The 57,671-nt window shown below is 47.4% G+C and carries 48 protein-coding genes (1 of these 48 running past the window's edge); 23 read left to right on the top strand and 25 right to left on the bottom strand.

Annotated features, from left to right (window positions below):
- Positions 1-691, bottom strand: partial view of a beta-galactosidase gene (locus ACFQNF_RS06310; RefSeq protein ID WP_380186997.1) — the 5' end (the start) only. Its footprint begins 2,312 nt before the window's first position; the window shows 691 of its 3,003 coding nt (coding positions 1-691); its start codon is at positions 689-691; the stop codon falls past the left edge of the window.
- A gap of 472 nt (positions 692-1,163) precedes the next feature.
- On the opposite strand from ACFQNF_RS06310, the gene ACFQNF_RS06305 reads away from it, so the two are divergent.
- From ACFQNF_RS06305 to ACFQNF_RS06280, 6 genes are all read left to right on the top strand, one after another.
- A complete protein-coding gene (locus ACFQNF_RS06305) occupies positions 1,164-1,586 on the top strand; it encodes a DUF4124 domain-containing protein (RefSeq protein ID WP_380186995.1) in 423 nt (140 codons plus the stop codon).
- A gap of 318 nt (positions 1,587-1,904) precedes the next feature.
- Complete coding sequence (locus ACFQNF_RS06300) at positions 1,905-2,807, top strand: protoglobin domain-containing protein (RefSeq protein WP_380186994.1); 903 nt, start codon at positions 1,905-1,907, stop codon at positions 2,805-2,807.
- 8 nt (positions 2,808-2,815) lie between these two features.
- Positions 2,816-3,184, top strand: a complete 369-nt coding sequence (locus tag ACFQNF_RS06295; protein ID WP_380186992.1) for an STAS domain-containing protein — start codon at positions 2,816-2,818, stop codon at positions 3,182-3,184.
- On the top strand, positions 3,174-3,590 hold the full coding sequence (locus ACFQNF_RS06290; protein ID WP_380186990.1) for an anti-sigma regulatory factor: 417 nt from the start codon (positions 3,174-3,176) through the stop codon (positions 3,588-3,590). The genes ACFQNF_RS06295 and ACFQNF_RS06290 overlap by 11 nt, the downstream gene beginning before the upstream one ends.
- A gap of 5 nt (positions 3,591-3,595) precedes the next feature.
- Positions 3,596-4,174 (top strand): SpoIIE family protein phosphatase, encoded by a 579-nt coding sequence (locus ACFQNF_RS06285; RefSeq protein WP_380186988.1) that lies wholly within the window; start codon positions 3,596-3,598, stop codon positions 4,172-4,174.
- The gene (locus ACFQNF_RS06280) at positions 4,171-7,350 is read left to right on the top strand and encodes a hybrid sensor histidine kinase/response regulator (RefSeq protein ID WP_380186986.1); all 3,180 of its coding nucleotides are present in this window, start codon (positions 4,171-4,173) and stop codon (positions 7,348-7,350) included. The genes ACFQNF_RS06285 and ACFQNF_RS06280 overlap by 4 nt, the downstream gene beginning before the upstream one ends.
- 22 nt (positions 7,351-7,372) lie before the next feature.
- Here the strand turns inward: ACFQNF_RS06280 and ACFQNF_RS06275 are convergent, their stop codons facing one another.
- The gene (locus tag ACFQNF_RS06275) at positions 7,373-7,681 is read right to left on the bottom strand and encodes an RnfH family protein (protein WP_380186985.1); all 309 of its coding nucleotides are present in this window, start codon (positions 7,679-7,681) and stop codon (positions 7,373-7,375) included.
- Between the two features lie 20 nt (positions 7,682-7,701).
- Entirely contained in the window at positions 7,702-8,130 is a 429-nt protein-coding gene (locus ACFQNF_RS06270; RefSeq protein ID WP_380186983.1) for a type II toxin-antitoxin system RatA family toxin, read from the bottom strand.
- Positions 8,131-8,573: 443 nt separating this feature from the next.
- On the opposite strand from ACFQNF_RS06270, the gene dnaB reads away from it, so the two are divergent.
- Positions 8,574-9,989, top strand: coding sequence for a replicative DNA helicase (gene dnaB / locus ACFQNF_RS06265; RefSeq protein ID WP_380186981.1), 1,416 nt, complete (start codon positions 8,574-8,576; stop codon positions 9,987-9,989).
- Between the two features lie 358 nt (positions 9,990-10,347).
- Here dnaB and hmpA read toward each other — a convergent pair whose 3' ends face one another.
- Positions 10,348-11,547 carry an NO-inducible flavohemoprotein gene (hmpA, locus tag ACFQNF_RS06260; protein WP_380186979.1) on the bottom strand — a complete coding sequence of 400 codons (1,200 nt, stop codon included), beginning with the start codon at positions 11,545-11,547 and terminating at the stop codon, positions 10,348-10,350.
- Between the two features lie 257 nt (positions 11,548-11,804).
- On the opposite strand from hmpA, the gene ACFQNF_RS06255 reads away from it, so the two are divergent.
- Positions 11,805-13,697 (top strand): DUF5666 domain-containing protein, encoded by a 1,893-nt coding sequence (locus ACFQNF_RS06255; RefSeq protein ID WP_380186978.1) that lies wholly within the window; start codon positions 11,805-11,807, stop codon positions 13,695-13,697.
- Between the two features lie 162 nt (positions 13,698-13,859).
- Here the strand turns inward: ACFQNF_RS06255 and ACFQNF_RS06250 are convergent, their stop codons facing one another.
- Positions 13,860-15,161, bottom strand: coding sequence for a tryptophan--tRNA ligase (locus ACFQNF_RS06250; RefSeq protein ID WP_380186976.1), 1,302 nt, complete (start codon positions 15,159-15,161; stop codon positions 13,860-13,862).
- Positions 15,162-15,590: 429 nt separating this feature from the next.
- Here ACFQNF_RS06250 and ACFQNF_RS06245 point away from each other — a divergent pair, with 429 nt between their 5' ends.
- Positions 15,591-16,148 carry a hypothetical protein gene (locus ACFQNF_RS06245; protein ID WP_380186974.1) on the top strand — a complete coding sequence of 186 codons (558 nt, stop codon included), beginning with the start codon at positions 15,591-15,593 and terminating at the stop codon, positions 16,146-16,148.
- 283 nt (positions 16,149-16,431) lie between these two features.
- A complete protein-coding gene (locus ACFQNF_RS06240; RefSeq protein ID WP_380186973.1) occupies positions 16,432-16,803 on the top strand; it encodes a GFA family protein in 372 nt (123 codons plus the stop codon).
- A gap of 326 nt (positions 16,804-17,129) precedes the next feature.
- On the opposite strand, the gene ACFQNF_RS06235 is transcribed toward ACFQNF_RS06240, so the two are convergent.
- From ACFQNF_RS06235 to ACFQNF_RS06185, 11 genes are all read right to left on the bottom strand, one after another.
- Entirely contained in the window at positions 17,130-17,531 is a 402-nt protein-coding gene (locus ACFQNF_RS06235; RefSeq protein WP_380186971.1) for a VOC family protein, read from the bottom strand.
- Positions 17,532-17,651: 120 nt separating this feature from the next.
- Positions 17,652-18,209 (bottom strand): GNAT family N-acetyltransferase, encoded by a 558-nt coding sequence (locus tag ACFQNF_RS06230; RefSeq protein WP_380186969.1) that lies wholly within the window; start codon positions 18,207-18,209, stop codon positions 17,652-17,654.
- 37 nt (positions 18,210-18,246) lie between these two features.
- A complete protein-coding gene (locus tag ACFQNF_RS06225; protein WP_380186968.1) occupies positions 18,247-18,975 on the bottom strand; it encodes a metallophosphoesterase family protein in 729 nt (242 codons plus the stop codon).
- 133 nt (positions 18,976-19,108) lie between these two features.
- A complete protein-coding gene (locus ACFQNF_RS06220) occupies positions 19,109-19,969 on the bottom strand; it encodes a hypothetical protein (protein WP_380186966.1) in 861 nt (286 codons plus the stop codon).
- A 73-nt stretch (positions 19,970-20,042) separates the two neighbouring features.
- Positions 20,043-20,189: an N-acetyltransferase gene (locus ACFQNF_RS06215; protein ID WP_380186964.1), complete on the bottom strand. Its 147-nt coding sequence runs from the start codon at positions 20,187-20,189 to the stop codon at positions 20,043-20,045.
- Between the two features lie 424 nt (positions 20,190-20,613).
- Positions 20,614-21,492: a DUF6268 family outer membrane beta-barrel protein gene (locus ACFQNF_RS06210; protein ID WP_380186963.1), complete on the bottom strand. Its 879-nt coding sequence runs from the start codon at positions 21,490-21,492 to the stop codon at positions 20,614-20,616.
- Between the two features lie 388 nt (positions 21,493-21,880).
- Positions 21,881-23,302 (bottom strand): alpha/beta fold hydrolase, encoded by a 1,422-nt coding sequence (locus ACFQNF_RS06205; protein ID WP_380186961.1) that lies wholly within the window; start codon positions 23,300-23,302, stop codon positions 21,881-21,883.
- Positions 23,303-23,401: 99 nt separating this feature from the next.
- Complete coding sequence (gene yiaA, locus ACFQNF_RS06200) at positions 23,402-23,845, bottom strand: inner membrane protein YiaA (protein ID WP_046352948.1); 444 nt, start codon at positions 23,843-23,845, stop codon at positions 23,402-23,404.
- A 504-nt stretch (positions 23,846-24,349) separates the two neighbouring features.
- A complete protein-coding gene (locus tag ACFQNF_RS06195; protein WP_380186959.1) occupies positions 24,350-24,898 on the bottom strand; it encodes a hypothetical protein in 549 nt (182 codons plus the stop codon).
- Positions 24,895-26,220 (bottom strand): peptidylprolyl isomerase, encoded by a 1,326-nt coding sequence (locus ACFQNF_RS06190; protein WP_380186957.1) that lies wholly within the window; start codon positions 26,218-26,220, stop codon positions 24,895-24,897. The genes ACFQNF_RS06195 and ACFQNF_RS06190 overlap by 4 nt, the downstream gene beginning before the upstream one ends.
- Before the next feature lie 289 nt (positions 26,221-26,509).
- Positions 26,510-27,523 carry a phospholipase C/P1 nuclease family protein gene (locus tag ACFQNF_RS06185; protein ID WP_380186956.1) on the bottom strand — a complete coding sequence of 338 codons (1,014 nt, stop codon included), beginning with the start codon at positions 27,521-27,523 and terminating at the stop codon, positions 26,510-26,512.
- A gap of 473 nt (positions 27,524-27,996) precedes the next feature.
- Between ACFQNF_RS06185 and ACFQNF_RS06180 the strand changes: the two genes are divergently transcribed.
- Positions 27,997-28,140 carry a hypothetical protein gene (locus tag ACFQNF_RS06180; RefSeq protein WP_380186955.1) on the top strand — a complete coding sequence of 48 codons (144 nt, stop codon included), beginning with the start codon at positions 27,997-27,999 and terminating at the stop codon, positions 28,138-28,140.
- An 86-nt stretch (positions 28,141-28,226) separates the two neighbouring features.
- On the opposite strand, the gene ACFQNF_RS06175 is transcribed toward ACFQNF_RS06180, so the two are convergent.
- The 3 genes from ACFQNF_RS06175 to ACFQNF_RS06165 form a co-directional block, all read right to left on the bottom strand.
- A complete protein-coding gene (locus tag ACFQNF_RS06175; RefSeq protein WP_380186954.1) occupies positions 28,227-29,525 on the bottom strand; it encodes a DUF1615 domain-containing protein in 1,299 nt (432 codons plus the stop codon).
- Positions 29,526-29,622: 97 nt separating this feature from the next.
- Positions 29,623-30,339 (bottom strand): glutathione S-transferase family protein, encoded by a 717-nt coding sequence (locus tag ACFQNF_RS06170; protein ID WP_380186952.1) that lies wholly within the window; start codon positions 30,337-30,339, stop codon positions 29,623-29,625.
- Between the two features lie 375 nt (positions 30,340-30,714).
- The gene (locus tag ACFQNF_RS06165; RefSeq protein ID WP_380186950.1) at positions 30,715-32,625 is read right to left on the bottom strand and encodes a UvrD-helicase domain-containing protein; all 1,911 of its coding nucleotides are present in this window, start codon (positions 32,623-32,625) and stop codon (positions 30,715-30,717) included.
- Positions 32,626-32,738: 113 nt separating this feature from the next.
- Between ACFQNF_RS06165 and ACFQNF_RS06160 the strand changes: the two genes are divergently transcribed.
- On the top strand, positions 32,739-33,707 hold the full coding sequence (locus tag ACFQNF_RS06160; protein ID WP_380186948.1) for a hypothetical protein: 969 nt from the start codon (positions 32,739-32,741) through the stop codon (positions 33,705-33,707).
- A 1-nt stretch (position 33,708) separates the two neighbouring features.
- Here ACFQNF_RS06160 and ACFQNF_RS06155 read toward each other — a convergent pair whose 3' ends face one another.
- Positions 33,709-34,359, bottom strand: coding sequence for a peptidoglycan DD-metalloendopeptidase family protein (locus tag ACFQNF_RS06155; RefSeq protein ID WP_380186947.1), 651 nt, complete (start codon positions 34,357-34,359; stop codon positions 33,709-33,711).
- A gap of 128 nt (positions 34,360-34,487) precedes the next feature.
- Positions 34,488-37,121 (bottom strand): cytochrome c peroxidase, encoded by a 2,634-nt coding sequence (locus ACFQNF_RS06150; protein ID WP_380186945.1) that lies wholly within the window; start codon positions 37,119-37,121, stop codon positions 34,488-34,490.
- A gap of 185 nt (positions 37,122-37,306) precedes the next feature.
- Here ACFQNF_RS06150 and ACFQNF_RS06145 point away from each other — a divergent pair, with 185 nt between their 5' ends.
- Together ACFQNF_RS06145 and ACFQNF_RS06140 are read left to right on the top strand one after the other, a co-directional pair.
- Positions 37,307-37,537 carry a DUF2256 domain-containing protein gene (locus ACFQNF_RS06145; RefSeq protein ID WP_380186943.1) on the top strand — a complete coding sequence of 77 codons (231 nt, stop codon included), beginning with the start codon at positions 37,307-37,309 and terminating at the stop codon, positions 37,535-37,537.
- A complete protein-coding gene (locus ACFQNF_RS06140) occupies positions 37,534-39,069 on the top strand; it encodes a cryptochrome/photolyase family protein (protein ID WP_380186942.1) in 1,536 nt (511 codons plus the stop codon). The genes ACFQNF_RS06145 and ACFQNF_RS06140 overlap by 4 nt, the downstream gene beginning before the upstream one ends.
- 118 nt (positions 39,070-39,187) lie before the next feature.
- On the opposite strand, the gene alaS is transcribed toward ACFQNF_RS06140, so the two are convergent.
- A complete protein-coding gene (gene alaS / locus ACFQNF_RS06135; RefSeq protein WP_380186940.1) occupies positions 39,188-41,815 on the bottom strand; it encodes an alanine--tRNA ligase in 2,628 nt (875 codons plus the stop codon).
- Between the two features lie 267 nt (positions 41,816-42,082).
- Positions 42,083-43,267 (bottom strand): Bcr/CflA family multidrug efflux MFS transporter, encoded by a 1,185-nt coding sequence (locus ACFQNF_RS06130; RefSeq protein ID WP_380186938.1) that lies wholly within the window; start codon positions 43,265-43,267, stop codon positions 42,083-42,085.
- A 228-nt stretch (positions 43,268-43,495) separates the two neighbouring features.
- Here ACFQNF_RS06130 and ACFQNF_RS06125 point away from each other — a divergent pair, with 228 nt between their 5' ends.
- From ACFQNF_RS06125 to ACFQNF_RS06090, 8 genes are all read left to right on the top strand, one after another.
- Positions 43,496-44,017, top strand: a complete 522-nt coding sequence (locus ACFQNF_RS06125) for a fimbrial protein (RefSeq protein WP_380186936.1) — start codon at positions 43,496-43,498, stop codon at positions 44,015-44,017.
- A gap of 517 nt (positions 44,018-44,534) precedes the next feature.
- Positions 44,535-46,985: a fimbria/pilus outer membrane usher protein gene (locus tag ACFQNF_RS06120; RefSeq protein ID WP_380186935.1), complete on the top strand. Its 2,451-nt coding sequence runs from the start codon at positions 44,535-44,537 to the stop codon at positions 46,983-46,985.
- Positions 46,986-47,012: 27 nt separating this feature from the next.
- A complete protein-coding gene (locus ACFQNF_RS06115; protein WP_380186933.1) occupies positions 47,013-47,732 on the top strand; it encodes a fimbrial biogenesis chaperone in 720 nt (239 codons plus the stop codon).
- A 36-nt stretch (positions 47,733-47,768) separates the two neighbouring features.
- Positions 47,769-48,797: a fimbrial protein gene (locus tag ACFQNF_RS06110; protein WP_380186932.1), complete on the top strand. Its 1,029-nt coding sequence runs from the start codon at positions 47,769-47,771 to the stop codon at positions 48,795-48,797.
- 54 nt (positions 48,798-48,851) lie between these two features.
- The gene (locus ACFQNF_RS06105; RefSeq protein WP_380186931.1) at positions 48,852-49,349 is read left to right on the top strand and encodes a fimbrial protein; all 498 of its coding nucleotides are present in this window, start codon (positions 48,852-48,854) and stop codon (positions 49,347-49,349) included.
- A gap of 11 nt (positions 49,350-49,360) precedes the next feature.
- Positions 49,361-49,885 (top strand): fimbrial protein, encoded by a 525-nt coding sequence (locus tag ACFQNF_RS06100; protein WP_380186930.1) that lies wholly within the window; start codon positions 49,361-49,363, stop codon positions 49,883-49,885.
- A gap of 117 nt (positions 49,886-50,002) precedes the next feature.
- Positions 50,003-50,629 carry a response regulator gene (locus ACFQNF_RS06095; RefSeq protein WP_380186928.1) on the top strand — a complete coding sequence of 209 codons (627 nt, stop codon included), beginning with the start codon at positions 50,003-50,005 and terminating at the stop codon, positions 50,627-50,629.
- Entirely contained in the window at positions 50,626-54,300 is a 3,675-nt protein-coding gene (locus ACFQNF_RS06090; protein WP_380186926.1) for a transporter substrate-binding domain-containing protein, read from the top strand. The genes ACFQNF_RS06095 and ACFQNF_RS06090 overlap by 4 nt, the downstream gene beginning before the upstream one ends.
- A gap of 554 nt (positions 54,301-54,854) precedes the next feature.
- Here the strand turns inward: ACFQNF_RS06090 and ACFQNF_RS06085 are convergent.
- Positions 54,855-55,493 carry an NAD(P)-dependent oxidoreductase gene (locus ACFQNF_RS06085; protein ID WP_380186924.1) on the bottom strand — a complete coding sequence of 213 codons (639 nt, stop codon included), beginning with the start codon at positions 55,491-55,493 and terminating at the stop codon, positions 54,855-54,857.
- A 37-nt stretch (positions 55,494-55,530) separates the two neighbouring features.
- The gene (locus ACFQNF_RS06080) at positions 55,531-56,145 is read right to left on the bottom strand and encodes a DsbA family protein (protein ID WP_380186923.1); all 615 of its coding nucleotides are present in this window, start codon (positions 56,143-56,145) and stop codon (positions 55,531-55,533) included.
- A 545-nt stretch (positions 56,146-56,690) separates the two neighbouring features.
- On the opposite strand from ACFQNF_RS06080, the gene ACFQNF_RS06075 reads away from it, so the two are divergent.
- A complete protein-coding gene (locus tag ACFQNF_RS06075) occupies positions 56,691-57,569 on the top strand; it encodes a LysR family transcriptional regulator (RefSeq protein ID WP_380186921.1) in 879 nt (292 codons plus the stop codon).
- Positions 57,570-57,671 lie beyond the last annotated feature (102 nt).

The raw sequence follows: 57,671 nt of genomic DNA, 5'->3' as shown, positions 1-57,671 counted from the left end.
ATTTAATCCAGATTTCGGTTACGCCTCTGGCACAAAACTTGGCCCAGTTGATGAGTGCATCGCTACCGCCTTGCTCCCAAAACAGCGCTGTGGCGTTGACGTTTACAAACAGCCAGCGGCTACCTGCAAAAGCACCGCGATGGTTTTCGATCAGAACAACAGGGGCGGCAATCGCTCTGCCTGAGGCATCTTGGGCGGTGATCAGCGGGTAAATACGCGCATCCATCGGCCCGTTAGAGCTGGATTCTTTTGGGCAATCTTTATGCTTGGTGGGCATAAGCACCAAGCCGCAGCTGGCGTCTTGCGGTGCAAACAGATGGGTTTGCTTGCTGAGTAAGGGGTATTGCTCACCCGCCTCAATACTGATGGCTGCGCTGCTATCAACGGCCAGCATTTCATGGATATTTAAATCTCTAAAAAGGGTGGTTGGGGCAGAAAAAGGCATATTGCCCATGCTGAGTAAATTGCCGCCATTTTGTAAGAAATTGAGTAGCGCAGGCCAAGCCTCATACGGGAAATAGGCTCCGTGTGTGGCGATGACACAGCTCCCCGCTGATGCACTATTTAAGGCATTGATAAGGGTATTGCAATCGGCGAGTGTGCCAGATTCCTGCCAGCGGGCCAGATCATCCTGATGTGGGCGTTCGCCGTGGTAAGCCAGATTTGCATCGTAAAAAAAAATGGCACTCATGCGTTCTCCTTTTAACCGCATTTGCATTTGGGGCTGGCGGGCACGTAAAACGCAGCGGGTTTACTGCCGCAATGCTTACCATATGGCAGCAGATGGGTTTGGTAATTTCGCTACCCTGCCTGCTCCATAGTATTGATTACATTCTGTTTGTTTGTTTAATTAATTTGCTTTCTAGTCTATTTTGCTGATTGTAATCAATCAATGGCTTATGTATATAGAATGCTGGCGCTACGCTCCCATTGTTAAAAATGGCAGTGGCTGGCTTTGGAATAGAGTAGGGGTAATAGGTGGATGAGCCTTTGCGCAGAAAGTTTCATTTTTCGGCGGAACTTGTTCATTGTTACTAAAGTGCATGATTGAAAAGGGTTAATCAGCATTGCCAATGACATGGTAAATTGATTTATTTTATGTATTTGGCTTATTTTAATAGAGCTTGTATCCGTACTGCGCTAAAAACAGGGAAGTCCTCATAATGAAAACGTTTATATTTATTGCTCTGCTTATCACGGGCGCTGCCCATGCAGAAATCTATAAATGGAAAGATGCAGCAGGCATGATGCATTATTCTGATCAGCCACCTAAAGGCAATAAAGCAGAAGTGCTTAAAACCAAGGATTTGCCTGTTAGTACGATGTCGTCTCAGCGCCGAGAGGCTTCTGCAGCAAGTGGTGTGGAGGTAAAAGCCAGCGCGCCTGTGGCGAGTGTGCCTGTGGCGGCAAAAAGTGAAAAAGATGAAAAAGCATGTAAAGAAGCCATGGCAAGGCTGAGCTATTTGCAAGGCTCAAAAAAGTTTTCGAGCGTCAATGAAAAAGGCAAGCTGGAGTTTATGGAGGCGGCGCAGCGTAAGGCTGAAACGGCCAGCGTAGAAGCGAATATCAAGCGAGTTTGCCCCTGAAGTGCATGTATTTTTCCGCCAAGCCGCCTGTATGGGCGGTTTTTTATTGCTTGCGCGCGGTGAATTGCATTTTTCTTCCAGGCCCACCATTTAGCGTCCCCCAAGGCGGCGTATCTAGATGCTGTCGAATTGCTGACACCGTCTTGTAATCTTTAATATTTAGCGTAAAGATTTGTTTTATCCATTGCTAAAGTCCTTTCACCTAGCTATCTAGATAAGAAGCTGATGGTTCTTGAAAATAGAGCTGAATCATTATTTTACAAAATGCTGACGAGCGTATTGGGTGAGTGTCAGCCATAGCGGGTAAGGTGAGTTGATATGCACGAGCATGCTAACCAAACATCGTTTAAAGATATTATGCGTTTGCATGATATTGATGATGCCGATCTGGAAGTCGTTCGAAAGTACGGTGCCTTAGTGGTGCCAAAAATGCCTGAATATTTAACGCATTTTTATGAATGGATGCGTGAGTTGCCTGAATATCAAACGCTAATGTCGAATGATGAAGTTAAAAAAAGAGCCCAAAATGCGCAAGTTACTTATTGGAAGCGTTTTTTTGCTGGCGTTTTAGATGATACCTATATCGAGGATAGGCGGCGCTTAGGTGAAACACACGCGCGGATTGGTTTATCTTTGCCCAGCTATTTTGCGGGAATGAATTACTCCTTTGTATTATTTACTAAGAAACTTTACGATGGCGGTTTGTTTAGTGAGGAATACGGCAAGGCAGTAGCGTCTATTACCAAGCTATTGCATTTAGATACTTCTATTGTGGTGGAAACCTATACGCGGCTGATTAATGAACGAATTAATGAGCAAAGCCGTGCTTTAATGGAAATGTCCACCCCGGTTACAATGATTTGGCAAGATATCCTGATGCTGCCTGTAGTAGGGATTATTGATTCAAAACGCGCTCAGGATATTATGGCGGCTATTTTGAATAAAATTGCTGAAACACGCTCCCGCGTATTTATTATGGATATATCCGGCGTGGCGATTGTGGATTCTGGTGTGGCCAATCATTTAATTAAAATCACAAAAGCAACCCGGTTAATGGGCTGTACCAGCCTGATTTCCGGTGTTTCACCTTCGATTGCGCAAACGATTGTTCATTTAGGGATTGATATTGAAGGAATGACAACCCATGCCACCTTGCGTGATGCGCTAGAGCAGGCGTTTAAAAGCGTAGGCATACGAATGAAAAGAGTGGATGAGGTTTAGGAGGAGGGATGGCAGATCGTGAATCAGGGGGGGGAGTAGCCATTTCGATGGTTGAAGATGCTCTGCTTGTGTGTGTGCAGGCCGAGCTGCGCCCTTCAACATTGACTGAGCTGCAAAATAGATTACTAGAGCAGGTTACAAAAGTGGCGGCGAAGGGGGTGATGCTTGATTTATCTGAAGTCGATGCCTTAGACGTTGATGGTTTTGCTGCGCTGATTGATTTAAGCAAAATGCTGAAAATGATGGGGGCTAAAACCGTTTTTATTGGCTTTAGGCCGGGGGTGATTGCCGGGTTGGCTGCGCTTGATAGTAATCTTTCTGCATTGCGAGGTTGCCAGACTATCCGGCAAGCACTGGATTTATTGCATGAAACCTAGCGTGGAAATGGCAACGGTTTGGCGCAGAATAAAAAATGAGGCTGATGCAGCAATGCTGGTTGCTTATGTTTTTTCTTTGGCAAAGCAGTGTGGATTTTCTCCTGTGGCGGTAACAGAAATCACGACGGGAGCATCCGAGCTGGCGACCAATATTGTGAAATATGCAGGCGAAGGAGTGATGATTTTTTCTTGGGTTGTGCATCAGCAGCGTGAGGGATTAGAGGTGGTGGCCGAGGATCATGGCCCGGGAATTAATGATATGGCATTGGCAATGACCGAGCACTTTAGTACCAAGGGCACGCTGGGCTTGGGCCTGCCGGGTACACGCCGATTGGCAGATGAATTTGAGATTAGTTCTGAACCACATAAAGGCACTCGTGTGCTATTTAGAAAATGGAAAAACTAAGCGTTATGCAATTTGAATTTGCACGTTGCTTGCGGCCTTGTTTTGGTGAGGTGCTGTGTGGCGATGGCACGATCGTTAAGCCGATGGAAAATGGGCTGTTTGTCGGAATCTTAGATGTATTAGGCCATGGCCCAGAAGCACATGAGCTGGCGCGGGAATGCGAGCAATGGCTGGAAAAAAATGGCAGCGAGGATATTGAATATGTGGTTAAGACATTGCATGAGCATATCCGTGGCTCGCGGGGCACGGCGATTACATTGGCTTTCTTAGCGCATGATGGCAGTGCGCGATGTGTCACGATAGGCAATACGGTGATGCGTAAATTGAGCGACAGCTGTGTCACTTTTTCAGCGCAGGCAGGCACCTTGGGTATTGCATTACGCAGCTTGCGAATTGAAACATTTAATTTCAAAAGTAATGATGTTTTTTTATTGGCGACGGATGGCATACAAGAGCATATTTCTGGTGAGCAGATTTTGCTGGAGCGCAGAAACAGCAATCTGAATGAAATGGTTGCCAATATGTTAAGCCGTTATGGGAAGCTTTACGACGATGCCACTTGCCTGGCGATAAAGTGCACATGATGATTAAACTTGGCGTAATGGATTTACGGGGCGAAGATGGCGTTTATCTTGCGCGAGATAAGCTGCGGCGTGCCTTGGAATGCTTGCATATTGATCGAATGCGCAGCGATTTTCTGCTGACGGGTTTTTATTCGCTCTGCCAGTGGGTGAGGCGCTCGTCAGGAGCGTGCGAACTGGTGTTTGGTATTGATAATGATCTTTTGTGTTTTGTAGTGCAGGCAGAGGAAGGATGGAAAAAACACAGATTATCTGCATTTTTTGATGAACAGCATGAGCTGGCTGATGGCGTACTAGAATTGGGTTTTAGAATTGGCTTGCAAGATGCCGAAAACATTCAAAAAGTTAAAAATATTGTCAATGAGCAAACGCGTGATGAATTAATGGCCGAACTGACGGCTAATAATTCTGAATTAGCCGCGCATAAAGAAGGTTTAGAGCAAGAAGTAGGCCGTAGGGCGATGGCATTACAGCAAAGCGAAATGCAATCAAAGGCTGTGATTGAAGGTGCACCAATTGCCGTTATTTTATTGGATTATGATTGTTGTGTAACAGATTGGAATCGCGCTGCAGAATTGACCTTTGGCTTTTCGCCTGCCGAAGTAGTGGGCTTAAAATTGCAAAGCTTGATTCATATTGAAGGCGATGGCGATTTGCCCTTGATTTTGGAATCAGGCTTAAGCGAAGCCACATCTCGTATGACTACGGCCCGTTTTTGGGAATTATTGGCTCGTAATCGCTCGGGAAGCTTATTGCCGGTGGAAGTCGGTATGACGGTGCTGAATATAGAGGGGCATTGTAGCGGTACTTTATTTGCGCGGGATATCAGCCAGCGCAAATTAGTAGAGCAAGAGCTGCAATCGGCTAAAACCAAAGCAGAAGAAGCGGCATCGGTTAAATCGAGTTTCTTGGCTAATATGAGCCATGAAATTCGCACCCCTATGAATGCGGTGATTGGTTTGTCGCATTTGGCATTAAAAGCAGAAATGCCGCCTAAGCAGCGGGATTATCTGTCAAAAATACACCATGCAGGCACGTCTTTATTAGGAATTATCAATGATATTCTTGATTTTTCTAAAATTGAGGCGGGTAAGTTAAATATTGAAGTTGCACCATTTGATCTGGAAACAGTACTAAATAATATGTGTACGGTTACCACGCAAAAAGTATTTGAAAAAGGTTTGGAATTTGTTATTCATAACCCAGTTGATATTCCACCTTGCTTATTGGGCGATTCATTGAGGCTTAGCCAGATTATGATTAATCTGGTCAATAATGCAGTGAAGTTTACCGAATCGGGCGAGGTAGAAATCACGATTCGTTGTATGGAAAAAAACCATGAGCAAACACAATTAGAATTCAGAGTACGGGATACCGGTATTGGCATGACGCAAGAGCAGCTGGGTAAGCTGTTTATGGCGTTTACTCAGGCCGATAGCAGTACCACGCGTAAGTTTGGCGGTACAGGGCTGGGGCTTTCAATTAGTAAACGCTTGGTTGAGTTGATGGGCGGGCGCATTTGGGCAGAGAGCGAAAGCGGAGTGGGCAGCCAGTTTGTGTTTACGGCGTGGTTTGGTATTGAGCATAAAGAAATCAGAAGGCGTGCTTTACCCGCCGAAATCAATAATATGCGTGTTTTGGTGGTGGATGATCATGAGCATGCACGCTTAGCGATTATCGAAGTGCTAAAGCGGTTTTGTATGCGAATTGAACACGTGGGCTCAGGGCAGGGCGCGGTGGAGCTTTGCAGCGCGGCCCACCAACGTGGTGATCCTTTTGGCCTGGTTTTGCTCGATTGGCAAATGCCGATTATGGATGGTGCACAAGCGGCTCAGAAAATTCAGGAAGTGCTGCCAGCAGATGCGCCAAAGCTGGTGATTGTGACGGCGTTTGATCGTGAAGATATTTATATCCAAGCGCAAAGTCTGAATATCAGTGCCATTTTAACCAAACCTGTGAATGCGTCTTCACTCACGGATTGTCTGGTTTCGATTTTTGCAGACGATGATGTTTCTGATAGCCATTCTGCACCACAGGATGAGGTAGATGTTGGCTTGCAGGGTATGTCTGTGCTGCTGACGGAAGATAATCCGATTAATCAGCAAATTGCCACAGAGCTACTGGCCACGGTTGGCGTGGAGGTCGTGGTGGCGAATCATGGTAAAGAAGCGTTAGAAAAACTGGAGCAATTGGGGGCGGGGTATTTCGATGTGATTTTAATGGATATGCAGATGCCGGTTATGGATGGTTACGAGGCATCCAAGCACATTCGCACCGATCCGCGCTACAACGCGATTCCCTTGATTGCAATGACGGCGCACGCCATGGTGGAAGAGCGAGCGCGTTGCCTTGATTTGGGAATGAATGATCATATTTCCAAGCCGATAGACCCTGCTCAGTTTTTTGCCTGTTTAAAACATTGGCGCGTGACAACGCCGGCAGGTGAGGCAAAAGGGCCGGTGGGTTCGTCCCCCGTTGATGTGCTGTCTATTGACTTGCTTACTGCTCCGGTGGTTTCTTTGCCTGAAGTAGCTGTAGCACCGCCAGTGTCGCCTGCTGCTCCCGCTAAGGAGGTGGCGCGTCAGGAGCTAGATGTAAAAGTGGGCTTGGGCTATGTGCTGAATAACCCATCACTCTACCTGCGTATGCTTAAACAGTTTTGCGGTAGCGAGGCCGATTGTGTGCAAAGAACCCATGCGGCTTTGCTGGCGAATGAATTAGAGCCTGCTTTGCGCTACTCGCACACCTTAAAAGGTTTGAGCGCAACCTTGGGTGGAACTAAAGTCTCAGAAATTGCAGGGCGAATTGAATTAGCTATTTCGCATGGCGGGGGTTTAAATGAGGTCAAGGACGATTTGTTGCTGCTTGATCAGCATCTCAGCGTACTGATGCGCGAGGTGAGTGAATATATCAATGGTGAAGATCCTTTTGCCAATACGCCCGCACCCGCAGGAAGAATGCCGGCTAAGGAGTTGCAAAACTTATTGACCTGGTTAGAGCGATTGCTGACTGATATGGATGCGGAAGCGCTTACCGTGATGAGTAAATACGGCGACGCGATGAGCGATTTTTTTGATCCGGCAGAATTTGCAGCGTTTCGGATTGCGCTGGAGAAATTCAACTTTGGTGAAGCGTTGCCGATTTTACAAAAAATGAGCGCTAATCTGGCTCAAGTTTAGAAAAGGGGCGGCGAAGAGGGCATTAAGCCGCGCCGCCTTTCTTTGTGACTTTTCCCTCTAAAGCGCGCTGTCTGCGAATTTCCTTAGGATCGGCTAGGAGGGCGCGGTAAATCTCTACCCGATCTTTTTCCCGCAATACGGTCTCAAGCTTGCAGGCTTTAGAAAAGATACCGATTTTATTGCTGGATAAATCAATTTCCGGAAAAAAATCTAAAACGCCAGATTGGGTAATGGCTTGCTCTGCACTTGTGCCTGCACTCACTTTGAGGGCAATCAGTTTCTGCAAAACAGGCGTGGCATAGACCACTTCAATATTGATTAATGTACTCATGATGGCCCTGATCAATCGGCTTATGGATGAATTTTATCGGCTTGTTTAATAAAAGCATCTACAAAAGTGTTGGTGATTTTATTAAATACGGGACCAATAATCATTTCTAAGCCTCGGCTGGAAAACTCATAATCTAGCTCAAATTCTACTTTGCAGGCGTCTTCCATTAGCGGTGTAAAACGCCACACACCATGCAAGGCTTTAAACGGGCCATCCACAAATTGCATATCAATTAAATGCTTCGACTTAATATCTCGGGTACGGAAAAAAGTTTTTACTTTTAAAAACTCAATTTGTACGGTGACATCCAGTACGGTGTCGGTACGCTCGTGTACTTCTACGCCGCCGCACCAAGGTAGGAATTTTGGATAGTTCTCGACGCGATCTACCAGATCAAACATGCGATCCGCGGAGTGGGAGACTAAGACTGTTTTACGAATAGACTGCATAGTTTGTCTTTATGATAATAAGGCGACTTGGGGAATGCTAAGGATGTGCTTTCCGCTCATTTCCCTGCTTTAAAATTGTAGGGCGGGTGCAACCCGCGAGCAATGTTAACAAACACGCGGCTTGCTCCTAATGCCGTTCACTTAAGCGGTTTTGTTTGAGTTCCCCCCTTTGTAAAGGGGGGCTAGGGGGGATTTGCAGTTGATGTTGGGCTTAAAATAAGCAAAAACCCCAAGGCAAATCCCCCTCAATCCCCCTTTTTCTAAGGGGGAAGCAAAACCAATACCTTAAGTGAACGGCATTACGGCTTGCACCCGCCTTATAATTGTTTTACGAATAGACTGCTTAGTTTGTCTATATGGCGGCGTGAGGTATTACTATCCGCCGCACCGTTGTTTGTAGCGTAAAATGCCGAGCTTCCAGCAAGCACACTAGATGTAAAAAAATGACCGAGCATCGTAACCCCGACTACTCCATGACGCAACTTGAAAACATCCGCATGCCACCGCATTCGGTTGAGGCTGAGCAATCTGTGCTTGGTGGCCTGATGCTGGATAACAGCTCATTCGACAAGATTGCTGACACCTTATTTGAAGCCGATTTCTACCGTGATGATCACCGCCGCATCTTTGCCGTGATTGCCAAGCTGGTAGAGCTGGGCCGTCCCGCCGACGTGATTACCGTGGCCGAAGCGCTCGATACCCACGAAGAGCTTACTTATGTGGGCGGTTTGGCCTATTTGGGCTCTTTGGTGCAAAACACCCCATCTGCCGCCAATATTCGCCGTTATGGTGAGATTGTCCGCGAAAAATCAGTCATGCGCCAGTTGGCGTCGGTTGCCACCGATATTGCCGATGCGGCGTATAGCCCCAGCGGGCGAGAAGCATCCGAGCTACTCGATCAGGCCGAATCGGCCGTGTTCCAAATTGCCGAGCAATCGTCTCGCGGCCAAAAAGGCTTTATCGGCATGCCGCCGATTTTAAAAGAGATTGTTGAGCGTATCGATTATCTATTCCAACAAGACAATCCGTCCGAAGTCACCGGTGTTGCAACGGGTTTTTTAGACCTCGATCGAATGACCTCGGGTATGCAGGCAGGCGATTTAATTATCGTGGCGGGCCGTCCTTCTATGGGTAAAACGGCGTTTTCGGTGAATATTGCCGAGCACGTCGGCATCGAGCTTAAGCTGCCGGTGGCGATTTTCTCTATGGAAATGGGCGCAACTCAGCTGGGTATGCGTATGGTCGGCTCGATTGGCCGCATCGATTTGCACAAACTTAAAACGGGTCGTTTTGAAGATGAGGATTGGGTGCGCCTGACCCACGCCGTTGGAAAAATGAACGAAGCGCCGATTTTTATTGAAGAAACCGGCTCGCTAACAGCTTTGGATATTCGTACTAAGGCTAGACGACTTGCGCGGCAATGTGGCGGCCAGCTTGGCTTAATTGTGATCGATTACTTGCAGTTGATGGCGGGGCGGGCTGGCGCAAAAGACCAGAACCGCGCGACCGAGCTGGGTGAGATTTCCCGAGGCTTGAAATCATTGGCAAAAGAGCTGAAAGTGCCGATTATCGCGCTCTCGCAGCTTTCTCGGTCTGTAGAGCAGCGCACAGATAAACGCCCAATGATGTCGGATTTGCGTGAATCGGGCGCGATTGAGCAGGATGCAGATTTGATTTTATTTATGTACCGCGATGAATACTATAACCCAGATACTCAATTCAAGGGTCTTGCGGAATGCATTATTGGTAAACACCGTAACGGCCCCGTTGGTAAGATCCCGCTGGTGTTTGTGGGCCAGCATTCTCGCTTTGAAAACGCCTTGGTTCGCCCAGATGGCTGGTCGAGTGATCTTGAGTAAGCGCTGAGTTGCGTGGGCAAAAAGCGTTACCTTGTCCACGCAGATCGTTAAAGCCAAAAACATAAAAAAGCTGATTTTATAGGGTGTGCAAGGTGTTTTTCTTGCGCACCGCCTCTTGGTGCGCAACGACTACGTCGTTGTACACTCTATAAAACCGAGCCATCCTAAAGTTAGGTAGTGCCTCTTTTGTAAGGCGGGTTGCACCCAATCCTATCAACTTAAGCAAAACCCACGGGAGATAACGTTTTTGTAGGTTGGGTTACGCAATATATCGCTGAGCGAGGTAAACCTCGCACGCAGACTGCTAACCCAACCTACAAGTTCCCCGTAAGTTGATAAGACCGGGGTTGCACCAGCCCTAAGCCGCCACACCCCCTGTCCCAAACGCCTCCGCATGAATCCGCTCTGCACTAATTCCCATAGTTTGTAACGATTTGATCTGGGCTTGCATAAAGGCCAGTGGCCCGCAGAGGTAGTAATCGGCGTCGGGTAGAATGACGCTATCGGCGATTTTAGCCAAATCCACATAGCCCAGATGGTCGTGGCTATGGTCTGGGCAGGCGTCGCCATAAAATACGGTTTTTTCGACGCTGGATTTTTGAGTTGCCAGCTGATTCACCACATTTTTAAAAGCATGCACCTCGCTATTGCGGCAGCCGTGTACAAAGTGCACGGCTCGATCGCTACCGGTTTTAACTAAGTGCTTGAGCATCGCCATCATGGGGGTAATGCCCACGCCGCCGCTAATTAAAACCACGGGGGTTGTTCGATCCTGATGCAGGACAAAATCTCCGGCTGGCGGGGCGAGATCGATGACATCGCCAACATTGACTGTGTTGTGCAGCAGATTAGACACTTGGCCGATGATATTGCCGGCTTGTTCACGTTTTACCGAAATACGCAGATAATCATTGCCGGGCGCGTCGGATAAGCTGTATTGGCGCGGCTGCATCAGATTCCATTCCGGCACAAACATCCTTACCGAAATATATTGCCCTGGCGCGTAATCGGGCACGCTGCCACCGTCGGCGGGGCGTAAATAGAAAGAGGTGATTTCGCTGCTTTCTTGTTCTTTTTTTGCCACCACAAAGCCACGCCAGCCTGTCCAGCCGCCTTGTTTAAAAGCGGCTGCGGCATAGAGCTGTGCTTCTTCGGCAATCAAGACATCGGCAAGCTGGCCGTAGGCTGCGGCCCACGCTGCAATCAATTCATCGGTGGCGGCCGCGCCCAATACTTCACGGATAGATGCCAGCAAATGGTGGCCCACAATCGGGTAGTGCTCTGGGCGTATGCCAAGGCTGATGTGTTTGTTGGCGATATGGGTGAGCACAGGGGCCAGCACGCTAGGGTTATCAATATGCTCGGCATAAGCGGCCACGGCCATTGCTAGCGCTTGCTGCTGCGCGCCGGACTGCTGATTGCCTTCGTTGAAAATTTGTTTAAGTTCTGGATTGTGCTGAAACATCCGTGCATAAAAATGTGTGGTCAGTGCAACACCATGTTGTTTGAGGATGGGGGCGGTAGCGCGGACTAAATCTCGTTGGGCAGCATTAAGCATGCGTATCTCTGTGTTTTTTAAATGTGCATTTAATTTACCTATTAAAGGGCGGGGTGTATAGGTAAAATTGCATGTTTAGAAAATAAAGTGGCTTGGTCTTGATCTGCCTGCTTGCATCTTTCTCATTAAGGTGGGTTGTTTGTTTGAATTGTGCTCTTGCGCCGCTTATCACTGAAAAGGTAGTAAGTCTTGTTGTCAGGCCGTATTTGCCCACCACAATCCATGATGCTCAATGTGGTGTGGATAAGGGATAAATCATGGAACAGCGCTTAAAAGTTTGGGTCGCGGCTCTTGTGGCAAGTGTGGGGCTTTGTGCTTGTGGCGGAGGGAGTAGCGGCTCATCATCTGCCACCCCCGTGGCAACGACCCCGACCTCGGTGCCCACCGCGGTACCCACTCCCACCCCGGCCCCAAGCGGTGGCGCTTATGCCCAAGGCACGGTTACTGGTTTTGGCAGCGTGATTATTGATGGCGTTACGCTTGATGACAGCAGCGCCAGCTTTAAGGTAGAGCAAGACCCGTCGCTCAGCAGCACCGGCACCAGTAATGATATTAAGCTTGGTATGAAAGTGGAGTCTGATCAGGGTAGTGATGACAAAATTAAAACGCTGACTGCCTTGCCCGAGGTTTACGGCAGGATTTCTGAATTACAAGTGGGCGTGGGTTTCAAGCTGGCAGGGCAAACCGTCAAAGTATCAACTGACGCAGCCGCGCCCACGGTATTTGAAGGCGCAAGTGTGCTGGCTGATTTATTGGTCGGCGATATTGTAGAAGTACACGGTAGCCGTGATGCCGCTGGCGTGATTGTTGCCACACGCATAGAGCGCAAAGATCCAGCTAGCGCGGTGATGGTGCGGGTGGTTGGCGTGGTCAGTGCGCTTGATAACACGGCTAAAACACTGGTAGTCAGTGGCTTAACGGTTAACTTTAGCAGCGCTAAACTTCGTCCAGAAGGCGTAGTGCTAGAAAATGGCCAGTTGATTGCAGTATGGAGCGATCAGGCGATTAGTGCGGCGGGATTGATGAGCGCCAAGGCCGTTAAAGTCAAAAAACCGCAGGTTGGTGACGGGCTGAAAATGCAAATTGGCGGGTTGGTTGTCAGCCTTAATGGCACAGCACTGAGCTTTAAACTGGGCGAGGTTATGGTAGACGCTAGTAAGGCCAAATTTGAAGGGGGTGTGGCGGCTGATTTGGCTAATGGCAAGGCCGTGCGTGTGGGCGGCGTGTGGCAGACCGATAAACTGGTGGCCGCCAGCGTGAAATTTGTAAAAGACAGCGCGGATGCCAAAGTTGAGTTAAAAGGCCCAATAACCGACTATATTTCGCTCGCCAGTTTTAAAGTGCGTGGCGCTTTGGTGGATGCCAGCGCGGCAAAAATTGAAGGCGGCACGGTAGATAATCTGGCTAATGGCGTCTTGGTTAAGCTAGAGGGCAGTATTGCCAGTGGCGTGGTGCAGGCTAAGGCATTAAAAATTGAGACCAGCAGCGCAAGCACCAAGCCAGATCAGGCGGTGAGAACATTCCCCGGTGAAATCAAAGACTATGTGCTTGCTACGGGGAAATTCACTTTGGCTGGCGTCAGCCAAGCTATGCAATTGACTGACAAAACGGTCTATCTCAATACCGGCTCAGATAAAGCGGCGAGCAAGGCTGATTTTGCCAATGGTAAAAAAGTGACCATCAGGGGCGAGGTCGTTGCTGATATTTTACAAGTGCGCGAAGTGAAATTTACGGCGACTAAGGCAGAGCCTGTCAGGCTGAGCGGGGTAGTGAGTGGGGTAAGCAGCAGCCAGTTTAAATTAAATGGCGTGCTTATTCTTTGGAGCAGCACTACACCGATCGAGGGTGGCACGTCAGCGAGTCTGGTGAATGGCGTAAAAGTAGAAGTCAGCGTGCTGAAAAATGCGGATCTGCTGCAAGCACAAAAAATAGAAATCAAAGGCAGGGCAAGCACCTTAGAGGTAAAAGGTGCGCTGAGCGATTTTGTGTCTATCAGCGATTTTAAAGTGGCAGGGCAAAAAACCGATGCCAGCAAGGCAGAATTTAAAGACGGGAAAAGCAGTGATCTTGCCAATGGCCGAGTGCTAGAGGTGAAGGGAGCCTTGAGCAATGGCGTGTTGATTGCAACAAGGGTGTCGTTTGAGGATTAAAACGATGCTGCTGGGGAGTTGCTAGCAAGGCGTTTTTTAGCGTAAAAAAAGCCACTCATCGCATGAGTGGCTTTTGCTTTTGTAGGGTGGGTGCAACCCGCGAGCAATACTGAAAAATATGCGGGTTGCACCCGCTCTACAAAAGATACAGGGTGCTGAGCTTTATTCAGCCAACAACACCGCCAAAGCCGCACTCACATCTGTCGCAGCAACGCCTTCGCTTAAGCTAATGGCGGTATCGCCATTAATCGCGGCCACGCCTTCGTTTTTAAGTTTGGCGATCCATTGCCCGGCTTCTTTGCCTTGGGCAAAGCCTGTGCTTTGCAGTAGTAGGCGGCCATCGGCGGCGCTGAAGTTAAAGTAAAACAAGCCGTCTTCTAAGCGGAATTGTTTAAACAGTGGTAGCGCGGCTTTTTTCTCGGCTTTGGCGATAGGTGCAGCAACCGCTTGCATGGCCCGCAGGCCCAGCGATTCGCGTACTTTCTTTAATAAAGGCGCGGCGGTGGCGCGGGCTTTGGCAGCACCGGCTTGCAGCAGCGCTTCAATTTCTTCTGGATGTGCCATTAGGGCTTCATAGCGCTCACGCATCGGGGCAATATCGCGCTCGATTAAATCCAGTAAGCGTTTTTTTGCATCTCCCCAGCCGAGGCCCGCACGCAGCTCGTCTTTAAATTGCTGGGTTTGCTCTTTTGAGGCAAAGGCTTCAAAAATGGTGACAAGGTGTGAGTTGTCAGGGTCTTTGGCGTCCCCTGGTAAGAGGCTATTGGTCACAATTTTAGCGATCGCGTCTTTCATCGCCTTGTGGCCGCCCTCGAACAGCGGAATCGTATTGTCGTAGCTTTTGCTCATCTTGCGGCCATCAAGGCCGGGCAAGGTGGCAACGTGCTCTTCGATATGTGCTTCTGGCAATACAAATAAATCGCTGCCTTGGCCAAATAAATGGTTAAAGCGGGCGGCTACATCGCGCGTCATTTCAATATGCTGAATTTGATCGCGGCCCACCGGTACTTTGTGCGGGTTAAACAGCAGAATATCGGCGGCCATTAAAATAGGGTAGCAAAACAAGCCCATGGTAATGCCTGCATCGGCATCTTCACCGGCGGCCTCATTCACATCGGTGCTGGCTTTGTAAGCATGGGCGCGGTTCATCTGGCCCTTGGCGGTGACGCAGGTCAGCAGCCAGTTCAGCTCGGTGACTTCAGGTACATCGCTTTGGCGATAAAAAGTAACGCGCTCAGGGTCTAGGCCAGCAGCTAACCAAGTGGCGGCAATTTCTAAGCGCGAGCGCTCGATTCGGGCCGGATCATCGCACTTAATCAGCGCATGATAATCGGCCATAAAAAAGAAACAATCACTATCAGGGCTTTGGCTAGCAACAATCGCTGGACGAATGGCCCCTACATAGTTGCCCAAGTGGGGTGTACCCGAGGTGGTAATGCCGGTAAGAACACGCAAACTCATCACTTTTTCCTATATTGCACGCTGCAAGAATGGCAGCAAGTCTAGCAGGCGAGGCGTGCTTGCGTAAGCACAAAATGATTGAATAAAATCGTGCATTAGCCATGTTTTTTAAGTGCCGGCTTAATAAAATAGATTGGCGTAGATAAATGACTGTAATAAATTCTTCATCTGCTTGTTTTAAATAGGGGCAGGCTGCAGGTATTTGTATTGGCTTGCTAGTGAAAACCCGTCAGGGGTAAATATTTAATTTGGCGTAGCTTGATTATTGATCGCGATCGGCATTTTTACCTATGGTCTTAGTGTTGTTTTTTTATAAATAGTTTCAAAAAATAGACAACTGGTTTCGGTATTAATAGGCCTCTAATCAAGTGTGTTAATTCAAGAGCCTATGTTAGTCTTAATGAGGTAAATCTCTCCCATAAGGAAATTATAATGCGTAATAAAATATTTGAAACGCTGCTGATTGCTTCTGGTTTGATGATTGGGCAAGTTGCCTTTGCTGAAGAGATTTCAGAAAATGAGGTATTAGTTGGTTCATCGGAGAAATCCACTGTTCAGGCTAATGTTGAAGAAATTGATATTGCTCAGCGTAGTATTCTTTTGGCTTTGCCAGATGGTCAGAAACTTGCATTTGATCATGTTGATCAAAAAATAACCCATTTCGATCGTTTGAAATTGAATGATAAAGTCAGTGTAAGTGGCTCAAAGTCTTCTGCAATTGTGCTGCAAAAAGGCGGTGCAGGTGTACGTAAAATTGTTGATGCCCAAGGCCGGGATGTGACCATTGATGGTGAGGGTGTGTTAAAAACACAAACACTTTACAATGATATTCTTAACGTTGATCTTAATGCGGGCAATGTAAAGATTAAAAATGTAAGCGGCAAGATTGAGACTATTCCTGTTGAAAACAAAGCGCTGCTGATGAAGGCAGAGGCGGGTGATCAATTGTTGATTGTGAATCGAGTTAAGTTGATTATCTGGGCTAATTAATGAGTAAATAAAAACAGCCTGCAATTTGCAGGCTGTTTTTTTATGCGCGTTATAAAGCGCCGATTTATTTATTAATGGGCTGTAGATGGATTTTTAGAGTGCTGGACTTGATTTTTGAATGTGTAGGGTGGGTGAAACCCGCGAGTGATGCTGAGTAAATGCGCGGGTTTCACCCGTATTATATTTATAATGAGATTGAGCAAAAGGCATAATCAGGTATATTGAAGTAAAAATCAGCAATAGGTTAGTACCTGCTTTTTTACTTTTTATACAGGAAGTCTGAATGGAAACCAAGCAAGGAAGCTGCCATTGTGGCGCCGTTGTTTTTGAGGTGGATTTAGCACAGGGCTTAGAGAATTTGCGTCGCTGCAATTGTTCGCTCTGTAGTCGTAAAGGTTCAATTATTGCCAGCGTACCGGTTGAAGGGCTACGCGTGATAAAGGGTGAGGAAATGCTTACTCTTTATCAGTGGAATACTAAAACGGCAAAGCATTACTTTTGTAAAGTGTGTGGCATTTATACCCATCATCAGCGCCGCAGCAATCCATCGCAATTTGGCTTTAATGTGGCGTGTATTACCGGGGTCAATCCCTTTGATCTGGGCGAGATTGGCGTGGGCGATGGCGCTTCGCAAGGTTTACTTAATGTAAATTAAATGCCCGTTCATTTATAGGTAAAGCCATAAAATAGCACTATAAGCCATAGTTTAGAATCATCGCAATATAGGGCTAATTATGGCTGATCTTTATGCCTTGGTTTATGTTAGTGCTGCGACGATGCTGCTGATTGATTCTTTGTTTATTGGATGAAAAAATACAGTAGCGAAGTTTATCTGGTTGGAATATGGGCTTTGTGCAAGCTACACAATCACAAATGCGGGCGCGCTCTTCTGCTCATTGGGAAAAAATCGTGAATGAAACCACAAATCAATTGTCTGATGCAGAAAGGAATTATTCTGCTCAGAGATTTTTGGGCTAGGCGCTAATTAAAAGAAGACTCAAGCGGCGTATTAATAACGGCCTCAATTCGATAGCCATCAGGATCGATCACAAAAGCCGCATAATAATGCTCGCCATAATCTGGCCGCAATCCGGCAGGGCCATTATCCGTGCCGCCATAGGCTATGGCTGCAGAATAAAAAGCATCAACTGCGGCTCGGTTTGTGGCTGAAAACGCTAAATGAAACCCTTGGCCAATTGCAACGTGCTTGCATAGTTTGATTGCAAATTTGTCGCCACCGCCTTTAATACCATAGCCCACCGCAGCATCGTCGCCTTCAAAATCTTCCCAAACCCGAATATAGCCAAGCGGGGTTAATACGGCATCATAAAAAATAGCTGAGCGTTGGATGTCTGTTACACCGAATGATAAATGATGAAGCATGCTTTCCCTTTAAGATGATTTTAGTTTTTGTGTTTTTATTTAAGGCAATTTTTCTGATTTGATTGGGGGGGATAATAAATAGGTTCTTAGCCGCTTTATCCCTTAACAAGCAGCTTATGTTTAATTCAGTTGTAATTCATAGCAAACTTCATGGAGTGGATGGCCAGTGAGGGCGGTGGTGCTGCGTGTTTCGCCGGTATTTTTAAAACCGCAGCGCTCGTAAAGCTGGCGTGCCGCATGGTTTTCGCTGATGCACCACAGCAGGATGCGCTGGTAAGCAAAATGCGTTGCCTTAGTGATGGCATCTTGCATCAGTTGAAATCCAAGCCCGCTGCGCCATGCGCTTGGGGCTACGTTGAGCGCCCAAAGCTCGGTGGTGTTTTCGCTGCTTTCAAAGCGAGGCTTGCCCAGCATATAAAAACCTAAAGATTGATTCTGCTGATCGGCTATGGCCAGATAAAAATCCCGAGATGGCGCGGATAGCCTGGCTTGTAGCGATTCAAGCTGGGCGGAGGGGTTGAGCGTTTTTAGAAAATCCTTTGGCATAAAAGGGGGATAAGCCGCTTGCCATGCGGCGACGCGGATTTGGCTGATGGCTTGCGCATCGGCGGCTTGAGCTGGCCGAATAACTGTGATGGCATGTTTAGCCGTGTTGAGTGTCTGAGCTTCATTTGTCATGTATTTGATCTTGGGCTGCTTGCCTGAGAGAAAGCAATTAAATATATCCAGTTAATAAAGCCTTAGCCCATTCCGGCCGCTGTCTTGCCTGCGCCAGCTTGGCCATTGCTTTGAATTTATAAGGGATAGCGATAAGCGCACCAGACCAGCTGCCTTTGCCTTGCTCCACAATGGCGTAACGGGCGTCGGGGCTACCGTTTTCTACTTTATGCGGATAGGGGTGAATATCATCGTAAGCGGGCAAGCCCACGCTGCCGGGGTTGATGATGAGCTGCCCTAAGCTGCTGCGCATCATCCTTGGAAGATGCGTGTGGCCACAGGCGACTAATCCGGCCCGCGCATCCCCGAGGCGTTTGTGTATTTCTGCCTGGCTTGCCGCGCGTAGCTGGGTGGGTTCTACCGTTTCCATAAAGTATTCAAGATCGCTGCGAGGTGTGCCGTGGCAGAGCAATACATCGGAATTAAGCGATGCACAGCTTTGCAATGTTGCCAGCCAAGCCCATTCTTTAGCGCCAAGCTGGCTATGTGCAAAGGCATCGGATGCGCCCATTTTATGAGCGGCTAATAGTTGGCGCTCATGATTGCCCGCCAGATGCACCCAGTCTTGCGCCATTAAAAACTGTGCCGTTTCAAGCGGCATTAAGGGGCCAGAAAGGCTATCGCCCAAATTAATCACCGCATCCACGCCTCGGCGGGCCATATCTTTAACCACGGCTTCTAAGGCGGGCAAATTGCCGTGAATATCTGAAACAAGAGCGAGGCGCATGGGGTGTCCTGTGTTGGAGTGGGATTTATAATTTGCCTGATGATTTGTGTTTGTCGGGTGGGCACACCGTTTTATCGTGCCTACGCGGCGAGCCCCAGACGCGTGGGCATAAAAACTTGCCCATCCTACATATTTATTGATTTAATTCTTTCAACTCCGCCTCACACCAGTGCTGCTCGCCAATGGGGATTTGTTCTAGACAAGCAATGGCCGCCGCACGGTGTTTTTCAAAGGCATCCACTTGGTCTTTTTGAGAGATCGCCAGCACGGCATGGGCAAAAAACAACTCGAAAGCGGGCGCGTTATTTTGTATACAGCCATCCAGGCAGCGCTGGGCTGCTTGTATTGCTTCATCGCGCAGCCCCGCTTGCAAGGCGCTACGGCATAGGCGGTACTCGGCGCGCTCGATTTCCAGCCAAGTGCCTGCCAGCTTCCAGAACCTAAGTGCGCTTTGGGCTGCGCGCAGCATGGCGGTGGTTTCGGTAGTGCTGCGATTGCTTTGTTCTTCTAATGTGCCTGCCAGATTGCTCCCCCCAACGGCAAGCGCACGATGAACAGGCGCTTGCTCGGGCTGGGGCGCTAGTTTTTCATAGGTAGCGAGCGCTTCTGAATAACTATGAATGGCTAAGGCCAGTTTTTGCTGAGCAGCAAAGAGGCTGCTTGTACTCGCCAGCACGGTAGTTTGCTCGATAGCCGTAAGTGAACCCAGTGCATCCGCATCGCCACGGCCATAGCGTAAGGTGGCGATGCTGGTGTTGATGGCGCTTTGTGCGGCCAGCTCACTTTCTATATAGGGAAGTGACTGAAGCAAGCTAATCCCCGTTTCCCAATCTGCCAGATGCTCGCCATACACATGGCTAACCAAGCGGGCAAAGGTTGGGATTTGGCGGGTATCTTGTACAAGGTGGCGCGAGTGAGTGAGCCGCTCTGCAACGGCTAAGGGCTGATCACCATGGTCTGTCCATGCTGTTTTAATAAAATCATCGAAGCTCATTGTTTGTCTTGCGCTAAATGTAAGTACCCAGAGATTAAATGACGCTTATGACATAAGCAAGGGGCGGGCGACCTTACGACTCATTGTGCCGCCATTCCATTACAATCGCATCCGCCGTAAAGCCTTCGGTGGGTTTTCTGTGTAACTCAACAAAGCCTTCTCGCTGCCAAAATGCCAGCGCTGCGGTGTTGTTGGCAGCAATCACCGTTACTTTTAGCATGGCATCTAGAAATTCAATTTTTCCAAGACTGGCTGATACTCATGTGTTTTCTCTATGCGCAGGATTTGTCTTTTAATTGAGCGTTATTTCTTAATTCTTGAATAGGGATTGATTCAGTATGCCGCAAATAGGGGTGTTTTGAATATAAGCGACTTATTCCGACTTGGGGCGGGTAGTGATTAAAAGTGGGGTGTATTTTGTATCGGGGTGTTGGGGCCAGCGCTATTGCGAGGGAGGTGCTGATTCAGTTGCCATTTTCGTCGTTGTTCGGGGCTTTGGGCAAAGCTTGGATTCCCGCACTAGCCCCCAGGCATCATGCTGGGGGCTGTATTGAGCAATGATAAAACGGGATGAATCAGCACTTCGTTTAATGCATATTCGTATTTACGTTTTAATGCTTTACCCTGCTATCCGTAAATGCCGCTTAAAACCGGCCATTCAATGCAAAGCCAAAGAAAGGCATTTTCTTGGCTTTTTCACTGCTTAGCTCATTGCCATTGCTATCCAGGATGGTGAATTTGCCGCCTGCAGCTACCCCTGTATAGGCATCAACGCGCCAGCTAGGGTGAAATTTATACGCAGCGTGCAAAAAGACAGGTGCGTATTGCTCTTCTAATACGCCATCAGGTGCGAGGGGGTTACTTTTCGCTAGGCGGTATTGAAATTGGCGCATTGCACCACCCACACCAACATCAAATTGCGGGGTAAATGCCCAGCTTAGCTCCAGCCCGGCAGGCCCCACCGGCCCTACGGTGAATGGGTTGGCCAGTGTAAGATTAGGTGTGATTTTCCAGTCAATAATTAAGAAAGGAAACCCTGTGGTTTTTTCCAGCTGACGATAAACGCCTGCGCCCACCCCAAATAATAAAGTAGGTGAAACGGTCTTCGCCACATAGGCGTTCATGCCGTAAATCCAGCTTTCTTTGGCCTCGGCATTTTTTTCTTTGCTATTGCTGGCATCCGCGGCAACTGCAAAAGTCCAGCCACTGTCGGTGCGGTAGCGATAGGGAACGGAAAAGGTCACCCTTTCTAACTGTTTCCAAGGCTCGGCGACTTTCCATGGGCTTTGTTCAAATTCCCAGCTTTCACGCGCTAATTGAATATTTAAGCCGACATTATGCTGCTGATTAAGATCATGATTTATACCAAAGCTGGCTTGCAGGCTTTCCAGACGGCCTTTGCCTCCACGATCAAAATCAAATTTAGGTGTGCCTAGCGGGGCAATCGTCATATCAATATTGGTGCCCGCATGGGCAAAACCAATCGATGCAAGCAATAGAGTGAGCAGTGATGATTTAAGCATTGGGGCTCCTGAAGATCTGGCTTAGGTAGTAGTGGTTTACGCTAGCTATCTTAAAGAGCTTGGGTTGCATTTTTTATGTTTGCGACAGAAAGCAGTCAGAGAGGATTAAGCGTTGAATTTAAGGTGCCAGTGGATTCTGTCAGCATATACAAGGATGACACGTTCCTACTTATGTATGCTGGCTGGGCTTGCCAGCGGTTTATATTTTGCCGGATTAAATATTTTACATGACTGACAGGTTTGTAAGTGATCGGGAGAGTGCCGTGATGGCTTTAATAAATAGCTGACTTTTTTCCTTTGGGTCGCCTTGTCATCACTACAGGGGATGCGGTGTACTTCTTCATTTAATCTTTGAGGCACTTGGGCAAATAGAGATTCTGTTGCCAGATTATTCCAGCAGCTCTCGATAATCTTTTGCGCTGATATTGATTCTTTGGTGCAGTAAGCGCTGAACATCGCCTTTACTTTGATCACTCACAGAAAAATAAAACTTGCTGCGACCGCGTGTCTGGATAGGAAGGCTTGAGCTGTTGATAGATACGCCAGCAAAATCAACCTGGCTGGAATCGATAGAAAGTGCAGGCTGGCCTTTTATATAGCTATTGGTAGCGGTAATGCTGGAGCGATTACTGATCATGGCGGCTTCCGGGTTGCTGATCTGTACATTATCCATCCAGACACTGGAGTCGTTTATTTCTAAATATCGGGCGCTTAGATTGATCAGCTGCACCCGTTTGCAGCCGTTTAATACAATGCTGTCGTATTCCCCGCTTAAATGCAGATTGCTTGTTTTATTGCAAAGGTGGGTGCGGCGGCTATTGATGGTCTCGGTCGTGATTTTAGCGGGAATAGGGGTCGCGAGTGCTTCTAGTAATCGTTCGGCAAATTCTTCAGGGCGCTCTGCCATCGGCACATGGCCTGTATCAAATAGTGTTAAACGTGTTGCGGGCATGCGTCCCGCCAAAAGATAGGCCGTGCGTAAGGGGGCAACAGGGTCATTTTTGCCCCAGAAAATATCGGTAGGGGTGTGGGTTTGGCTGATGGCTTGGGTAAAGTCTTCATCCAGCAAAGACAGCGCGGCATTAAAGGTATGTAAATCTTTAAAAAGCTGCTCTCTTACTGATGGGATATTTAATAGGCGGTTTGGATCGGGCAAAACGGTGTCTGCGGTTTCGATCAGGCTGGAGCGCAGCTGGTTTACTTTGCGGGTAGCAAAATTAATCAGCATATTGGGCAAATTACTTTCAGCCAGCTCAAGATTAAGCTTGCTCAGATAATCAAGATAAACCGTTCTTTGCAAAATGCCCGCCGCATCGACAAGCACCAAACGGCTGACTTTTTCAGGGTAATCATGGGCATATCGCAAGCTAATGGCCCCGCCTAAAGAGTGGCCGATTAAAATCACCGGTTTATTTTTGGCGTATTGCTGAATCAGGGCATTAATCAGCTGGCCATAATGGACCGGCGATAATCGCTCTACATTATTGCCCGATAAACCAAAGCCCGGCAAATCAAAGGCCAATACATGGTAATCACGGGCGAGCTGGGGGATTTGCGTAAGCCAATCGCGGCTGGCGCGGCTGCCTAAGCCGTGTACCAGCACAACGGTGGGCTGCTGTGTTTGCCCCGCTTGTAGCACAAATACTTTGCCATTAAAAAACGGCGCATCTTGCAGATGGTAGCGCCACTCTGGCGGATAGCCCGCTGGGGCTGAAATTGCTGCTGGTTTACCAGAGAGAAACGCGGGTTCAGCATGTAAGGGGCTGCTGATTAAAAAAATAAACACAAGGCAGGCTGCATATTTCAGCATAGATTTGGCGTGATTTCTAAGAAATGGGGTTGCAGGGCGTGTTCTGCTGCGGCTGGCAGGCTTCATCGCGGGCCAAAGTGTGCGATGAAGCCGTTATTTTTACTTGAAAGAGTTTAAATCGCTTTGTTCAGGCTCTGTGAATTCAGGCTTTAACAAGGCTAAGTCACGGACATTTTTTTGTACGGCAACGGCTGCAAACAGGCTGAGCAAATACGACATGGCGTAAAACCCTTTTTCACTCGAGGTGAGTGTTGCATTCCATAAGCCTGCCGCAAGCAATAGGAGCGCCGCACCAATCGAAACCCAGCAAAGGCCAAAATAAAGCCCTGTCACCGGAATATCTTCTAATCTGTCGCGCACGGATTTTTGTAATGAAATAGCGGCAAACAAGCCGTAGAGCAGTAAGGTGAAGTAATAGCCTTTTTCATTGAGCGCCATTGTGGCATTCCAAAGGCCGATTGAATAAGTCAGCGTTCCAATAAAAAGGGCAAGCCAAGATGCACCGATAAAGGCACCGGATGGGCCGCTGTGTTTTATTTTCAATTTGTTGTCCTTTATATGCTCATTTAATACTGAGCTAATCATGATAGGCAATGCCAAGCCAAAGCTTAATCCGAGGCTGTGTGATCGCTCGATCATTTGAGCAGATAAAACAGGTAGGCCGGATAGAAATTTTTCTGTCAAAAAAAGTCAGTCAAAGATTAAATTAATCATGGTTTTATAGCAAGCAAAATGGAAGCCAAAAGCAAGACGGCTGGCCGCTTCGCTAGCGTAACCATAAAAGGATAGAAGCTGGCTGATTGTTATGCTTGAGTTTTCTTGTGGCGCGGCAGGTTTTTTAGGCAAGGAAGATGCTATTTAATGCTGGGTATGGGACTGAATAAGGTAGGACATTTTTAATCGGGCTTTAAATATCTAAATAATCAATAGTCGGAAAATATTGATTAAATGCGCTGCCCAGCCAAGGCGAATAAGGCCGCGCCGATAACGCCGATGATAGGGCGGCGGGTGCTCCATGCTGGTGGAAAGCAGATCTTTGTATCTTGTCTATTTTTCAGGATTGATCTCCGGGTGGCTTGCCAGTAATTGCTGGCGCAGGGCGGCGAGCTCGGCGACTTTTCTTTCTTGCTTGGCGATGAGCTCCGGGGCAATGCCTGCCGCTTTGCCTCGGCGGATATCGTCTTGTAATTGCTGAAGCTGGGCAGGGACGGCCTTGCTAAAAGCGGCCAGCTCACGCAGATTTTGCCGCGTTTCGTACTGCTGATAGGCGGAATGATCGGCTAGCTCGAGTGGTGTGGCGGCTTCGCTACGGCTCTCGCTGCGCAGAATGGGCGGGGTGCGCGGCTCGCCATTGATGCGCGCCTCGGCCATGCTTTCTGCCGCAGGGAGGTCTGCGGCGGTGGCAAGCAAAGGGGCGTTTTCATCGCTGGGGTAAAAGCGATTAAGCCAGTGCTTACCCGGTGCCGCTTGATTTGGCGCGGGCTTGGCTGCGATGGGCGGCGGCGGTGGGCTATCTTCCTGATCCGCGTGCCAGGCGAGCCAGCCCAGTGCCGCAATCAAGCTGCCGACGATGCCGCTGATGATCAGGTATCTCATTTTAGCCCTTGGCTTAAGGCTCCGATGGATGGGCTGACTTCAATATTAGCGCTTTGCCAGTGTTTTTTAAGCAGGGCATTAAATTGCTGAGTGGCTTTTTGGTGGGCAATTTCCGCCGTAGCCGCGTAGCGCACGGATTCGGAATCGGCGGGTTGATAATCTTCTACCCGCTGCTCTACTTTAATGATTTCCCAAGTGGCTTTTTCATCCGGCCCGACGGGGGAGCGAAAGGCTTGTGATAGCTCGGTTTGGCTTAAAGCCAGCTGGGCCAGCCAGCTTAATGATCCTTGATGAATAATCCAGCCTAAATCTCCGCCTTCTTTTGCATTGCTGGCAATGGAATAGCGCTTCGCTAGCGCGGCAAAATCTTCGCCACTTTTAATTTGGCTAATGATTTTTTTAGCCAGCGCTTCATCATTCACCCGAATATGCCGTGCCTTTACTTTGGCAATGCGTTTGAACTCATTTTTATGGCTTTGATAATAACTGCGTATTTCGGCCGGGCTGACTGTTTTGGCTAACTGGGTTAAATAATCACTGCCATCATGATGATCGCCTATGCCGTAGATTTTCATCAGCGCTTCGGCATCTTCCTGATCTTTTAAGCTGCGGCGGTAATCATTGATAGCGTCTTGCCCAAATTTTTGCGTGGCCCAGTGCAAGGTAAATAAATTGGCAAAAGCAATTTGAATTTGTTGATTTAAATAGTCCTGATTTTTTGTATGTAGCTCGATTCGCCCCTGCACATTTTGTCTACGGTAAATATCGTAAAGCGAAAGGCTGCCACTGCCTGCCAGCTGATAGCGCAGCAGGGTGATTTGTTTGGCCTGATTGATTTGCTCAGGTTTTAAAGTGTATTCCAGGCTCATGGTTTGGGCGGAGCCAAAAACGGCTTGATATTGCTCGGCGCTGAGCGTGTTTTCTTCTTGAAATAAGGCTTTCAGCGTTCCACCGGGCAGTGCTTTTACCGCTTGCTCAAGCTCTTTGCCATAAAGCGCACGTAAGGATGAGGCGAGTCGGTCTTCAATCGCCACATCACGGGCAAAGGCGATACGGCTGGCAGGGTGCAGCTCGCTGGTGGTGTATTGACGGCGCGCTTCGGCCGCCAATACGCGCTGCTTTAGCATCTGGCTGAGTAATTCCGGGCGGGACAATGGCGTATTTTCATGATTAAGCTGCTGCATATTGTCCAAGCTAAAACGATAAATGCCCTCACCATTGATTTTGGCTGCCAGTGCCGTATTTTGCAGACGATATGAAACTTGCGCATGGCTTGCTATGCAAAGCAGGCTAAGGCTTAGCCAGACAATCAACTTAAACATGGATATTTATTCACTTATGAGTGGATGACTTGAGTAAGAGGCACTCGTTTAAAATGCGGTGCTGTTGCGCTATGTGCAGCCTGCCTGTGCGGGGCAGGCTGCATTTGCTTTTACTGGTTGATGTTATGCAGTGCCCCAGACTGGGTGTCTCGATAGAAATCCCTATGCTAAGACTGAAACCACTCACCTCCAAAAACGGCTCAGTTCTATTGGGTTTTCCTCCGTGAAACTCCGTGTTCTCTGTGGCCTCCGTGGTTCAAGATTCGGGTTTTTTCTTGCGTAACATTCTTTATTGAGCGAGGCGCTCGGCAGCGCGATTTAATACATGCACCACCATGGCAATGGCGTGGGGGATCATTTGCTTGGCAACGCGGGCGCGATCGATGTGATCGGTAGACGATAAAACAATGCCGCCATTTTTATATGAATAAGTGCCGCCTTCGGTGAGCAGCGGGCGGATGTCGGTATCGCTTGCTTTAAGCGGAGTAAAGTCTTTTAAGGCGGTAGCTACCAACGCCGGGTTATTCAGTTGCTCTGAATCGTAATAATCTTTGACCCATGTTTCCCAGCCGGAGTGATTATTGGCTGAGGTGGTCCAGGTGTGGTGAGGCTGGAGTAAATCGGTGGTGTGCATCACAAAGCCCAGTGTTTGCGCGCTTGGCTTGGCAAGGAACTGCTGCCACCAGTACTGGCCCAGATTATCAAGGGGCTGGAAGGGCATGGTTTCAAAATCAGCGTACATATTGGCTGAAGAGGTGCCGCCTAAGCGGTAATGTGCTTCAGTCAGGCCATAGCTATTGTATTTAGAGCTATCACCAAACCAGCCTTTTAAGCCACCCGCGCCATCATCCAGATAATCGCCAATCAGCCATGTTTTAGCTAATTTATCAATATCGCCAGCAACCGTCAGCTTGGAGTAGTTGTACCCGCCAAATTTATTGCCATGCACATCGCTGCCAGCCGTATGGTTTTGAAAGTGCCAGTAAGAGGTGTACTGCGCAATTTTTAGCGTGCTGTAAACCGGTGAAATCTGGCAGCTGCCTGTTGTGGCGCCACAAAGATAGGTATCGGCAAAATCATCTACATCGTAAGCGCCCTGGCCTACGGTTTCTGCAAACTGCTCCCAGGTAAAGCCGGCTTTGCTGATGCCTGTGGCTAGTTTCTGATACTGATTGCTATTGGGGTTGTTTTTAATAAAGGTCATCGCATCCAGCACGATGCGCTTGTGGGTGGTCTGATCCCAAGCCTGAGCGGGGGCGGATGATAGACAAAGTATGGAGATCAGGGCCATCGTTAGTTCCATCTTTTACTCCTTGTGGGGTGGGTTGGGTAGCCCGCCCACTGAGGGCGACGCAAAGCGTTTAGCCGGCAACAGGTCTAGACCGGTGCGCAGATTAGCAAGCAAAGATTGCAGGGGTTTGTACGTTTTATGACAAAGGAATGAATAATCCTTTTTATAATCAAGTAATCACGAGCTTTTAGCTCCGGCTTAAGGCTAAGTCATCAAGGTGAGGCTCTCCTTGCCGTAGTGCGCGGTGGCGTTGAAAGGTTTGTATTTAAGCTTACGCCGGTTTGTTGATCTTTATTAATATTTGATCTGCCAATTTGGCATAAGCTTTCCCTGAGCTTTATTCTTTCTTAAGATTTTTGGCTCTGTTTTTTATAGCAGTGCAATCCATATAGGTAAAGGTGATTTACCTATATTTGGCTTGTTGGAATAGCTTGGGTCTGTTTTTAAAAAACAAGCCACAAGATTTTGGGATAAGGAGGTGCCTTATGTTTTCAGAGCGATTTGAGCTGGTGGTTTCCTTGGCGGTGGTTGCGATGTGGCTGGTCATCACTTGGCATTTATTTTCGCCCTTGGTGATGCCCGTTACGGATTCAGTGCTTGCCGGAGTGCAAGTGATAAAAAACCTGTAAGTCATCGAGAAATATCGGGATGCAAGGCGAAAAAAAGCCAGTGCATGTGCACTGGCTTTTTGCTGCGTAATTAAAAACGCTAGGGCTTAACTTCTCGATAAGCAAGTTTGATAGCGGCCATCTACGCGCTTGGCAAACCATTCTGTGGTGAGCTTGCGGGTGATTTTTGGGCTATGCAAATCAATTTGCGGCATGGCTTCACGGCTTGGGTTGCCCGCTAAGCTAAATACGCGCTGATAAAGCGGGGTTTGGGCAAATCCTGTGACTTTTTCTAATAAAAGATCGCGGCGAATTTCTTCATGACTCAGGTTTATGCGTTTGCCTAATTTTTGCAGTGCTTTTTCTGTGCCACTGCTCTGGCTCATTGGATAGCCTTTTTCATAGCGCAATAAATCACCATCCAGATCCATATCATCCCCGGCTAGTTTATTAACTGCCGCTTGAAAAGCCGCATTACGGCTGGCATAGCGTCCGGCATTAAAATCTGCAAAGCGATAAATCATTTTGCTGTAAGGCGCAGGGTATTGCAGCAGAATGGCCGTGCCAAAATACACGCCGCCTTTGCGGGTAAATATTTCATTTCTCACGCTGCCACGGCGGGCGTAAGGATAGGGCCAGGCGCGCACATGGCCTTCGGCAAACTCCACGCTGACCTGCATTGGGCCGCCGGTGCGGATGGGATTACTCATATTAAAGGGCAGGCTGAGGCGCTTGGCATCATTGGCAAGGTCTTCAAACACGGCATTCATTTGCGCTTCGGTTTGCAGCTTGTCAATCCGCTCTTTATAGCTGCGCCCGTTGGGCGAGCTTTTGAGCAGTGCCGTTTGTACGGCAATCAGCGGAATATGGTATTTACCGGCTTTTTCTTCGATTTGTTTCCAAACAATTTTGCCGAGGCCCGGCACAGTTGGATCGCCCTGCCAGCTGGATTCTTGCTCAATAACGGCCATCACCGCGCAAAAATACTCTGGGGTGTAGGGGATTTTAAGCGCGGTAAAGGCATCGACTAAATCATTTTTCCAGCCATTACGCTCTTTGATTTTGGCAGGGAGCAGCTTATCTACCATGGCTTGAGCTTCGAGCTGGCTGATTGATTTAAGCGCAGGTGTTGGGGGCGTGACCACCACAGGTGGCGCAATGATGGGGGCAGAAATCGGTGTCGATGCAGGGGCGGGGCTGATTGCCGCAGGCACACTGGCCGTTGCTGGTGTGATAATGGGCGCGGGTGGAATAGGTGCGCTGGCACAAGCAGCAAGTAAGCTGCAAAGCAGGATGGGGGTCAGTTTACGGTGCAGCACGATGGGGACCAAGTCATACAAAAGGGCGAGCTTAGGACAAAAGCGCGGTGTGCGCTCATTTTTTTGCCTGGCGAGTGGGCTAATCATGCTGCATCTTGAGCCACAGTTTACAGGGCACATTTCGTTTTTCCCCTTATGCCGCGCTGTGCTGGGGATGGTGGCTCAAGATTTTTGGCGCATCGTTTTAGGCAAGCGCTTCTTTATGCTCGGGATAGAGCTTTTTGCTCAGGCGCTCGCAATAAGCCACCAGATTGGGTTTGCTAAGTGCGTATTGGTGCGCTGCAGAATCAAAGACTGGGCAAAGCACGCTGCGCATAAAGGCGTAGACCGTGGCATCGGCAGCGCAGAGCTGATCGCCCATCAAGTAATTTTTGTCTGCTAGAAAATCAGATAAAGCATCCAGGTCTTTCTTGGCAAGCTGAGTGATATCAGCCTCTTTATGCAGTGCAATGCCCTGCATGTGTAGCTTGGTATTCATCTTGCGCCGCACTTTCCAGATCACAAGCCCGCGAATAAAGGCGGGAATTCGTTTAAAGATCTTTTTTGGGCCTTTATCAAAATTAGCATCAACGGCCCAGCGATCTCGCAGTGAAATATAATAAAAGTGCTCTTCCAGCATCTTTTCAAATGCCCACGAAACGCCGCGCTCGGCGGGGCTGAGGGCCGCATCAAAATCAATTTTGAGCGTTTGTTCCAGATAAAAGCGGATCAGCGTGGAATCGTCAATTTGAGCGTGCTCGGTGAGCAAATAAGGCAGCTTGCCCTTGGGCGCTTTGGCGTAGCCACCGGTTTGGCATTGGTAGTCGCAGCCTGCCATTTTGAGAAGTATTTCGGCCTTGGTGACAAAGGGGCTCATATCCGGCAAGCCAAAAGCAGGGCCAAAGGTATAAAGAGTCATCATCGCGTCAGTACCACGTAGGAAGATGGCGGTTATTTTGCCTGTATTCTAATGATGTTTGTTATTTTTACAGCTTTTTCTGAAAGGTCCGAGGCGATGGTGTCAATCTTGAGCTGTGATTCAAGGCCAGCTGGATTGCGTGCCAAACCTTAAAACACGGCATGCATGCAAGTGAGGTGTTTGGTATGTTTCAAACGCATGCGTTGCGAGCGTCAAACCATTGTAGGGCGGGTGCAACCCGCGTATTTGTTCGATATTGCTCGCGGGTTTCACCCGCCCTACAAAAGATGCAATGCATGTTATTGGCTTAACTTGCTGTTTCGAGGGCTCCTTTTCCGTATGTGGGATGAAGAAACCTTCTGGTCAGGCGAGCATCCCTTATTTAATCCCAATCTCCCCCAGCCAGGGGCTGTGTTGAATGCTCTGCTCATTACCTAAAATGCTGAGGTACTCGCGCGCGCGGGTGATGGCTACATAAAAATGCCTGCGCTCATTGGCCGAATCTGCACCATCCCTGAGTGTCCAATCGCTCAGCTGCGGCAAAATTACATGCGCCCATTCCCGCCCTTTGGCTTGTTGTACGCTGATGAGTACCACGCGTTGCTTATTAAATTGCTGATAACGCTGGCGGCGCTTCAGCCAATCTTTGCAAAGTGCATCGGGGCCGATCTTGCCTAGCTCGGCGATCAGTGTTTTGAGTAGTTGCAAGCGGGCTTTGGCGGCGCGGGCAGTAGGCGCACTAAGGGCAACTAGGGGTTTTAAGTTGAGCTGATCAAGCAGTTCTTCCAAACGCTGGGGTAAAGGTATTTTTTCTTCTTTGATTCTGACAAAAGCTAGGTGCGCCATAGGGGCGGGAATCAGCCCTTTTAAAATGGCATAGGCATCGGGCAACCAGTCTAGGCGGTAGAGCGGTTTGTTTTCATGATCGGTGCTGATGAGTTCTTTATGGAAATTGGCGATCTGCTCCTCGCTGATTTCCCATGCAGGGGATTGGATCAGCGCCAGAAACGCGTCAACATCGCTGCTGTCGTGAACAACTGGTTTGCTGCTGGCAAGATAGCTAATGGCTTGGCAAAGCAGCGCCGCTTGGCGCAAGAAATACGGACGGCTGCCTTCCATGCGGTAGCTGATGCCCGCTTTAAATAGCGCGTCTTCGATGGGTTTGGATGCATCTGCTTCGCGCACTAAGATGGCGCATTCGCTAAGGCTGCGGCCGGTGGCCTGCCAGTCTTCCAAAATGGCGCTGGTGTCGGCTTCCATCGTCACTTTGCGAAGCTTAGGGCGTGTGTAATGGCTGGCTTTGGAGCGTACTTCAATGAGACTGCCTAAAGGCTTAATCAGGCGGGTGGCAATCTGGTCGAGCGGGCGGCCAAACCGAAATGAGCGTGATAAGCCAAATGGCGCGGATTGCGCCTCCCACGCTTTGAATGCAGAAAAAGTAGTCAGGCCGCGCCATTCGTAAATATCCTGCGCATCATCGCCCACTGCCAGCATGCGCACGCCTGCCGCTTGTATATGCCGCAAAATCTGTTCGTGCACGGGTTTGGTATCGTGAAACTCATCGACCAGTACCCAGCGTATGCCGAGTTGCTTTAAATCTTTGGCAATGATTTCAGGCTCACGCAGTAAATCAAAGGCTGCATCACCGGGGGCGAGAAATTCTAATCGCTCGCGGGCGTTTTCAAAACGCTTAAATAATCGGTAGCGTTGGCGGCTAAGGCCTAAGCGCATCAGCGCATGGTCTACATCGTATTCGTCTTCTTCCTCATCCAGCTCTCCCCACAGCGCAAAGGGTGGGGTATTAAATGACAGACTTACTTTTGCATCGTCGATAAACTGATGCAGCATAGCCAAAGACTGGCTGTCACGAGCGATGCGTATTTCGTCTTCAGACAAACTGTCGTTGAGGATGTCGATGGACTCATTCATGGCTAAGTCAATTAAGTTGGCCAATACGTCTGGCCGCTGCCGCCGCGGCCTTAGCCTCGATCTGCCGGAATATTGTGCAAATACCCGCAGGGCATAGCCGTCAAAGGTGTAGGCTTGCGGCGGAGGTAATTCAGGGTAGTGGCTGCGGCAGCGCTTAATAAAGGTGTCTCGCCCGCTATTAGAAAAAGTAAGTACCAGCGGGTTATGCCCTTGGCTGCGTAGCTGTTTATAGGCGGCAACTAAGGTAGTGGTTTTTCCTGTGCCTGCACGGGCACAAATCAGGCCGGATGAGTGCCGGTCAGGGTGTTCCAGCCAATTAAAAATGGCCTGATGTTCGCTATCCCATTCCAACTCGTGCATTGATTTTCTTCTGTAAGTGTTGCGCAAGCTACGCAGATGTGTATTTTAAACGGTTTGGCGCTGTTTTGAGCGCGTGTTATTAACAATGGCCTGCATCATAAATCAGGATGAATATGCGTAATTGGATTAAATGCAGCCTTGCTTCGATGGCGCTTTGTGCGCCTTTGGCTCAGGCTGATAATTTGTCGGTGTTAGCAGGTGCGATGAGTAGCGATCAAAGTGATCAAACTTCATACGCATGGACTTTGTCTTATATGCATGACATTAATGAAAATCTAGCGTTCAGCTTTTCATGGCTGAATGAAGGCCATGTGGATGATCACCATCGCGATGGGCATACTTTTCAAGTATGGGGTAAAACGAAAGCCTTACACCCGAATTTAACCTTGGCCGCAGGCGTGGGGCCTTATCGTTATTTTGATACCACAAGGCGAGCAGCTGGCAGCCGGGGTTATTTAAATGAGCATGGCTGGGGCGGTATTTTTAGCTTGCAAGCTACATGGCAGGGCGAAAGTAACTGGCAATATAAATTGCGATTCAACCGTATTGAAACACCGCATAACATTGATACTAATTCAATTATGTTTGGTATGGGTTATGAGCTCTCCCCGATGGCCTTTAATGATGCCAGCTGGCCCGGTGCCAGAGGCAAGCAAGAAGTAGTGCTGTATCTGGGGCAGACTATTGTGAATAGCTTTGGCTCGGAAGTGGCCGATGCCGGGGCGCTGGAATATCGTTACGCTTTTGCGCCGGGTCTAAAAGCGTCGGCCTCTTTTATTCAGGAAGGCGAAACCGATCGTTTGCGTCGCAGTGGTATTGCTCTGCAAGCATGGTATGAGCCTAGTTTTTTTGACGATAAATTCAGCGTAGGTTTGGGGATGGGGCCGTATTTTTCGGTGGGAAAGCGCTATCGGAATCACCAGCCAGATATTGATAAAAAAGCCGTGTCAGGCCTGATTACGCTGGCAAGTAGCTATCGCTTTGGTGATAACTGGCGCGCGCGCGTGGCTTGGAACAGAACAGTCACTTCGTACGACAAAGATACCGATGTGATTTTATTGGGCCTGGGCTACTCGTTTTAATTTAGGGCAAGTAAGGGCTGGGGTTAATGGCTGCGCCTTTAAAGCGCAGCTCAAAATGTAGCATCACTTTATCGCTGCCCGTGTTGCCCATTCCAGCCACATTTTGCCCCTGTTTTACGCTATCGCCTTCTTTAACTAAGATATGCTGATTGTGTGCGTAAGCGGTGAGATAGTCTTTGTCGTGCTTGATAATCAGTAGCTTGCCGTAGCCCCGCACCGTATTGGCGTAAATCACTTTACCGCTGGCCGCCGCATAAATCGGCGCTCCTGCCGCGCCGCCAATATTTATCCCCTTATTACTTTTGCCATTAAAGCCCTGCAAAACAGGGCCTTTATTGGGCCATACTAGCTCGATGGCGGGCGCTTTGGGTTTGCTAACCGGAGCAGGGGGGCTTGCTACTGGCACTTTGGGGCGAGTAGCAGGCGCCGGGTTTGCGCGGCTGGGCCCTACATTAAGAATCTGCCCAATCTGAATCGTATTATCGCTAAGCTGATTTAAGCGTTGGATCTCCCCCACGCTACGCCCCGTGCTGCGGGCAATGCTATAAAGCGTATCGCCGGCTTTAACCTGATATTGCCCCTCACCCAGCGGCACAGTACCGCAGGCGCTGAGTAGCAAAGCGAAGAAAAGGGGGCGTGTGTAGATAAGCATGCGGCGGATTTTAACACCCTGTGTAAATACTGCTCTGGGTATTAATTGGGGTAAGAAATGGATCGGGTAAATGAAAAAATGGCGCACAGATTTTGCACGCCATTTTTAATCAAGTATTCATCAATCGCTTAGCGCTGAAACAATTCCTTTGCGGTGGCCGGGCGTGTTCTTGGCTCGGCAGAAATCGCTTTCATAAATTCAAACAGGGCGTTGATTTCATTCTTGCTTAGCCCAAGTGATTTAATTTCCGGCGAGGTTTTTGGGAAATGAGGATCAAATTTATCTAATCCTGTGGGCAATGTTTGCACCATGCCTGCGTTATACATGGCTAATACACCTACCCCATTGCCCATAGAGAACAAGCCATTGTGCATATAATTGCCGCTATAAATAATATCGCGCAGCATGGGGGTGCGGAATTTTCCGATATCAGCTGGATTTTTAGTGACGTTAAAGCGGCCTAAATCTTCTAATTCACGGCCGTAATAATGCAGGCCATTGCTGTGATACTGGTTGTCCGACATTAAAGGCGTGTTGTGGCAATTAATGCAGCGCGCTTTAGTGCGAAATAATTGCAAACCCCATAGCGCATCATTGCTGAGTGCTTTGCGATCGCCTTTTAAGAAGCGGTCGAAATCGCTGTCCTGGCTGGTGATGGTGCGCTCAAAAGTAGCGATGGCCTTGGCAATGCGGTCGGCATCAATGCTGCTGTCACCAAAGGCTGCGGTAAAGAGCGCGGCGTATTCGGGCGCTGCGGCAATTTTATAGGCAGTTTGGCTTAGGCTTTGGTGCATTTCCAACGGGTTGCTGATCGGGCCTTTGGCTTGTTCTTCCAGCGATTTGGAGCGGCCATCCCAGAATAATTCTTTCACGTAAGCGGTGTTGATAATGGTCATTGCATTACGGCTGCCCAATTGGCCGATATGGCCTTCGGATAACTCTTTTGGATCACTCCAGCCGTTTTTAGGATCGTGGCAGCTGGCGCAAGAGATTAAGTTATTACGCGAAAGCCGCGGATCAGCAAACAGTTTTTCACCCAGTGCTACTTTTTCTGGCGAATAAGGGTTGCTCGTGGGGAATACAGGGGCGGGCAGTAAGCCTAAATCGGCAAAGCCTTCCTTGGTGCTGGCATCCAGTGTAGGTGTAGGCCAGTTGGGCTGGCTGCTGCTGCCCGCCTGGTAGCGTGAATACTGATCACGCCAGGTGGCAAGCTCGGCATCACTTGGGCGAGTGTTCGGGCTGGTTGGTACGCGCTCAAAGAAGGGGCGTGTGGTTTGAGAAAACAGCACAACCCGCGCCGCAGCAGGGTTTTGGGCGCTAGGTGAGTTGGCAGAAATGCTACTGAGCTTTTCTGCTGTGCCAACCCAGTAGCTGGCTTTGCTATCTAGGTAAGGCATGGCTTGGCGCAGCTCGGTGTTTTCTGTATCCAGTGCCAGCGTGAGGATTTTGCTCATTTCGGCGCTGGTGGGTAAGCGCCAGTTGCTTACTCCGCAAGCCCCTGCATTGCTGGTAGCCAGCAGTGCTTTAACTTGCTCTGGGCTAAGGCTTTGATTGGCGATCGCGTTTTTATCTGATGGGGTGAGGAGGCGGATTTCTGCTTTTTGTTTGTTTGCCAGTAAGGCCCTGTCGTTGATATCCACGCAGGCGTAAGGCTGACCAATCTTGGGCAACTTGCCTTCATTTGTTAGCGGAATATAGTTCGGGTCTTCCTGATCTTCTTTGCTTGGCGCATCTGGAATGGTTGTGCCACGAACCAGACGCAGCGCGCCGTAGCGCTCTTTGGCCAGCATCGTTGAATCGAGTGTTTTATGTGTATCGTTAAACCATACTGCTAAAAAGCCATGCACTTTTCTGAGTGTGTCGCTCCAGTAAAATGTCGGCTCAGCATCAGGGAAGGCGCGGCGATCAATCGCAGCGAGCTGCTTGCTTGCATCGTATTGGGAAGGATCGAGCAGGGTTTTTAGCTCGGCTTCCGTCGGGGTGCGCCAGTCATCAAAGCCGCATAATTTGGCTTCGTTTACTTTTTCGCTGTAGTCCCCTGACGTGCAGACTTCTAAGCTTGGATCGCACTGGCCCTCATTGCTTGCACTACGCACCATCGCGGGCAGGTAGCGGTGTTTGGCTGCGCGTAAGCCGTCGGTGGTTTTAACTTCCCAGCTTAAGCCGGTTTGGCTATCGGCCACGCAACCTGCGCGAGTGGTCTCATCGCTGAGCGTTGCGCCGCTGTCTGCATCTTTACGGGTATAGCGCGGGGTTGGCTTTGCGCCGCTGATAGCCTGCATGCTGAGATTGTAAAACTGGCGGGTATATTCCGCGCTGACCAGCGTGTGCGCCACGCCATTGGCATTGAGTAATTCTTCAATACTTGCCGATTGAATGGTTTGCTCTTTAACAAAGCGTGCCGCATCGCTGGCGGCAATCTGAATGCCATTGTTGGCATCGTCGTCTTCATCCAGCGTCAGCAAAAGCTGCATGATTTTGTGCGCATCGGCTTCGTTTTTAGCGAGGGTCAGAGGCGTAATCATTGCGCCTGCGCTTACTTGGCCAAGCACGAGCGAGCCAATTCGGAAAGTCACCATCTCGCCGTCTACATACTGGTACTCGCCATTAGCCGTAGTGCGGCCATGCTGGCTGCGGGTATCGTAATCAACACCCGTGGTTTTGAGTAAGCTGCCGGTCTTAATGTCTGGCTGAGAATCGCTGGTGCAGGCGGTAAAAAGGGAGAGCGAGCATAGGAGGGAGGCAAGGTGTTGCAGTTTCATTGTGAAATACGAATTATTATCAAGGGCGGATTGTACGCTGAGGATATTCTATTTGGCTATTTTTTTGTAAGGTGGCATCGTTCGTTCTGTAGGCACAGGGGTAAGGTGGCGGCGGCGTAGGTGCTGGACTCATTTTTGGGCGGGCGCAGCAGCGAATACATTATATAAAGTTGCTTCTAAGGGGGATGAATGTGTTTAGTCTTACTAAGCCATTTGCTTATACTAAAAAAACTTTGCGGCAGCGGCTTACACTTTCTGAGGTTTTTGATCTGATGGCTCACCACAAACTTAATTTGCCCCAAAAAACCTGTCCCATTTGCCAGCGCCCGTTTGTGTGGCGTAAGAAATGGGAGAAAAACTGGGAATCCGTAAAATATTGCAGCGTACGGTGTGCGCAGCGCAAGAGTAAAGCATGACAACACTACGACTGATCCTGGGCGACCAGCTAAATATCCGCCACAGCTGGTTTAGTGGGGCCGAGCGTCAACGAGATGACGTGTTGTATGTGTTGATGGAGCTACGCAGCGAAACAGATTACGCCTGGCATCATGCGCAAAAAGTGCTGGGTATTTTTGCGGCAATGCGCGGCTTTGCTCAGGCTTTGCAAAAAGCCGGCTACCGAGTGCGGTATCTCAAAATTGGCGATCCAAACAACCGCCAGGGTTTTATAAGCAATTTGATTGACTTGATTGAAACAGAGCAGATCAAGCAGCTGGAGCGCCAACAAGCGGATGAGTATCGGCTTGAAAGCCAATTTTTAGCGGCAGAATTACAGTTTGGCATTCCGGTTAAAGTGCTTGATAGCGAGCATTTCCTTGCCGATCGTGCGGCAATCAGCGCTCAATTTTTACAAAAAATTCCACGGATGGAATTCTTCTATCGCGCGCTGCGTAAGCAGTATCAGATTTTACTCGATGCAGATGGACAGCCACTCGGGGGACAATGGAATTTCGATCAGGACAATCGAAAGCGCTGGAATGGTCAACCCCTTGCACCTGCATGGCCAGATTACGCAGCCGATTTGAGTGAGCTATGGTGGGAGATTGTATCGGCAGGCATCAAAACCTTGGGTCAGCCTAAGGCTGAATGCTTTCCTTGGCCCATCACTCGCACTCAGGCCAAAGATGCACTGGCTACCTTTGTTTTGAACGCGCTACCTCATTTTGGTGCGTATCAAGATGCAATGAGTAGCGCATCGCCAACCTTATTCCATGCCGGGCTTTCTTTTGCACTGAATCTTAAATTACTGCATCCGCTTGAGGTGATTAACGCTGCATTGCTTGAGTTTGACGCTGGACGTGTTTCGCTTTCAACGGTTGAAGGCTTTGTTCGGCAGATTTTGGGCTGGCGCGAGTTTGTTCGCGGCGTGTATTGGGCCCGTATGCCTGCCTATGGTCAATTGAACGAGCTGGCACATCAGCGGCGTTTGCCGAGTTGGTATTGGAACGGGCAAACCAAAATGAGCTGCCTTAAGCACGCTATTGATCAATCACTTGCGCTTGGTTATGCCCATCATATTCAGCGGCTTATGCTCACTGGCAACTTTGCTTTATTAGCCGGGATTGCCCCCGATGATGTGGATGCATGGTATTTGGGTATCTATGTCGATGCTTTTGAATGGGTAGAAATGCCCAATACGCGTGGCATGAGCCAATATGCAGATGGTGGCTTGCTGGGCAGCAAGCCCTATGCGGGTTCGGCGAGCTATATCAATAAAATGAGCGATTATTGCAAAGGCTGCCACTATCAGCCCAAGCAGCGCCACGGCGAAGGTGCATGCCCTTTTAATAGTCTGTATTGGCATTTTCATCACCGACATACTGCGCGCTTACAAAAAAATCCCCGACTGGGTATGACCTATCAAACTTGGCGAAAAATGCCTGAAGATGAAAAGTCTGCCACCTTAAAACAGGCTGAACTGTATTTGCAGCAACTCGATCAATTGTAAAAAGCATTAAATGAGTGCGGGTGAGCGTGCTGGAAACAAGGATTGCTCAATACCAACAAAACGGGCGACCCCCTAAGGAGTCGCCCGTTTTGTTTACAAGCCTGCGCTGTAAGTAAGCTTATAGCTTAGCTTCCAGCCATGCCGGAACACTTTCAAGTGCGGTAGCTAGGTTTTCTGGTTCGGTGCCACCCGCTTGGGCTAGGTCTGGCTTGCCGCCGCCTTTACCGCCGACTTGCTGGGCGACGAAGTTGACTAGCTCGCCGGCTTTTACTTTGCCGGTTAGGTCTTTGCTGACGCGGGCGACTAGGCTGACTTTGCCATCGCTTACGTTGGCGAGCAGGGCGATGCCGCTTTGTAGGCGATCCATGAGTTTGTCGCTCATTTCGCGCAATACGGTGCCTTCTGCGCCTTCCACCACGGCGGCGAGGCATTTGATACCGTTGATGCTGCGTAAGGCCCCACCAATTAGGCTATCTAGCTGGGCAAAGGCCATTTGGCCTTTTAGATTTTGTACTTCTTTCTGGGCCAGTTTTAGCTCGGCTTGCAGTCTTTCAAGTTTACTGACTAATTCGCCTGGCTTAGATTGCGTCATCGCGGCGAGGGCTTTGATTTCGCTGTCTTGCGCTTGAATCAGCGCTAAAGCGGCTTCGCCAGTGATGGCTTCAATGCGGCGTATCCCTGCCGCAATGCCGCTTTCGGCCACGATTTTAAATAGGCCGATGTCGCCTGTGCGGCCAACGTGCGTGCCGCCGCATAGCTCGGTAGAGAATTCGCCCATTTTTAACACGCGTACATCGTCGCCATATTTTTCGCCAAATAGCGCCATGGCACCGGCAGCGATGGCATCGTCAAAGCTCATTTGGGCAGCAGAAACGGCGTCGTTGCGCATGATTTCTTCGTTGACTAAGGCTTCAATTTGGGCGATTTCAGCATGCGTGACTGGTTTTGGCTGGCTAAAGTCAAAACGGGTGCGCTCAAAGGTGACTAGCGAGCCTTTTTGCTCCACATGCGTGCCAAGTACGGTGCGCAGTGCGGCGTGCAGCAGGTGGGTGGCGCTATGGTTGCGTTGGCTGGCTTGGCGTTTGGCTAAATCAATGCTGGCGGTGACGGCGTCGCCTACTTTTAGATTGCCGTTGCTTACCGTGCCTTGATGACCAAACACATCTGATTTCACTTTTTGCGTGTCAGTCACGTCAAACAGGATATCGTCAGCGGCACGAATGCGGCCTACGTCACCGGCTTGGCCGCCTGATTCGGCGTAAAACGGCGTGTGATCCAGTACCACCACGCCTGTTTCACCTGCGTTTAATACTTCAACCGGCTCGCTGCCACGGTAGAGCGCTAATACTTTGGCGGCATGGCTGCTTTCGGTGTAACCGTGGAAACAGCTGGCGGCTCCGTCGTAGACTAGGCCGGTTACGGCTTTAAACTGACCGGCTGCTTTGGATTGTGCGCGTTGGGTGTTCAGCGCCACTTCAAAGCCTTCCATGTCGACGCTGACATTACGCTCGCGGCATACGTCAGCGGTTAAGTCGATTGGGAAGCCATAGGTGTCAGAGAGTTTGAAGGCGGTTGCGCCATCGAGGATGGTTTTGCCACCCGCCAGTGCGGTGTCGAGCAGGGCCATGCCGTTTTCTAGCGTTTTGGCGAACAGCTCTTCTTCGTATTTCAGCGTTTCTTCGATCAGCGTTTGTTTTTGCGCTAATTCCGGGTAGGCGTGGCCCATTTCGGCAACGAGCGCTGCAACCAGGGTAAAGAAAAATGATTTCTTCTGGCCCAGTTTATAGCCATGACGTACAGCGCGGCGGATGATGCGGCGCAATACATAGCCACGGCCTTCATTGCTTGGCAATACACCGTCAGCAATCAGGAAGGAACAAGCGCGGATATGGTCAGCAATGACCTTAAGCGACGGCGTGGTCTGATTGTAAGGCACGCCAGTTGCCTCTGCTGCGGCTTGCAGTAGGGTTACGAAGGAGTCTGTTTCGTAGTTGGTATGTACTTTTTGCAGTACGGCGGACAGGCGTTCTAGCCCCATGCCGGTATCAACCGATGGCTTAGGCAGCGGGTGCATTACGCCGTCTGCATCGCGGTTGAATTGCATAAATACGTTGTTCCAGATTTCTACAAAGCGATCGCCGTCTTCTTCCGGGCTACCCGGAGGGCCGCCCCAGATATGATCGCCGTGATCGTAGAAAATCTCGGTACAAGGACCACAAGGGCCAGTGTCGCCCATGGCCCAGAAATTATCTGAGGCAAAAGCGCCGCCTTTGTTATCGCCAATGCGGATGATCTTGTCCGCGGACACACCCATATCTTTATTCCAGATTTCAAACGCTTCGTCATCCGAGGCGTAAACCGTGACTAGCAGTTTTTCCTTGGGAATGGCGAGCCACTCAGGGCCGGTCAGAAATTCCCAAGCGTAATGAATCGCATCATGCTTGAAATAATCGCCAAAGCTAAAGTTGCCGAGCATTTCAAAGAAAGTGTGGTGGCGTGCGGTGTAGCCTACGTTTTCTAAGTCGTTGTGCTTGCCGCCAGCGCGTAAGCATTTTTGGCTGGTGGTGGCACGCGTGTAATTGCGCTTATCAAAGCCCAGAAACACATCTTTAAATTGCACCATGCCGGCCACGGTAAACATGATCGTTGGATCGTTCCCTGGCACTAGTGGGCTGGAGTTAACGACTTGGTGGCCTTTAGAGGCAAAGAAGTCGAGGAATTTCTGGCGGATTTCGTTTGATTTCATAGTGTGTAGGGTCGGTATTCGGTGAATACGAAAGCACCAATTCTAAATGAAAGCCCACCATCAGGGTAGCGCCCTGTTAATAAGGGGGTGAGCTTGCAGCTGGGCGAGTGAATCTGACTGCTTGCTGGCGTATTTTTGATGCCAAAAGCATGTTGGTAAGGAGCAAGGCTTGGTTTGTTTCTTGGGCTGATCCGCCATACAAAGTGCTCTTTATTACTCGAACAATGTTGTATGGCGTTGCCTACGAGGGGGTACTGTGAATGCTATTTAAGCCTTTGCAACGGTCGCTGGCCCAGTACGATTTAGCAGCCATGCGCCTGTACCACATGCGGCGAGCAGGGTGAGCAAGGGGAGTGCGCTGTTGTCGTGCCACAAGCCCATTAATAAACCGGCCAGTGTGGCGCAGCCAAATTGCAAGGTGCCGAGCAGGGCAGAGGCCAGCCCGGCTTGTTTGCTTTGGTATTGCAAAGCCATTGCCGAGGTGTTGGGGGTGATAAAGCCCATGCTGGTGATAAAAACAAATAAGCCCAGCAGCAATAGTGGGAAATTGAGCAGGCCAAATATTTGTAGTAAAAACAGGCTTAACCCGGAAATAGCCGGCAAATAGAGCGCGCGCCTGAGCAGATTAGCGGAGCTGTGGTTTTTAAGAGCGCGCACATTAAATTGGCTGCTGATAATAAAGCCCGCTGCATTGCTACCAAAGATCCAGCCAAAGTGCTCGGCGGGTACACCGAATAACTCGATAATAATATAAGGCGATGCGGCGATATAGCCAAAGAAGCCGCCCATAATCAGCGAGCCCGTCAGCGTATGGCGCATAAATGCTTTATCGCGGATCAGGGTGGCATAGCCGGTTAAAACTTTGCCTAATTCAAGTGCTGGGCTGTGTTGGGTGTTGTGCGTTTCTTTAAAAAAGAAATGCACATTAATGAAGCAAATGAGCGCAAACAGCATTTGAAAAGCAAAAATCGCTCGCCAGCCCAGCGTGGTCACCACCCAGCCGCCCACAATCGGTGCCAAAATCGGCGCCAGCCCCATGATCAACATGAGGGTAGAAAAAGCTTTGGCCATTTCCTGCACATTGCAGCGATCCCTGACTACGGCCCGAGAAATCACCATCCCCGCGCAACCGCCAAGCGCTTGTAAAAAGCGCAGAGCAATCAGTTGATTGATATCTGTGACAAAGACGCAGCCGATGGAGGCCAGAATATAAATCGCCAGGCCAAAGTAGAGCGGAGGCTTACGGCCAAAACGATCGCTAAACGGGCCATAAATAGCCTGCCCAATGGCTAAGCCAATAAAAAAGCTGGCAAGTGTGAGCTGCACCGAGCCGGGAGTCGCGCCCAAACTATGTGAAATAGCAGGAAAGCTGGGTAAATACATATCAATGGAAAGCGGGCCAAGTGCGGTAAGTGCACCCAGTAAGAGCAGCCAAGGCGGGAAATAGCGCATGCGTTGTGCTTCTTTAAATGAAGGGAAGGGTACCGTTTTTTGTGCGGACTACTACAGGATTTTTCCTACAGCAGTAAAAGAATTATCTCATTTTAATTGAGCCTGTGCTGACGTGTGATTTAAATTTTATGAGCATAAAATTGCATCTGTCGGTGGCGTTAATGCCATATGGCTATCTGTCTATATGTGGCTCATTAATCCTTAATTATTTTATTTGGAATAAATATTATGAAATTGAAATCTATTGTGCCCGTGATGGCGTGTTCGATGTTGTTTGCAGGCTCTGTATTCGCTGCGGATGAGGGTGGTGGTAGTGTTAAATTTGAAGGTTCGATTATTGATGCGCCATGCTCAATTTCAGCTTCCACACAAAATCAAATTATTCCTATGGGCGCTATTTCAAATAAATCAATTATTTCAAAGGATGGTAAGCTTAAATCTAACTTCACAATCAAGTTAGAAGATTGCACTGTTGCAACTAAAAAGAATGTAACTATTACTTTTAGTGGGCCAGCTAAAGATGGCTTGTTGGCGCTTGAGGGAAGCGCTAAAGGGGCAGGTATTCAGATCGACGATTCTTATGGTGTTCCAATGGTGTTGGGTACAGCGAGTGCCGCAGTTCCAATGCTAGCGGGTGAGAATGATTTAAAATTTAATGCCTACTTGAAGCCTACTGGGGAGGCGGGGAAGGAGGCTGTTATACCTGGTGACTTCATTGCGACAGTGACGTTTACATTAAATTATCTATAATATTATTTTTTAAATTAACATTAATTGGCTTTAATTAAATGTTGCTTAAGTTTTTGTGTGGGTAACAGCTAGAAAAATTATCGCTTATTTTGTTAATACTCTGTGTAAAAGGGTGCATAACGAGGTTCTTGTTTTGCACCCAATACAATCCCGTATTTTTCTTAATTAAAATTGATGCTTAGAGTGCTTGGCTAATGCCAAGGCCGCGCTGTTCTTGATTGTTTTTATCAGGGGTGAGGCTGGCTATGCTCTGGCTTTCTCTTTCGCATAAAGTTCAGATCTATTTAATTTAACAATTAAGTGGTTCGTTTGAAAAATATATTTTTTTGTTGTGTGGTTTTTTTGTATTGGGCTATTGATAAAAATAGCGTTTACAGTGAGTATTAATTTCACCATGCATTGTTTGTTGTGGTTTTAAATTAACCATCATTTTGCTCGCTAATATATAGGGCCATACTGACTGGTAATATTAAATTATTGCTATATTACTGTGTTTTTTTATAAAAGAGGGGATGAGGTGTTTAATAGAAAACTACTGGGTGCTATTTTATTTATTCCCACTATATGTTGCGCTGTAGAATTTAATGTTGGCGTATTAGATGCTGTTGATCGCGAAAATATTGATTTGTCTGTGTTCTCTAAAGTGGGTTATGTTTTGCCAGGGCGATATATATTAGGAATTAAATCAAATAATTTTTTAATTCCTGAATTGCCAGTGATGTTTCACTACCGTGGATTAGCAGAAGAAAGCGCAGAGGCCTGTATTACGCCTGATGTGCTTGCTAAGTTAGGCTTAAAAGATGAATCGATTAAGTTAATTTCATACTGGCATAATGGCGAGTGTGCTGATTTTAGTGAGTTGAAAGGTGTAGGTCTTCGTAATGCTATTAATGAGGGCTATATTGCGCTTGGCATTCCTTTGGCTTATATGGAATATGCGGATGTAGATTGGGTTCCCCCGGCTTTTTGGGATGATGGATTGCCAAGTTTGATGCTGGATTATAGTGCCACTGCTTATGAGTCAAGATTTAAAAATAAGCCTATTGAGCGGAAGCTAAGTATGTATGGAACGCTAGGTGCCAATTTGGGGGCATGGCGTTTTAGAGGCGATTTTCAGGGCGGGAATCAAGGAGGGGTAGAAACAGATGAGCGTTTCAATTGGTCGCGTATTTATGCTTACCGAGCATTACCAAGTATCAATTCTACTTTGATTATCGGTGATAATTATCTAGGCTCAGATTTATTTGATTCTTTTCGCTATAGCGGAATCGCGTTAAGTAGCGATGATCGTATGTTGCCCCCTGCATTACAAGGCTATGCACCAGAGATAAGGGGTGTTGCTAAAACAAATGCTAAGGTTACTATTTCCCAAAATGCAAATATTTTGTATGAAACTATTGTTCCTGCAGGACCATTTAATATTCAAGAATTAGGTCGTGGGGTGCGTGGCCAATTAGAGGTGAGAGTGCTTGAGCAAGACGGCAGTATTCAAACGTTTAGTGTAGATACAGCAACAATTCCTTATTTAACGCGCCCAGGAAGTCTACGGTATAAGGCCGCACTGGGTAAATCGTCGAATTCTGGATATAAATCGGATAAGTCTGGGGGCATATTATTTGGATCTGGTGATTTTTCATGGGGGGTGAGTAATAGTTGGTCTTTGTTCGGTGGATCTATTTTTTCAGAAAAATATAATGCATTTGCCTTGGGTCTTGGCCGAGATTTATATCAATTTGGCGCTTTATCATTGCATGTAACGCGTTCTGCGGCCAATCTTGCCAACGATAACGATCGTCAAGGCTATTCATATCGGCTAAATTATTCAAAACGTTTTGACGATATTGATGGTGATATTGCCTTTTTAGGTTATCGTTTTTCTCAGCATGAATATATGAGTATGAATGAGTTTATAGAAGCGAACAAAGCCCAAGGCAACATTGGAAATAGCAAATCCATGTATACAGTTACGGGTAGTAAAAGTTTTTCTAGTTTTAAAACCTCTGTATATGCATCTTATACTCATCAGGATTATTGGAATATTTTGCCTGAAGAGCGTATTCAATTGTCAATTAACAAAATATTTGATTCTGGTTTCATAAAAGGCATGTCTGCAAGTTTGTCTTTTTCTAAAAATGTAAATAAAAATAGCAATGGCAATATGCTATCAATGAACTTGTCGATACCCATGGGGCAAGGCGCATCAGCGAATTATTCTGCAAGTAGAAATAATGATGTGAATAGTCATGATGTTACATATAGTAATTATCAAAACGACGGAAGTAATTGGCAAATCAGTGCTGGGGTAAGAGATAAAGAAAGTGGTAGTGCTGAATCTGTACGTGGCTATTATGCCCATGAAGGGGCTATGGCGAGCACTACCCTGAGCGTGGGGCATGAAAGTGGCGAGTATTGGTCTGCAGCTGCAACCGTTAGGAGTGCGATAACGATTACCGCAGAAGGCGCAGCTTTGCATCAACAAAGTGTTAATGGTGGCACCAGATTGATGCTCGATACCGCTGGTGTGGGCGGTGTGGCTGTTAATGGTGGTCGCTCTCAAAGCAATTACTGGGGGAAGGCCGTTGTTGGTGATGTAAATAGCTATGCTCGGACCAGCGCTGCAGTGGATGTGAATCAATTGGCTGATGACGTTGAAGTATCAAGCCCCGTTGTGGATGCAACATTAACAGAAGGGGCGGTTGGCTATAGAAAGCTCTCTGTACAGCAGGGAATGAAGCTAATGACTACTCTTACATTGCCAGATGGCAGGTATCTTCCTTTTGGGGCTCAAATTGTAGATGCTAAGGGGCGTATGGCGGGCTTGGTGAGTGACTCAGGTATGGCGTATTTGTCTGGGATAAATTCAGATAGCGAATTTACCGCCACTTGGAGTGATAGTAAATGCCGTGTTTATATTGCAGAAAAATATACCCGTCAAAGTCTGGCCACATTAACGTGTGTGCCCTATTAATAAATGAAAATTAAAGGTAATTATAAAATGAAATCATTCTTTTTTATTTTATTTGCGGCAATATTTAGCGCGCAAGCTTCGGTTGTTAATGCGGCCGTTGGTTTGGATAGAACGCGATTAGTTTATAACGAGCAGGATAAATCGACTAGCCTTAGGATTTTTAATGGGAGCAAGACATTGCCCTATTTGGCACAAGCTTGGTTGGAAAATAAAGACTACAAAAAAGAGGGTATTCCTTTTGCTGTTTTACCCCCATTGCAGCGCTTAGAGGCTGACTCAGAAAGTTTGGTTCGGATTGAAAAAACGGCTTCCGTTGCTGATTTGCCGCAGGACAGAGAAAGTGTTTTTTATTTTAATTTGCGTGAAATACCGCCTAAAAGCGATAAAGAAAACGTAATGCAAATTGCGATGCAGACACAAATTAAAATGTTTTATCGTCCTAAAAGTATTGGTTTGCTTGGTGAGGGCGAATGGCAAAGTCAATTGATTGTAAATAAAGTGACTACAGGTTTTCAGGTGGTAAACCCAACGCCCTATCATATTACAGTAACAAAATTTGCACTTGCAGAAAAAGAGGATTCTATTGCAGAGTTTGCAGGTTTTATGATTGAACCAAAATCAAGCTTAGACTTGCCCATGAAAGATAATAAATTTAATAATTTTGTGCTGACGTATGTTAATGATTATGGTGGACATATAGAGTTGGTGTTTGCATGTGGTGAAGATCAATGTGTGGTAAAAAAATAATTAATTGAAAGTGGATGTACTTAAAGGCGCACAGCGATGAATGATTTTTTTAGGATTGTTTTTTTATGCATTGCAGTGACATATTCTGCATTTTCTTTGGCTGCTATTAATTGTCAATCGGGGTTAACTTCGGCCCCGATTTTAGCCAGTGATATTTTTAAGAGCAATGAAGCAGGAACCGAGGTTCTACCTGGTTGGGGGTTGCCAGGCCAACGCCAGACCGTTATTTGTAGTAATACAAGAGGACAAAAACCTGAGGTTATGCATTTAAGGTCCACTATGGGTGGGTTACCCCTAGGTGTTAATGCTGGCTATTATAAATTGACTGATGATATTGATGTACGTGTTACATATGGTTTAATTCCTGGGTTTACGCCTGCTGGTAATACGGCTCCTTTTTCGCTTGTAAATACTACTACTAGTATAGGCACCATAGAGACTGGAACGTATGTCAACAAATCGATGGATGTGAGTCTGCCAACATATGGCGGCAGGCTTTATTTTAAATTGAGGCGTAAAGTGACGGGAGGCTCCATTAAGATTCCCGCTGGCATTATTGTTTCATCTGTTTTTCTTGCATATGCGGATACAGACGGTGCTGTGTTTTCATCGGTGCCTTATTTGAAATTGCAGACTCAGGCCGCCACGCTAACTTTTCCGTCTAAATGCACAATAAATGCGGGGGCAGATTTAAATATCGATTTTGGCAGTGTTAATTCTGATTTGCTTTCTACTTCTGCTAGTGCATCCGATCGTAATTACAAGGCAATTAATCCAAGTTTTGTTTGTACCGGCTCTGTGGTGGATGCAAGTAGTTTAGCGGTGCGTCTTACGGCTAGTCCATCTACTTTGTCTAACACGCTTATTGCTTCGACAATGGCCGCAGATTTAGGGATTGCTATGATGGCGGCAGGTAAGGTCATTAAGCCGGGCGATTTGTTTCAGGTGTCTTCTACGAGCGGTCGTGGGGCAATTTCTGTAGGTTTTGTGCCAGTCAAGCGAAGTGGTAAAAACGTAAGTGGAAGTTTTACAGCCACAGCCACATTAGTTATTGAGTTTCCATAAGAATGAAATCCATTCTATATTGTGAATTTATCCCTTGTTATTTTAGAGTACATAATGAATAAAATTTTTAATTTTTCATTCTTTATATTGTTCAGTTTACTATTGGGATCAAATGCTTTTGCTGCGGGTGATGTAAATCTTGTGGTTAGATTAAAAGGGAGTGTTTTTATTCCTCCTCGCTGTGTTTTTAATATGGATAAAGATTATAGCGTTGATTTGGGGAAGGTGGATATTCAAAAGGTAGATGGCGAACCATCTATTCAGGTAGATATCCCTCAAAAATGCACCGCTGGTTTGGGGGCTGCTGAGTATATAGTTAGGATTACTGGTACTTTTGTGGGCACTTCTAATGTTTTAATAACTAGTAATAATAATTTGGGCTTAAAGTTATTAGTGAATGACCAGGTTGTAAGAAGTGGGAGTAATTTTTTAGTCAACTCTACAAATGACAAATTGAAACTAAGTATTGCTCCCACTAAATTAGATGCAGCAAAATCATTAGCCCCCGGAAGGTTTTCAGCAAATATTACGATGATTTCCATCATTAGATAAGGTGTTATATTTTGAAACTGCTAATGTATCAAATTTTCTTGTTGGGCTTGTTCATGTTTACACCAAAGCATGCAATGGCAATTAAGGTGAATATTTCCGGAGAATTGCTTGCAAGTCCCTGCATTTTAGCTATAGAAAGTGGTGATCAAACTGTGCGGTTTAATGCCATATCAACTAAGGATTTGTACTCTTCTGGTGTAGCGGGTACAAAAGATTTTAGTTTGATTTTAAAAAATTGTGATCTTAGTATTAGTAAATCAGTTAACATTATTTTTATGGGGAATAAGAGCACTGAGCAGAATGGTTTATTGGCCCTTGATCATGGGTCTATTGCATCAGGTGTGGCAATAGGATTGAAATATAAAAATAATATTTTGCCTTTAGGCTCGTCAACAGGGATGATTGATTTAACTTCAGGTGAGAATGCTATTCAATTTAGTGCATTTGTTCAGGGAGATCCTAGTTCTATTGAAAATAAAACGATTAAAGCTGGGGGCTTTAGTGCGGTAGCAAATTTCACATTAAATTACCCCTAGTGTGGGATTTATATGGCGTTTGAATATGAATATTTTCACCTGTAAGCATTGTTAATTTAAGGTTAAAGTTGGCATAGTTGTTTGGGATGTGATGGACGCTTCACTCATGGATTTTTTATGACAAAAGTTTTAATTGTGGATGATCATCCTGTTGTTCGACTGGCGGTAAAGATGCTGCTTGAACAAAGTGGTTTTGATGTGGTGGGTGAGGCGGATAATGGGGTGGATGCTTGGCAATTGGCCCAGAGTTTAGTGCCTGATGTGCTGGTCTTGGATCTTGCTATTCCCAATCTGGATGGTTTTGAGGTTATTGCTCGAATTCAGAAATCAAAGCTCCCTATTCGGGTTATGGTTTTTTCATCGGGTGAGGCTGAGCAAATGGTGCAGCGCTGTATGCGGGCGGGTGCTTCCGGCTATTTGGGGAAAGATAAAGAAATCACAGATCTAGTTGATGCAATAAAAATGATTATGAAAGGGGTGAGCTATTTTCCAAGTCAGTCATTTTTAGTCCATGCTAGTGACAATGTATTAAAGTCAGAGCATCAAATGCTGAGTAGTTTGTCTAATCGTGAAATGATGATTATGCAGCAGTTGCTTTTGGGGAAAACCAATAAAGAAATGGCCGCTGATATGCTGCTAAGCCCTAAAACGGTAAGTACATATAAGCTTAGAATTTTTACTAAACTGGGAGTGGGTAGTCTTACTGATTTAATAAACATGGTAAGTAGGAATTCATCAGTATGAGTCATGTAAAGTGCCTTATATTTTTTTTATTAGTATTGCTTATGCAACAAGCCAGCTCAAAGGTCCCTTTTGTGGATAAGTTGGTGTTGTCTGAGTATGTCTTTTCTACTATGCATGATGTGCCGCTTGATGAACAAGATTCGCGCTGGTTAAGAGCAAAAAAAACATTAAAACTGGGCGTTGCATTGCCTGATGTGCCTCCTTTTGGTATTACAACTTATGGGCGTGAATTTTCTGGTGTGACTGCAGACTATATCGGTGTGATTGCAGAATCGCTAGGGGTCAGGGTTGAGGTTTATCATTATGCTAATCAAGCGCTCATGCTTGATGCTTTGAAAGCGGGCGAGATTGATTTATTGGATGGCTCGGATTTTTTCTACTCATCCGATGGTGCTTATATTTTTAGTGATCACTATATTGAGAACAACCTTGTTGTTGTAACAAGAAAAAAAGAAGAAAGTCACTTTCCTGAAAATTTAAGTGGCGTAAGTATTGCCGTAGTGCCTGATTACATTCCTTTTTCTGTGTTGAAAAATAAATATTCAAACGCTAATTTTAAATCGTTTTCTTCAGTTAACAATGCGCTTGGCGCGGTGGCCTTTGGCTCGGCTGATCTGATGATTATTGATTTAATATCTGCTAATTATTTAATTAATAATGGTTTTTATAGTTATCTTGAATTACACAGTTTGAGTGATCTTGATTTGGGTAATTATGGTTGTTGTTATGTATTTGGAAAAAATAATATTCAATTGCAGCGGATTATTAATGCTGCACTGAAAGCAATCACAGTGGAGGAAAAGGCAGGGATTGCTCGTAGATGGAATGGCAATGGGATTAATCTTGGCAATAAAAACAAAATTACACTGACTGAATCAGAGCAGCAATGGATAAATAAAAACCCTGTCGTAACGATTGATGTAGGTGACTATATTGCTCCTATATCATATTTTGATATAAATGGTAATTTACAAGGGGTGCTCGGTGATATTTTAAATAAAATAAAACTTAATACAGGTTTGGTTTTTAAAATATCTCGTAGCTCATCTTTGGGCGATACTTTTTCTAAAGCGGAAGATGGTAATATTGATGTTTTTGCACCCCTGTCACGCTCAGTTTCTTTAGAGAAAAAGTTTATATTTAGTCGGCCAATGTTTTCTAGTCAATATGTTTTTGTGATAAAAAAAGGGGTAGCCAGAATTGATGACCTTTCAAAGATGGATGGTTTGAAGCTGGCTATTGTCGATAATGCAGAGTTAATAGAAATATTAAAAATAAAATATCCAAAAATAAAATTAGTACATATGGCAAATGCACTTGAAGCATTGGGATTTACCGCGGCAGGAAAAGTAGATGCCACGGTGGTGACGTTGCCACGGGCTGAGTACTATATTCATAGTCTGTTTGAAAATGAATTGTTTATTTCTTCAATGCTAGATTTGGGTGATGAGCAAGTCCAATATCAACCCGCATTTGCTGTAAAAAAAGAGGCTGTAGAATTGCTTGCTATTTTAGATAAGGCCTTGGCTGCAATTCCTATTGAGGAGCGATTAATGATTCGTAGTCGCTGGCAGGCCCCACCTATGGTGTCTTCAGGTCGCTGGCTTGATCATAAAGCTTTAATTTATAGCATCATAGTCCTTGTTTTTTTCATTATCGTTATTTTTGTGATTTGGAATCTTAGGCTATCAATGGTTGGTAAGCAGAGGGCTATAGTCAATCGTGTATTGCTTGATAAATTGGATCTTTTAGGTGGGGCAATGAATGGTGCACCCTTTCCTATTTATGTTGTTGGGGTTGATGGATTTTTACGGCTTTGTAACGATTTTATGTTGCATAAAATTGGGTTAACACGTGAGTTATTAATCGGTGCTCCAGGTAATGCGAGTTTGCTTCGTTCTTTAGGTCTAAATGATGCAGAGGGGCTTAATACGCTGGATATGGCTTTTCAGCGAGTGCTCAGAGATGGCGTGCCTATGGATTGTACCCTGAGCTGGGGGGAGGGAGATTCCGCTATGATTTGTCATCACTGGATACTCCCTTGCTTTGATTCCATGGGGGTAATTCAAGGCGTAGCCTGTAGCTATGTGGATATTACTGAGCGGGAGCAATTAATTGAGGGATTGAGGGATGCAAAAGAGTTAGCTGATGGAGCAAGCAAAGCAAAGACGACTTTTTTAGCGACAATGAGTCATGAAATTCGTACGCCTATGAATGCCATTATTGGGATGTTGGAACTGGCATTAAAAAAAGCAGACCGGAATGTACTTGATCGTTCTGCGATTGAGGTGGCTTATGGTTCTGCTCAAAGTTTATTAGAGCTGATTGGCGATATCTTGGATGTGGTTAGAATTGAGTCTGGTAGTCTGAGCTTAGCCCCCACAAGAGGGCATTTGCGTGAGTTAGTCGAATCCGTCGTGCGCGTTTTTGATGGTTTGGCTAGGCAAAAGGGTTTGAGTTTGGTTGTGGATTTGGATGTGAGTATTAATAGGGATGTGTTGCTTGATCCTTTACGTTTTAAACAAATACTTTCTAATTTAATTGGGAATGCCATTAAATTCACTCATAAAGGGCGGGTTGACATTCAAGTACTGGGTAAGCCAATCGGGGACGTCTATTTGCAGGTGCAGTTGTTAGTGAAAGATAGTGGTATTGGTATTGCCATGAAAGATCAGCAGCGATTATTTCAGCCTTTTATTCAGGCTAACAATAATGGGCAGAGCACTAGGATAGGCGCTGGCTTAGGCCTGATGATTAGCCGTGAGCTTTGTGAATTGATGGGCGGTGGCTTGGAGCTTACTAGCGAGTTAGGGGTGGGGACTCAGATTCAGGTTAGCCTCACTTTTAATGTGCTAGAACCCGTATTGCCTGGTCAGGGCTGGGTAGAGCAAGGGCCGCAGGAACAAAAGATTCTGACGGTATTAGTGGTGGATGATCACGCTGCGAATCGCTTATTGCTGTGTGAGCAGCTTATCTATCTGGGGCATGGGGTTCGCTCCGCAGAAGATGGTGCAGAGGGGCTGAGTATTTGGAAGGCAAACCACTTTGATGTGGTCATTACAGATTGCAATATGCCTGTGATGAGTGGCTATGAGCTAACTCAAGCGATTCGCAAAGCAGAAAAGATAAGCCGGTTGCCACCATGCCGTGTACTTGGCTATACCGCTAATGCTCAAGAGGAGGAACGTGAGCATTGTAAGGCGGTAGGGATGGATGATTGTATGTTTAAGCCTGTGGGGGTGGATGATTTAGCGAAATACTTAACGAGCTCTGTACTCTCTCCATTGTTATTTTTGGGGGAAGGAAAAAGAGATTACGGTGAGGTTAAAATTGAGCAACTCATGAAGCTAACTGGCAATAATCCTCAATTAGTTGCTCGATTTTTGAATGAGCTAATCAATAATAATAGGGATGATTTAGTTACACTTTTAAATCTTTCTGATGTGGCAGATAAAGTAGGCTTGGGTGGTTTAGCGCATAAAATAAAGGGGGCTGCTCAGGTTGTTAATGCGGGTGAGGTCATGAGGAGCTGTGAGGTGCTGGAGGCTCTTTGTAAATGCGCGCATCAGCCAGAAGAATTAGCCGCTGCGGTTTTTGCCTTGGAAGAGTCCATTTTGGCTTTGGAGTCTTTGCTTTTATCCCATATTGATAGTGGATTAGCAGAGTTTTAAAGCCTATTTCTTGATGGATTTTTATGCTGCAATTCAGCTGGGCCACGTAGGCGTTTGTTTGCATTCAGCGCTGTTTTGGTCCATGAAATTCAGGGTACCTAATGTTTTTGGCAAAAAGAACTAAGGGGGAGTGACAAAGCTTGCAAACCTAATCGGTATAACCGTTGTTCTCTGTGAGGTGTCATTTTTTCTAGGGCTGTCGTACTTTAAAACGAGAGATTTTCTGCATAAAAAAGCGGCTCCATAAAGGGCTAATGCCGTTCACTTAAGCGGTTTTGTTTGAGTTCCCCCTTTGTAAAGGGGGCTAGGGGGGGATTTACAGTTGATGTTGGGCTTGAAATAAGCAAAAAACCCAAGGCAAATCTTCCTCAATCCCCCTTTTTCTAAGGGGGAAGCAAAACCAATACCTTAAGTGAACGGCATTAGCTCCATAAAGGGCCGCTTTTTCAATTTCAAGAGCCGACGGTGATGGGTTTAACTATCACCGGGTTTTACGGTCAGTAAATGTGCTTATATGGCGTTTACTGACTTCCCTCTTTAAGGGTGTGAGGGGCTTAGTACCCAACGGTAAAACGTTGACGACTATGTTGGGCGTTTTCTGCTTCATTGAGCATGGCTACGGCGTAATCCTCTACCGAAATACGGCTTTCACCTTGAGCATCAAGTAGCAATTGATCGCCACCTAAACGGAATTCACCTGTGCGTGCGCCTGGCTCTAAATGAGCAGAGGGGCTGAGCATAGACCAATCTAGCGCGCTTTCTTTGCGCAGTAATTCCAGAGCTGTACGTGCACCCAGTGCTGAGCCTTTCCATTCGGCAGGGAAGCTGGGCGTGTCAACCACTTGCACGCCAGGGGCAACTTCTAAGCTGCCTGCGCCGCCTACGACTAGAAAACGTGGCACAGCCGATGCTTTTACGCTGTTCAGAATGTGCTGAAAGCCATCGACAAAATATTGGTAAACATCGCCAGCCGCATGGCCGCTGAATGCGCTGATCACTAAATCGTGGCCCGCTAATTGGGCAGTCAGGGCGGCTTCGTCATTCACATCTGTTTTGACGGCTGTAAGGGCTGCGTGCGCAGGTAGCTTGCTGATGTTTTGCACCAAGGCGCTGACTTGATGGCCGCGCTCAAGTGCTTCGTTTAATAGCTTAGAGCCGACATAACCTGTTGCGCCGATGATTGCGATTTTCATGGTGTTTCCTTGTGAGGGTCAGTTAAGAGTGAAGCGCTTACTGCTTTGCGACAAAATCAATTAAATCTTGCGGGTTTTGGTACATCAAAGCGCTAGGAACAACAGACAGCTGATTGCCTTTTTGCAGTAAGAGGGTGGGTACGCCACGCAGTCCATTGTCTTGCATCAAGGCTTGAGCCTTCTCTGTTATAGCGCGTAATTCTTTTGGCCAGCCTGCTGAAAAGTTCTGGGCAAATTTTTCGGCATCCAGACCAAACCCCGCCGCCAGCTCAAGAAAAGCCACCGTGTCTTGTGTGCCTTTAGCGTAGCGCAGTTGTTGCACGCGATGTAGTACATCAATGGCCTGTTCGGGCACGGCCTGGCTAATCAGGTAATAGGCTAGGGTGGAGGCGCTTGAATCAAAGGGTGTGTTTAAGTCAGCCAAAATATGGTTTTTATACGCTTGGCTAAATTCTTGGCCTGTCATTTGGGCGATGCGTTGATCGTTGCTCCAGAAGTGGCTTGCCATCTCAGCATTCATCGCTTGTGGATGGGAAAACAGGCCGGTTGGGTGCAATTGCCATTTCAGATTTGTGTGTGCTTTTAAAGCAGAAAGAGCAGGCGCTGCGCCGTAACACCAACCACAAAGAGGATCAAATAAGAGATGTAGCATGTTGTGCGTCCTAAAGAATATGCTGCTATCTTGCCTGTGTTGATTGATTAAATAAATAAGCTAATTAAGAATTGAATGTTTATAAATATGGAACAATGTAGGATGGAGTGATTTTCTTTGAGGGGTTTTACGCATTGTTTTTCGCCGAGGGGGTGCAACCCGCCGGTCATTCTGAATAACGCGTGGGTTGTACCCGTGCCAACCAAAGTCAAAAAGACCTTTTTAGTGCCTTCGGCACGTTGATTTAGGTGCGGGTGTCCCGCTGGACCTTCCTTTCTTGTGTGGCCAAGAAACGAAGCCAAGCCACAACCTCAAAAACACGAAGGCCCCTTCGCTGCGGACAATCGAGTCGGCGGCGGGCGGGATTGGCTCGCTGCCTCGCTCCCTTGCCGAAACCCCGCCCCGCTTGTTCCTCGCTACGGCGTGTATCAAGGGGAATCTAAAGCCCTACGCGAATAGTTGTGATAGCAATCTAGAAAGCTGGTTTTGAAAAAATTTAAAATAAACAACTTAATTTCATAAACCAATAAAAATGGAACAGTCTTATGTTGGATTTAAATCGCCTCGCTACTTTTGTGGCCGTGGTGGAGTCGGGTGGGTTTACGGCTGCGGGCGATAGGCTAGGAATGGCTAAGTCTTTGGTGAGCCAGCAAATCAGCAAGCTGGAATCGCAGCTTGGGGTGGCGCTGCTCACGCGAAGTACACGCAAAGTGCTGCTTACCGAAATCGGCGAGCAGCTTTATGCTGATATTGCCCCGCTGCTGCTGGCGGCGAATGAGGCGCTTGATCGACTGGGGCAGGTGAAGGCATCGGGCCTGCTGCGGATTACGGTGCCGGTGGATTACGCAGGCGCAGTACTTGCCCCGCTTCTGGCCGAGTTTGCTGCATTGCATCCTCAGCTAGAGATTGAATTACTGGCCACCGATGAGGTGCTTGATCTTTTGGCCGAGCGGATTGATGTGGCGTTTCGCTTGGGGCGTTTGCAAGATTCAGCGCTGCATGCCATTAAGCTGGCGCAGTTTGCCGAATGCGTGGTGGCGTCCCCTCTGTGTATGACGAAGTACCCCGCACTGACTCACCCTCAAGAATTTTCCGCGCTTCCTTGGGTGGCGATGACGCGGCTGCAAGCGCCGCTGACTTGGAAGTTTAATCATGGCGATGAATCGTGTACCGTCAGAATGAGGGCGGTGATGCGGGCCAGTGCGCCGTCTTCTGTATTGGCGCTAGTTAGAAGCGGTGCAGGCTTGTCGGTTTTGCCTGATTTTATGGTGGCCGATGATTTGGCAGCGGGGCGCTTAGTGCATCTTTTGCCTGAATGGACTATGCCTGCCGGTGGCATCTATGCCGTTTATCCAAGCGCTCGTTATTTGCCAGCTAAAGTCAGGATTCTGCTTGATTTTATGCGTGCAAGGCGGATGACTTAGGGGGGTAATCCCCCCGTTTTTAAGCTCACTTAAAAGTAGAGGCTAGGCATGTAATGCCAGTTTTTGTTTCGGGGTGATGCCGCCCAATCCCATATGCGGGCG

Source organism: Iodobacter arcticus (assembly GCF_042664895.1).
Taxonomy (GTDB): Bacteria; Pseudomonadota; Gammaproteobacteria; order Burkholderiales; family Chitinibacteraceae; genus Iodobacter; species Iodobacter arcticus.
Note: the sequence above shows the minus strand (reverse complement) of the source record. Positions and strands in the feature narration are given on the sequence as shown.

Excerpts from the sequence above, each read along its gene's own strand:
- ACFQNF_RS06305 (WP_380186995.1), top strand. The coding sequence starts at position 1,164 with ATGAAAACGTTTATATTTATTGCTCTGCTTATCACGGGCGCTGCCCAT.
- ACFQNF_RS06300 (WP_380186994.1), top strand. The coding sequence starts at position 1,905 with ATGCACGAGCATGCTAACCAAACATCGTTTAAAGATATTATGCGTTTG.
- ACFQNF_RS06295 (WP_380186992.1), top strand. The coding sequence starts at position 2,816 with ATGGCAGATCGTGAATCAGGGGGGGGAGTAGCCATTTCGATGGTTGAA.
- ACFQNF_RS06290 (WP_380186990.1), top strand. The coding sequence starts at position 3,174 with ATGAAACCTAGCGTGGAAATGGCAACGGTTTGGCGCAGAATAAAAAAT.
- ACFQNF_RS06285 (WP_380186988.1), top strand. The coding sequence starts at position 3,596 with ATGCAATTTGAATTTGCACGTTGCTTGCGGCCTTGTTTTGGTGAGGTG.
- ACFQNF_RS06280 (WP_380186986.1), top strand. The coding sequence starts at position 4,171 with ATGATGATTAAACTTGGCGTAATGGATTTACGGGGCGAAGATGGCGTT.
- ACFQNF_RS06275 (WP_380186985.1), bottom strand. The coding sequence starts at position 7,681 with ATGAGTACATTAATCAATATTGAAGTGGTCTATGCCACGCCTGTTTTG.
- ACFQNF_RS06270 (WP_380186983.1), bottom strand. The coding sequence starts at position 8,130 with ATGCAGTCTATTCGTAAAACAGTCTTAGTCTCCCACTCCGCGGATCGC.
- dnaB (WP_380186981.1), top strand. The coding sequence starts at position 8,574 with ATGACCGAGCATCGTAACCCCGACTACTCCATGACGCAACTTGAAAAC.
- hmpA (WP_380186979.1), bottom strand. The coding sequence starts at position 11,547 with ATGCTTAATGCTGCCCAACGAGATTTAGTCCGCGCTACCGCCCCCATC.
- ACFQNF_RS06255 (WP_380186978.1), top strand. The coding sequence starts at position 11,805 with ATGGAACAGCGCTTAAAAGTTTGGGTCGCGGCTCTTGTGGCAAGTGTG.
- ACFQNF_RS06245 (WP_380186974.1), top strand. The coding sequence starts at position 15,591 with ATGCGTAATAAAATATTTGAAACGCTGCTGATTGCTTCTGGTTTGATG.
- ACFQNF_RS06240 (WP_380186973.1), top strand. The coding sequence starts at position 16,432 with ATGGAAACCAAGCAAGGAAGCTGCCATTGTGGCGCCGTTGTTTTTGAG.
- ACFQNF_RS06235 (WP_380186971.1), bottom strand. The coding sequence starts at position 17,531 with ATGCTTCATCATTTATCATTCGGTGTAACAGACATCCAACGCTCAGCT.
- ACFQNF_RS06230 (WP_380186969.1), bottom strand. The coding sequence starts at position 18,209 with ATGACAAATGAAGCTCAGACACTCAACACGGCTAAACATGCCATCACA.
- ACFQNF_RS06225 (WP_380186968.1), bottom strand. The coding sequence starts at position 18,975 with ATGCGCCTCGCTCTTGTTTCAGATATTCACGGCAATTTGCCCGCCTTA.
- ACFQNF_RS06220 (WP_380186966.1), bottom strand. The coding sequence starts at position 19,969 with ATGAGCTTCGATGATTTTATTAAAACAGCATGGACAGACCATGGTGAT.
- ACFQNF_RS06215 (WP_380186964.1), bottom strand. The coding sequence starts at position 20,189 with ATGCTAAAAGTAACGGTGATTGCTGCCAACAACACCGCAGCGCTGGCA.
- ACFQNF_RS06210 (WP_380186963.1), bottom strand. The coding sequence starts at position 21,492 with ATGCTTAAATCATCACTGCTCACTCTATTGCTTGCATCGATTGGTTTT.
- ACFQNF_RS06205 (WP_380186961.1), bottom strand. The coding sequence starts at position 23,302 with ATGCTGAAATATGCAGCCTGCCTTGTGTTTATTTTTTTAATCAGCAGC.
- ACFQNF_RS06195 (WP_380186959.1), bottom strand. The coding sequence starts at position 24,898 with ATGAGATACCTGATCATCAGCGGCATCGTCGGCAGCTTGATTGCGGCA.
- ACFQNF_RS06190 (WP_380186957.1), bottom strand. The coding sequence starts at position 26,220 with ATGTTTAAGTTGATTGTCTGGCTAAGCCTTAGCCTGCTTTGCATAGCA.
- ACFQNF_RS06185 (WP_380186956.1), bottom strand. The coding sequence starts at position 27,523 with ATGGAACTAACGATGGCCCTGATCTCCATACTTTGTCTATCATCCGCC.
- ACFQNF_RS06180 (WP_380186955.1), top strand. The coding sequence starts at position 27,997 with ATGTTTTCAGAGCGATTTGAGCTGGTGGTTTCCTTGGCGGTGGTTGCG.
- ACFQNF_RS06175 (WP_380186954.1), bottom strand. The coding sequence starts at position 29,525 with ATGATTAGCCCACTCGCCAGGCAAAAAAATGAGCGCACACCGCGCTTT.
- ACFQNF_RS06170 (WP_380186952.1), bottom strand. The coding sequence starts at position 30,339 with ATGATGACTCTTTATACCTTTGGCCCTGCTTTTGGCTTGCCGGATATG.
- ACFQNF_RS06165 (WP_380186950.1), bottom strand. The coding sequence starts at position 32,625 with ATGCACGAGTTGGAATGGGATAGCGAACATCAGGCCATTTTTAATTGG.
- ACFQNF_RS06160 (WP_380186948.1), top strand. The coding sequence starts at position 32,739 with ATGCGTAATTGGATTAAATGCAGCCTTGCTTCGATGGCGCTTTGTGCG.
- ACFQNF_RS06155 (WP_380186947.1), bottom strand. The coding sequence starts at position 34,359 with ATGCTTATCTACACACGCCCCCTTTTCTTCGCTTTGCTACTCAGCGCC.
- ACFQNF_RS06150 (WP_380186945.1), bottom strand. The coding sequence starts at position 37,121 with ATGAAACTGCAACACCTTGCCTCCCTCCTATGCTCGCTCTCCCTTTTT.
- ACFQNF_RS06145 (WP_380186943.1), top strand. The coding sequence starts at position 37,307 with ATGAATGTGTTTAGTCTTACTAAGCCATTTGCTTATACTAAAAAAACT.
- ACFQNF_RS06140 (WP_380186942.1), top strand. The coding sequence starts at position 37,534 with ATGACAACACTACGACTGATCCTGGGCGACCAGCTAAATATCCGCCAC.
- alaS (WP_380186940.1), bottom strand. The coding sequence starts at position 41,815 with ATGAAATCAAACGAAATCCGCCAGAAATTCCTCGACTTCTTTGCCTCT.
- ACFQNF_RS06130 (WP_380186938.1), bottom strand. The coding sequence starts at position 43,267 with ATGCGCTATTTCCCGCCTTGGCTGCTCTTACTGGGTGCACTTACCGCA.
- ACFQNF_RS06125 (WP_380186936.1), top strand. The coding sequence starts at position 43,496 with ATGAAATTGAAATCTATTGTGCCCGTGATGGCGTGTTCGATGTTGTTT.
- ACFQNF_RS06115 (WP_380186933.1), top strand. The coding sequence starts at position 47,013 with ATGAAATCATTCTTTTTTATTTTATTTGCGGCAATATTTAGCGCGCAA.
- ACFQNF_RS06110 (WP_380186932.1), top strand. The coding sequence starts at position 47,769 with ATGAATGATTTTTTTAGGATTGTTTTTTTATGCATTGCAGTGACATAT.
- ACFQNF_RS06105 (WP_380186931.1), top strand. The coding sequence starts at position 48,852 with ATGAATAAAATTTTTAATTTTTCATTCTTTATATTGTTCAGTTTACTA.
- ACFQNF_RS06095 (WP_380186928.1), top strand. The coding sequence starts at position 50,003 with ATGACAAAAGTTTTAATTGTGGATGATCATCCTGTTGTTCGACTGGCG.
- ACFQNF_RS06090 (WP_380186926.1), top strand. The coding sequence starts at position 50,626 with ATGAGTCATGTAAAGTGCCTTATATTTTTTTTATTAGTATTGCTTATG.
- ACFQNF_RS06085 (WP_380186924.1), bottom strand. The coding sequence starts at position 55,493 with ATGAAAATCGCAATCATCGGCGCAACAGGTTATGTCGGCTCTAAGCTA.
- ACFQNF_RS06080 (WP_380186923.1), bottom strand. The coding sequence starts at position 56,145 with ATGCTACATCTCTTATTTGATCCTCTTTGTGGTTGGTGTTACGGCGCA.
- ACFQNF_RS06075 (WP_380186921.1), top strand. The coding sequence starts at position 56,691 with ATGTTGGATTTAAATCGCCTCGCTACTTTTGTGGCCGTGGTGGAGTCG.